The organism is Pseudoalteromonas sp. Of7M-16 (assembly GCF_022347805.1).
GTDB classification, from domain to species: domain Bacteria; phylum Pseudomonadota; class Gammaproteobacteria; order Enterobacterales; family Alteromonadaceae; genus Pseudoalteromonas; species Pseudoalteromonas luteoviolacea_F.
Genome location: NZ_JAKRFY010000014.1, coordinates 1 through 57,671, shown reverse-complemented (window position 1 = coordinate 57,671; position 57,671 = coordinate 1). Strand labels below are relative to the sequence as shown.

General features: G+C 42.0%; 48 protein-coding genes and 1 pseudogene (1 of these 49 running past the window's edge). 36 read left to right on the top strand and 13 right to left on the bottom strand.

Annotated features, from left to right (window positions below; genetic code table 11):
- Positions 1 to 75 carry the final stretch of a hypothetical protein gene (locus tag MHN81_RS15160; RefSeq protein ID WP_023400569.1) on the top strand. Its footprint begins 837 nt before the window's first position, so the window shows 75 of its 912 coding nt (coding positions 838-912); its start codon lies beyond the left edge, outside the window; its stop codon occupies positions 73 to 75.
- Between the two features lie 694 nt (positions 76 to 769).
- Here MHN81_RS15160 and MHN81_RS15155 read toward each other — a convergent pair.
- The 7 genes from MHN81_RS15155 to MHN81_RS15125 all read right to left on the bottom strand — a co-directional run bounded on the left by MHN81_RS15155 (position 770) and on the right by MHN81_RS15125 (position 7,251).
- The gene (locus MHN81_RS15155; protein ID WP_239426140.1) at positions 770 to 1,246 is read right to left on the bottom strand and encodes a response regulator; all 477 of its coding nucleotides are present in this window, start codon (positions 1,244 to 1,246) and stop codon (positions 770 to 772) included.
- Complete coding sequence (locus MHN81_RS15150) at positions 1,212 to 2,711, bottom strand: ATP-binding protein (protein WP_239426139.1); 1,500 nt, start codon at positions 2,709 to 2,711, stop codon at positions 1,212 to 1,214. Before MHN81_RS15150 ends, MHN81_RS15155 begins: the two co-directional genes overlap by 35 nt.
- Positions 2,708 to 3,337 carry a hypothetical protein gene (locus MHN81_RS15145; RefSeq protein ID WP_239426138.1) on the bottom strand — a complete coding sequence of 210 codons (630 nt, stop codon included), beginning with the start codon at positions 3,335 to 3,337 and terminating at the stop codon, positions 2,708 to 2,710. The genes MHN81_RS15150 and MHN81_RS15145 overlap by 4 nt, the downstream gene beginning before the upstream one ends.
- Positions 3,338 to 3,914: 577 nt before the next feature.
- A complete protein-coding gene (locus MHN81_RS15140; protein ID WP_155250802.1) occupies positions 3,915 to 4,157 on the bottom strand; it encodes a hypothetical protein in 243 nt (80 codons plus the stop codon).
- Positions 4,138 to 5,082 (bottom strand): ornithine cyclodeaminase family protein, encoded by a 945-nt coding sequence (locus tag MHN81_RS15135; RefSeq protein ID WP_023401160.1) that lies wholly within the window; start codon positions 5,080 to 5,082, stop codon positions 4,138 to 4,140. The genes MHN81_RS15140 and MHN81_RS15135 overlap by 20 nt, the downstream gene beginning before the upstream one ends.
- A 12-nt stretch (positions 5,083 to 5,094) precedes the next feature.
- Positions 5,095 to 6,174, bottom strand: a complete 1,080-nt coding sequence (locus MHN81_RS15130; RefSeq protein WP_239426137.1) for a Xaa-Pro peptidase family protein — start codon at positions 6,172 to 6,174, stop codon at positions 5,095 to 5,097.
- Between the two features lie 348 nt (positions 6,175 to 6,522).
- On the bottom strand, positions 6,523 to 7,251 hold the full coding sequence (locus MHN81_RS15125) for a hypothetical protein (protein WP_239426136.1): 729 nt from the start codon (positions 7,249 to 7,251) through the stop codon (positions 6,523 to 6,525).
- A 186-nt stretch (positions 7,252 to 7,437) separates the two neighbouring features.
- On the opposite strand from MHN81_RS15125, the gene MHN81_RS15120 reads away from it, so the two are divergent.
- From MHN81_RS15120 to MHN81_RS15080, 9 genes are all read left to right on the top strand, one after another.
- Entirely contained in the window at positions 7,438 to 9,825 is a 2,388-nt protein-coding gene (locus tag MHN81_RS15120; protein ID WP_239426135.1) for a hypothetical protein, read from the top strand.
- A 380-nt stretch (positions 9,826 to 10,205) separates the two neighbouring features.
- The gene (locus MHN81_RS15115; RefSeq protein WP_023401156.1) at positions 10,206 to 11,204 is read left to right on the top strand and encodes a sphingomyelin phosphodiesterase; all 999 of its coding nucleotides are present in this window, start codon (positions 10,206 to 10,208) and stop codon (positions 11,202 to 11,204) included.
- 342 nt (positions 11,205 to 11,546) lie between these two features.
- The gene (locus MHN81_RS15110; protein WP_023401155.1) at positions 11,547 to 11,747 is read left to right on the top strand and encodes a hypothetical protein; all 201 of its coding nucleotides are present in this window, start codon (positions 11,547 to 11,549) and stop codon (positions 11,745 to 11,747) included.
- 329 nt (positions 11,748 to 12,076) lie between these two features.
- Positions 12,077 to 12,442 carry a DUF2306 domain-containing protein gene (locus MHN81_RS15105; protein ID WP_239426134.1) on the top strand — a complete coding sequence of 122 codons (366 nt, stop codon included), beginning with the start codon at positions 12,077 to 12,079 and terminating at the stop codon, positions 12,440 to 12,442.
- Between the two features lie 95 nt (positions 12,443 to 12,537).
- Entirely contained in the window at positions 12,538 to 12,927 is a 390-nt protein-coding gene (locus tag MHN81_RS15100; RefSeq protein WP_239426133.1) for a hypothetical protein, read from the top strand.
- Positions 12,928 to 13,039: 112 nt separating this feature from the next.
- Entirely contained in the window at positions 13,040 to 13,417 is a 378-nt protein-coding gene (locus tag MHN81_RS15095; protein ID WP_023401152.1) for a MerR family transcriptional regulator, read from the top strand.
- A 36-nt stretch (positions 13,418 to 13,453) separates the two neighbouring features.
- Positions 13,454 to 14,029, top strand: coding sequence for an NAD(P)H-dependent oxidoreductase (locus MHN81_RS15090; RefSeq protein ID WP_239426132.1), 576 nt, complete (start codon positions 13,454 to 13,456; stop codon positions 14,027 to 14,029).
- A 386-nt stretch (positions 14,030 to 14,415) separates the two neighbouring features.
- The gene (locus tag MHN81_RS15085) at positions 14,416 to 14,646 is read left to right on the top strand and encodes a hypothetical protein (RefSeq protein ID WP_239426131.1); all 231 of its coding nucleotides are present in this window, start codon (positions 14,416 to 14,418) and stop codon (positions 14,644 to 14,646) included.
- A gap of 228 nt (positions 14,647 to 14,874) precedes the next feature.
- Entirely contained in the window at positions 14,875 to 15,096 is a 222-nt protein-coding gene (locus MHN81_RS15080) for a hypothetical protein (protein ID WP_023401149.1), read from the top strand.
- Positions 15,097 to 15,210: 114 nt separating this feature from the next.
- Here the strand turns inward: MHN81_RS15080 and MHN81_RS15075 are convergent, their stop codons facing one another.
- The 6 genes from MHN81_RS15075 to MHN81_RS15050 all read right to left on the bottom strand — a co-directional run bounded on the left by MHN81_RS15075 (position 15,211) and on the right by MHN81_RS15050 (position 41,222).
- Positions 15,211 to 15,678 carry a GNAT family N-acetyltransferase gene (locus tag MHN81_RS15075; RefSeq protein WP_239426130.1) on the bottom strand — a complete coding sequence of 156 codons (468 nt, stop codon included), beginning with the start codon at positions 15,676 to 15,678 and terminating at the stop codon, positions 15,211 to 15,213.
- An 80-nt stretch (positions 15,679 to 15,758) separates the two neighbouring features.
- Complete coding sequence (locus tag MHN81_RS15070; protein ID WP_239426129.1) at positions 15,759 to 16,421, bottom strand: DNA alkylation repair protein; 663 nt, start codon at positions 16,419 to 16,421, stop codon at positions 15,759 to 15,761.
- A 93-nt stretch (positions 16,422 to 16,514) separates the two neighbouring features.
- Positions 16,515 to 36,695, bottom strand: a complete 20,181-nt coding sequence (locus MHN81_RS15065; protein ID WP_239426128.1) for a non-ribosomal peptide synthetase — start codon at positions 36,693 to 36,695, stop codon at positions 16,515 to 16,517.
- Positions 36,696 to 36,787: 92 nt separating this feature from the next.
- Entirely contained in the window at positions 36,788 to 38,530 is a 1,743-nt protein-coding gene (locus tag MHN81_RS15060; RefSeq protein ID WP_239426127.1) for a carbamoyltransferase C-terminal domain-containing protein, read from the bottom strand.
- Positions 38,531 to 38,607: 77 nt separating this feature from the next.
- Positions 38,608 to 39,720, bottom strand: a complete 1,113-nt coding sequence (fabD, locus tag MHN81_RS15055) for an ACP S-malonyltransferase (RefSeq protein ID WP_239426126.1) — start codon at positions 39,718 to 39,720, stop codon at positions 38,608 to 38,610.
- A 14-nt stretch (positions 39,721 to 39,734) separates the two neighbouring features.
- Positions 39,735 to 41,222: a PfaD family polyunsaturated fatty acid/polyketide biosynthesis protein gene (locus MHN81_RS15050; RefSeq protein ID WP_239426125.1), complete on the bottom strand. Its 1,488-nt coding sequence runs from the start codon at positions 41,220 to 41,222 to the stop codon at positions 39,735 to 39,737.
- Positions 41,223 to 41,494: 272 nt separating this feature from the next.
- Here MHN81_RS15050 and MHN81_RS15045 point away from each other — a divergent pair.
- From MHN81_RS15045 to MHN81_RS14920, 26 genes and pseudogenes are all read left to right on the top strand, one after another.
- A pseudogene (locus MHN81_RS15045) lies at positions 41,495 to 42,007 on the top strand (M23 family metallopeptidase).
- 171 nt (positions 42,008 to 42,178) lie between these two features.
- Complete coding sequence (locus MHN81_RS15040) at positions 42,179 to 42,547, top strand: hypothetical protein (RefSeq protein ID WP_023401141.1); 369 nt, start codon at positions 42,179 to 42,181, stop codon at positions 42,545 to 42,547.
- Between the two features lie 40 nt (positions 42,548 to 42,587).
- The gene (locus tag MHN81_RS15035) at positions 42,588 to 43,007 is read left to right on the top strand and encodes a hypothetical protein (protein WP_239426124.1); all 420 of its coding nucleotides are present in this window, start codon (positions 42,588 to 42,590) and stop codon (positions 43,005 to 43,007) included.
- Positions 43,008 to 43,122: 115 nt separating this feature from the next.
- A complete protein-coding gene (locus MHN81_RS15030; protein WP_239426123.1) occupies positions 43,123 to 43,440 on the top strand; it encodes a hypothetical protein in 318 nt (105 codons plus the stop codon).
- A gap of 102 nt (positions 43,441 to 43,542) precedes the next feature.
- A complete protein-coding gene (locus MHN81_RS15025; RefSeq protein WP_239426122.1) occupies positions 43,543 to 43,899 on the top strand; it encodes an Imm8 family immunity protein in 357 nt (118 codons plus the stop codon).
- A gap of 109 nt (positions 43,900 to 44,008) precedes the next feature.
- Positions 44,009 to 44,407, top strand: coding sequence for a hypothetical protein (locus MHN81_RS15020; protein ID WP_023401139.1), 399 nt, complete (start codon positions 44,009 to 44,011; stop codon positions 44,405 to 44,407).
- Between the two features lie 547 nt (positions 44,408 to 44,954).
- Positions 44,955 to 45,434 (top strand): DUF1203 domain-containing protein, encoded by a 480-nt coding sequence (locus MHN81_RS15015; protein ID WP_023401137.1) that lies wholly within the window; start codon positions 44,955 to 44,957, stop codon positions 45,432 to 45,434.
- A gap of 120 nt (positions 45,435 to 45,554) precedes the next feature.
- Positions 45,555 to 46,046: a GNAT family N-acetyltransferase gene (locus MHN81_RS15010; protein WP_023401136.1), complete on the top strand. Its 492-nt coding sequence runs from the start codon at positions 45,555 to 45,557 to the stop codon at positions 46,044 to 46,046.
- Positions 46,047 to 46,450: 404 nt separating this feature from the next.
- The gene (locus MHN81_RS15005; protein ID WP_023401134.1) at positions 46,451 to 46,762 is read left to right on the top strand and encodes a hypothetical protein; all 312 of its coding nucleotides are present in this window, start codon (positions 46,451 to 46,453) and stop codon (positions 46,760 to 46,762) included.
- A gap of 462 nt (positions 46,763 to 47,224) precedes the next feature.
- On the top strand, positions 47,225 to 47,548 hold the full coding sequence (locus MHN81_RS15000) for a hypothetical protein (RefSeq protein WP_023401132.1): 324 nt from the start codon (positions 47,225 to 47,227) through the stop codon (positions 47,546 to 47,548).
- A 95-nt stretch (positions 47,549 to 47,643) separates the two neighbouring features.
- Positions 47,644 to 48,231: an SMI1/KNR4 family protein gene (locus tag MHN81_RS14995; RefSeq protein ID WP_239426121.1), complete on the top strand. Its 588-nt coding sequence runs from the start codon at positions 47,644 to 47,646 to the stop codon at positions 48,229 to 48,231.
- A 118-nt stretch (positions 48,232 to 48,349) separates the two neighbouring features.
- Positions 48,350 to 48,778 carry a hypothetical protein gene (locus MHN81_RS14990; protein ID WP_023401130.1) on the top strand — a complete coding sequence of 143 codons (429 nt, stop codon included), beginning with the start codon at positions 48,350 to 48,352 and terminating at the stop codon, positions 48,776 to 48,778.
- Between the two features lie 90 nt (positions 48,779 to 48,868).
- Positions 48,869 to 49,156 carry a hypothetical protein gene (locus tag MHN81_RS14985; RefSeq protein WP_023401126.1) on the top strand — a complete coding sequence of 96 codons (288 nt, stop codon included), beginning with the start codon at positions 48,869 to 48,871 and terminating at the stop codon, positions 49,154 to 49,156.
- Positions 49,157 to 49,750: 594 nt separating this feature from the next.
- Complete coding sequence (locus MHN81_RS14980) at positions 49,751 to 50,131, top strand: hypothetical protein (protein ID WP_239426120.1); 381 nt, start codon at positions 49,751 to 49,753, stop codon at positions 50,129 to 50,131.
- 34 nt (positions 50,132 to 50,165) lie between these two features.
- Positions 50,166 to 50,615, top strand: coding sequence for a hypothetical protein (locus MHN81_RS14975; protein ID WP_023401124.1), 450 nt, complete (start codon positions 50,166 to 50,168; stop codon positions 50,613 to 50,615).
- Positions 50,616 to 51,160: 545 nt separating this feature from the next.
- Positions 51,161 to 51,595: a hypothetical protein gene (locus tag MHN81_RS14970; protein WP_239426119.1), complete on the top strand. Its 435-nt coding sequence runs from the start codon at positions 51,161 to 51,163 to the stop codon at positions 51,593 to 51,595.
- A gap of 122 nt (positions 51,596 to 51,717) precedes the next feature.
- Positions 51,718 to 52,182: a hypothetical protein gene (locus tag MHN81_RS14965; protein ID WP_239426118.1), complete on the top strand. Its 465-nt coding sequence runs from the start codon at positions 51,718 to 51,720 to the stop codon at positions 52,180 to 52,182.
- A 115-nt stretch (positions 52,183 to 52,297) separates the two neighbouring features.
- Complete coding sequence (locus MHN81_RS14960; protein WP_023401121.1) at positions 52,298 to 52,717, top strand: hypothetical protein; 420 nt, start codon at positions 52,298 to 52,300, stop codon at positions 52,715 to 52,717.
- Positions 52,718 to 52,835: 118 nt separating this feature from the next.
- Positions 52,836 to 53,120 carry a hypothetical protein gene (locus MHN81_RS14955; RefSeq protein WP_239426117.1) on the top strand — a complete coding sequence of 95 codons (285 nt, stop codon included), beginning with the start codon at positions 52,836 to 52,838 and terminating at the stop codon, positions 53,118 to 53,120.
- Positions 53,121 to 53,405: 285 nt separating this feature from the next.
- Entirely contained in the window at positions 53,406 to 53,651 is a 246-nt protein-coding gene (locus tag MHN81_RS14950) for a hypothetical protein (RefSeq protein ID WP_239426116.1), read from the top strand.
- Between the two features lie 515 nt (positions 53,652 to 54,166).
- Positions 54,167 to 54,484 (top strand): hypothetical protein, encoded by a 318-nt coding sequence (locus MHN81_RS14945; protein ID WP_239426115.1) that lies wholly within the window; start codon positions 54,167 to 54,169, stop codon positions 54,482 to 54,484.
- Positions 54,485 to 54,605: 121 nt separating this feature from the next.
- Positions 54,606 to 55,157 (top strand): hypothetical protein, encoded by a 552-nt coding sequence (locus MHN81_RS14940; protein ID WP_239426114.1) that lies wholly within the window; start codon positions 54,606 to 54,608, stop codon positions 55,155 to 55,157.
- A 147-nt stretch (positions 55,158 to 55,304) separates the two neighbouring features.
- Positions 55,305 to 55,667, top strand: a complete 363-nt coding sequence (locus MHN81_RS14935) for a hypothetical protein (protein ID WP_023401116.1) — start codon at positions 55,305 to 55,307, stop codon at positions 55,665 to 55,667.
- 122 nt (positions 55,668 to 55,789) lie between these two features.
- A complete protein-coding gene (locus MHN81_RS14930) occupies positions 55,790 to 56,161 on the top strand; it encodes a hypothetical protein (RefSeq protein WP_239426113.1) in 372 nt (123 codons plus the stop codon).
- A gap of 341 nt (positions 56,162 to 56,502) precedes the next feature.
- On the top strand, positions 56,503 to 57,135 hold the full coding sequence (locus MHN81_RS14925; protein WP_023401113.1) for a hypothetical protein: 633 nt from the start codon (positions 56,503 to 56,505) through the stop codon (positions 57,133 to 57,135).
- Between the two features lie 167 nt (positions 57,136 to 57,302).
- On the top strand, positions 57,303 to 57,527 hold the full coding sequence (locus MHN81_RS14920) for a hypothetical protein (protein WP_023401112.1): 225 nt from the start codon (positions 57,303 to 57,305) through the stop codon (positions 57,525 to 57,527).
- Positions 57,528 to 57,671: the final 144 nt, after the last annotated feature.

The following is a 57,671-nucleotide window of genomic DNA, read 5'->3' as shown; positions in this document are numbered from 1 at the left end:
CAATCATTTCACTTAGGTGATGCTCCTACTCGTGCCGAAGTTAAGTTGATGCAGGCTAATAATAGCTCTGTTTAAAAAGTGTAAGCCGCTTAAGTTTCTATAGTAATTCAAACATGGATCCTGAAACAAGTTCAGGATGACGAACTTTGGTTCAGGATGACGGCCTTTGGTTCAGGATGACGGCCTTTGGTTCAGGATGACGGCCTTTGGTTTAGGAGGGTGACCTTTGGTGTAGGTGAGGGCCTGTCGTATGGGAATGGCACAGCTTAAGGAGCGTCACAGCTGCCAAGGCTGTCATTGTAGGCTTGCCCCGCAATCCATTTACTAGCTAGGAACTACGTTAATTGTTCGGAATTAGTTGACCACAACACATGGATCCTGAAACAAGTTCAGGATGACGAACTTTGGTTCAGGAGGGGGGTCTCTGGTTCATGGCAACGGTTTTTGGTGTAGGTGAGGGCCTGTCGTATGGGAATGGCACAGCTTAAGGAGTGTCACAGCTGCCAAGACTGTCATTGTAAGCTTGCTCCGCAATCCATTTACTAGCACTGTCTCGTCATTGTGGGCTTGCCCCGCAATCCATGTTTATTAATGCAAGATAGGTTTTCAAGGTGGCAGCTATAGTGACTGTTAGGATAGTTCGCTTTACCTTGTGCAAAGAAAAATGAATTTGCTGCGCTCATTGTCATTAACACTTTGCACTTCATTCACCTTGCGCAAAAGAATCGTACTTACAGCGTTTGAAGTCGGTGTCTTTTGCATGATAGCGCTACAAACCCATGCATGAATCGATAGATTCTTGAATACATTCTTTTGACAAATCCCCTTTATTTAGAAATCCTTTTACAAAATCATAAGCCTCTGTTTTTCTTTTATCTTCTTCTATTGCAGAGGACGTGAACATGATAAATATAGAGGATGTATAGTTTTTATTGGCTTCTCTGTGCTTATAAAACGCGGCTAAGAACTCAAAGCCGTTAACACGAGGCATATTGATATCTAAAAAGATAAGCAACGGCGGAAAATCATTGGCAAACCTTTTATAGTTTTCTTCATAATCTTCAAGAAAATTCAGCGCAGTTTCACCATTATCTGCTTCAAATATTTGCGTTGAAATATCAAGCTTTTTGATGACTCTCTTAAGCAAGTAACGGTCATCTTCACAATCATCGATAATCATAATTGAAAATTTTTGCATATGGCCTCTAGGTTCAGGTTGGAAGTTCAATAATAAACTTTGTCCCACTTGCAGAGCTGCTAAATTGAATGACACCATCCATTTTCTCAATGTGTTTTTTGATAATATACATGCCTAAACCGCTTCCATATGCGATGTTCGGATGGAAGCGCTGAAACATGCCAAACACTCTATCTGCATATTCATCGGGAATACCAATGCCATTGTCCTCGACAGTGAGTATTGTTTTATGCGGTTTTTTCATCGTTGTAATTCTGACGTAGCGTGTGGGTTTGTCTTTGTCTGAATACTTTATGGCATTGGAAATCAAGTTTTCTAATACTTGTAAAATGCGAGCTTTAGGTGCCGTAAGTTCTAAAGAGCAATCTACCTGTGCTTGAATCTCAACATCATTGCCGATATAAATAGCCTGCAAACGAGCCTCAATTTCACCGAGTAGTTCAGCAATATTGATCTTTTCTTTATTACTCAACTCTAGTTCAGCTTTTGCTAGATTGAGAATGTCAGTGACTAAATCCTCTAACTTCTTTACATGTCCTGCGATATTGCTGGCATTTTTTCTCACGTCTTGATAATCACCATCATCAATGTCTTCACATATCGCTTTTGCAAGACCCCTGATAGTGATCAAAGGCGCTTTTAAGTCGTGAGACGTCCTATAAGAAAACTGAGAAAGTTCATCATTTGAAGCAACAAGCTGTTTGTTAAATAGCTCTAACTTTGCTTGATATTCAAGGTTATTTCGCTCTTTTTCGTAAAGTAGGTTGGTCATGGTACGCAAAGCAGTATCTAGCTTCGCATCACCACTTGAAAAAGATCTGTCTAGGTCATAATTACCGTGAGCTATGGTTTGGGCCAACTGAATCGTTTGGTTAAGAGGAATAAAAACGGCTCGAGCCAACAGAATTGATAAAGATACTCCTCCTAACACGCTAAGTAGAAGAAACATCATGGTCGTGTCCTTTAAAGTACGTTCTTGCTCTTCTTCCTTTAAGAAAGTACGTTGCATCTCCCAGTGCTGAGGCTCCGAAATTTGCCTGAACTTTTCAACAACGCGTTGCTCGAGAGGTGCCAGCTCCTGTCTTAACACTTGAATGGTAGCATCGGCGGAGTGCGCATGTGTTTTTGTGAGGAGCGTTTGCTGTATGTGTTTGAGTTGTTTGAGGTCGAATGCAATTTCGTTTAAGAGTTCTAGATGTTCTTCTCGTTCCCAGCGCTTTGAGTGGTTCTTTAATTGCGTATAGTTCTTATTGATAACGGACCAAGTGATCTGCCATTGATGTTTGTATTTTTTCTCTTTGGTTAATATCCATCTTTGCAGGCTAATTATTGATGTATTAAGCGCTTGAACGACTTTTAAATTAGCTTTAATAGATGGGTCCAAAACATGTTGGATGTGGCGAGATGATTCAGTAAGTTGGTTGATTTGGAGCAAGGAGAATACGGTCATTGACAGAAACACCAGAGTTATCGCTCCAAAGCTAAAGGCTATCTTCTTTTCCAAAGCATTCATGCGGCTTCACTCTTTTTGGGTTTTTGGCGAGTTACTATCAAGGCACTAGTCACGGTGAGCAGCAGCAAACAGGGAAGAACAATTAGGCCGATTTGCAGCAGTATTTTTGTTGCTTGTTGGTCCACAATATCTAATTTGGTGTGTACTGAAACAGCCCAAGGTTTGGTGCTTATTGGAATTTGATAGTTAATATCTTTAGACCCATCATTTCTTGTTTGAATTCCACCAAATGGAACACCTTCACCAGCTGATTGCGTAAAAGTTTTAACCTCGACGCCATTATCCATAGTCCAACCAGTTGTATCTTTGTTGATATTTGAAGGCTTAGGGTGCGCGATCACTTTATTCTCGTGCTCGATGATACAAGCAAAATGCTCACTACTTTGTAGTGTGTTTTCTAGCATATTCTGGACATCACTAAGTACCTTAGCTGAGTCTTCGCCTCGTTCCAGTTCAATAGATACAAGCGTTGCTAACCTTTCTGCCTGTTCTCGATTTTTATCTAGATTGAGCTTGAATAACACGTGATATAGTTGGTTGTGAAGGAGGGGAGTTGCAACAACGACAACAAAGGTGGTTATAATAAAAAACGTACCAAATACTTTTAAAAAAGAGAATTGTGTCATATGTTCGGCTCTTTAAAAGTCCGTTCCTAATTTGCAGGCAGATAACTGGCTGCGGCCCCATTATTACTTTTAATACAAACAAGTACACCAAACAAGCCTATGTTTATCCCATATAGGTGGTTACGCGATTTACCTTGATGCAGATATATATAAATGATGCGCTAAGGTAAATAATTGTGTGGTGCAGTGAACTATTTATATCTAACCAAAATAAAAGCGCTTATATACTTATAAGTGCATTGCTTTTTGATTGGAGAATAATTGCTACTAATTATAATCGGCTATTGAATAATAGCTAATATGTCCGTTATTTTTGCTACAAAGCCATATTTTGACTGTGGCAACAGTCCAAGTCCTAGCGCATATATGTGGTTAGAATAATTATAATGATGTTTAAATTATCGTTGATGATTGACTAAAAGCAGTGTTTGTTTCTTTGAGATACGTAGCATAGAGGTGTATTGTTAAGATAACTTTCTGTGTGCTACATGAAGCGAAGCAGCCACTAATAAACCTAGTGTCATAGCTAGGGGTTAATACCAATCAAGCGGGAGTGATTGGTATTTGCTACTGAGCATTATAAATGCCAGATGTTTTTGTCATCGGCTAACACCTGGCATGCTTCACCTGATTTGTAACGCAGGTAAAAAGCGTCGTCGTAAAGCACTTTACTGCTACAGATCACATCTTCATACCTGTAACAGATCAGCAGATGATCTTGATGGCAAATCAACGTATTACACAGACGTTTGTCATGAACAATGTTAACTGAGATAACCTGACACGCCTTGCACTTAGCCTTACTCTTGAACCAAGTCATAAACAAGTTTCGCCGTCACTAAATCACTTAAAGCTGTGCCCACAGATTTAAAAAGCGTAATTTCACTTTGGTTAGTCCGTCGATAGGTATGACTCTTGGCCAGCTCAGTTAATTCTGCCTTAACCTGTGATTCACTAAATACGCCCTCGGAAATTGGGAGTAGTAACTCACCAGCTTCATTTAACACATTAATTCGACTGTCTACATATACTGAGCTGCGGGTAACAGTGCGAGTGTCGCACTCCCTGTATTGTTTGTGATGATTTCCAATTAAGTCAATATGAGTACCAGGGGACACCCAGTTACCATCAAAAAGAGGAGTATGGCTTCCTGTGGCACAACTGATCACGTCGGCAGATGCAATCAAACTTTGGCATGCTGTACCAAATTCAAATTGTATTTTCCCGTGCTGTGCAGACAACACTGACAATAAGGTTTTTGCTTTATCAGGGTTTCTGGCGACGACAGTGACTTTTTCGTAGTCACGTACATTCAGGTGTGCATTGATCATAAAAGGTGCGAGATTACCTGAGCCAAAGAACACTAAGTGTTTGGCATCCTTTTTTGCTAAATAGGAGGCGGCGAGCGCAGATACAGCAGCCGTGCGCCAAAGTGTCACTTCGGTTCCATCAATAAGCGCAAGTGGCTCCCCAGTTTGACGAGAAAATAGCATTATCTTTGAGTAGAGACTTGCTTTGTCCTGTTTAAAGTTTTCCGGAAAGTATGTAAAGGCTTTCACACCAATGACTTCGTTGTTCCAAGCTGGCAGCACGGCAAACGCATCGTGATTATCAGCTGAGTTATCTAGCTCAAACACTTGGCGCATCGGCATATTGGCGTCACCCGAAAAGCCTTCAGCAATGGTATCAATTAAGGCTTTAAAATTGAGTGCTTGTTTTACTTGTGCGCGATTAATTAATTGCATAACTTTGCTTCCTTATAATTCAAAATTTTGCGCAGAGTGAGTCAGCTGTTGATAGCCGTTTGGAGTGACCACTATATCTTCTTCCAGTCGTACTCCCCCGACATGAGGAATATAAATCCCTGGCTCTATTGTGATCACATTGCCGGCGCTCAACACATAGGGGTTATTGGGCTTGATAAATGGATGTTCATGTAGAGCAAGGCCCAACCCATGACCAAGCCCTTCACCTGCGAATTGAGCGAATTCGCTATTATTCAATACTCGATGCGCAACCTGATTCAAGGCATCGCAAGACACGCCTTGCTGTACTTTTTCTAATGCTGCATGTTGGGCACGTTGAACGGTGTTAAACATGGCTTGTTGTTGAGCACTGGGTGTGCCGTAAATATAGGTCCGTGTCATATCTGAGCGGTAACCACCAACAACAGCACCAAAATCGATTAAGATCAGATCACCATGACGTAATGCACGTTCACTAGGATCGCCATGGGGTAGAGCACTTCTTTCGCCAAAAAGTAAAATAGTATCAAAGGAAACCCCTTGGGAGCCTTTTTGACGCATTTTGTATTCCAGTTCCAACGCCAGATCTCGCTCCTTTACCCCTTCACGGACGAGCGTTAAAGTTTCACAAAGGGCTGCATCTGCAATGTTGGCAGCCTGTTGAAGAAATGCTATCTCTATGTCATCTTTCACTTCTCGTAGCGCTTCCACCCAACCATATGCACCTTGTACATACGGGTAGGTCAAGTCAGCGGCAATGGCTTCCCACTGAGCTACACTGACATTTTCTGATTCATAGGCGATTTTATTGAGCTCTGGAAATAGCGCTAAAATACACTGGCCTAGGCGCTGGGCATCTCGGTCACGTTTTATCACGTGTATATTTTCCGTTTCCAAGCAAGCCCGTTCGTAATATCTATAATCGGTAATTAAGTAAGTGTTGCTCTTGGATATTAGTAATGTGGCAGCATTGCCACTAAAACCAGAGAGGTATTGAATATTCTCATGGCCTGAAACTACCATCATATCTATGTCATGCTGTGACAACTTTGCTATCAATTGTTGTCTTCGAGAGTTATGGTTCGCTTTCAACTACGCCACCTATTAGAAATTGAGTGATGTACTTCACTCTGTTAACCAAATTCAATGTCTTTGTTGTGAAATATATTGTATACAATTATGATAAGCAAGCTTTAAATAATTAGTGACGGAGTGTTACAACGCGCAATGTTGCAATAGATGACTTTGATTTTTAGCTAAAACTTAAACCCTAGCTATAGAGCTTGGGGGGATATAGTGACAGCAAGAGGGTGAAGGTGTTTAAAGTTATAGAATGTGGGCTAATTAAAAGCTTTAGGAGTGACTACTAGAGTAAAAAAATGCATTGGCAACCATCAAAGAAAGCGCAGTGTTTCTGCGCTTTACAGGTTCAGTGTGTTGTTATAGCTGTTCTTTTATATCAATGAGTTGAATTTTACCTGAACTATTGTCTATCAGTTCAAATGAGTGAGCATTTCGCACCAAAACACTTCCACTGCCATCGTCTATAACTACTTTCCCGGATACGTTCTTAACGACTATTTTCCCTGAGCCATCTTCAATGGACACATCGCCGTCAACCTGCTTAACAACAACCTTGCCTGAGCCATCACCAATGGCAATTGCACCATGCACACCATGGATGTTAATGTTTCCGGAGCCGTCTTCAATCTCTACCGACGAGAGGTTATTGCTGATCCTGATTGACCCTGAGCCATCTTCAATTCGACTTACGCTGGCATTTTCGATTATGATCGCGCCTGATCGGTCTTTGATCTCGGTTAGTAATTCACTAGGTACGGTTATGGTTAAATGGAGCAAAGTGTGGTTGTACGCTCGGTGACAGGTATTGGCGGTCAGCAGTGCGATGTTTTTTTGCTTAATGAGTTCAAAGCAGTAGTCTGTGCTCGCCTGAGATTGATATATATCAGCTTTAACACTTATCTTATCGGTCTCTTCGCCAATAACCGTTAGTTTTCCAGAGCCTGCGTCAATTTTTAATCTATCTAAATCAGCTACGGGCAATGACAGAGTGCGACTTTCCACAAAATCAAAATCATTTGAAAACAATTGCATTGCAGATAGCTGAGTGCAAAAAAAAGCCACAGCTGTCAAAAAGTAAATTTTCATCTCAATGTCCTTAGATACGCATTTTTAACTGTGACGCAGTAGTCTAGAAAAAGGTTTAAAGGCCATTTTGAAACGCAAGCTTTTTGGCGTTTCAGCTACCTAACTTGTCGGCGTTAAGCGAATTTACTTGGCTCTCCCCTTAAATTATTGTATACAATATACATAAGTTGATAATGAGAAGCTCCTATGCGTAAAACTTGCTTAAGTATCTGTCTAGCCACCTTGCTAAGTGGCTGCGCTGCGACAACACCGATCAAGACGTCGTCTAAAATATTACCTCCATCAAAAATGCAGGTGGAACTTGACGTTTCTGGCCGCACCAGCACCTTAAAAAATATTGATATTCAATATGTTGGGAAAAACATTCCGCGTACATACAGTGACGGTAAAATCACTAACAGCCGTGGATATGATTGGTGGGTAAGCAAGCATTTTGCTCTAAAGAGTGATCTTCCAGAAGAAAAGGTTCGCTTGTATTTAGAGTTACTAGAGATGTCATACCCGCATTACGTTGAATTATTCGGTATGGAACCCAGTAACATAGAAAACCAACGTATCGCGGTTGTTTATGGTAGCTCTAGAGCCAGAGTGCGAGAAGCGATGCTAGATGATGGCTTTTTACGTGGGGTGCATACACATGCTGGTGGCGAAACCATGTTTTACAATCGTGCTGGCTATAGTTTCCCAAGCCATCGGCAGCATCACCAACGGTACATTGTTATCCATGAAACCATGCATGCATTTCATATGACGCTTAATGGTCACTCAACATGGGCACCTAATTGGATCACCGAGGGAATGGCTGATGCGATAGCCAGTCATACTTTTGATCCACAGAAAAAACAGCTCAATGTAATGGTTTTTGACCGAGCGCCGATGAACTACTTAACGTCAGGACTTGCCCAATATCATCAAGGGGGACAACCAAGTTTTGAACAAATTAATGACAACCCGAGCCTTAAACGCGGATTGAATTTTTTTATCGTACACTTTTTGTTGAGCGATCCGACACGTTACCATTACTTTAAACGCTATTTGAAGGAGTTAATGCGTGCAAATCCTGACTCGCAGGAGACATTACCGACAGCCAATAAACTACTAAAAGCAACTTTTCCAGATTGGCCGACTCTTGAAGCTGAGTTCAGTCAATTTGTTAAAACTGCACAATCTAGCTTTTATATTGTTCAAGGGCCTTGGGAGCAAAGTGGAGCAGGTTACTTCCTAAGAAGTGATAAAAGTGAAACTCTGCACCGTCTTGATATTATTGCTGACAATGACAGCTTGCAAACGACTTTAGACTTTCCCGCACCGTCTTCGCACCCCTTGATCATGCCTGTGAGTAAAAACAGCTTGGCAGCCTTAATACATTTCGAGCCCGAACAAGTAGGGCGCGGCGAAATTGGTATTGGTCTGTTAACTGAGCTTAGCAAAGACAGCAAGAAAAAGCGCTTGGGGCTGCTCAAAGAAGCTGATTTTAGTCAAGATAAAATGCTGACTTTATTAATAAAAAATGGCAACAAGCTTGAGTTTAATGGAGCCGGTTATGACGAATCAAGCCAGTATGTTTCTCTGACTCCTGAGGCCATCGAAGATATTCAAAAGTATCAGCAGTTGGCACTTAATTTGACCAAGCTAGATGATCAACTTGTGGTGACGCTCAATACTAAGTCTCAAAGCCAAAAAGTGACTTTTAATATGCCTAAAAATGCGCAAGATAAGGTTAACTTGCAGCAAATTGCAATCCTTGGTAAAGCGATGAACCATACGCTTACGCCATACGTTTTTGGCCACACAGCGTCTGTAGTATCATTAAATGAGTCTATCGCTAATCCTTGGTTATATCGAGATGCTCCACTGGCAATGCGAGCATTCAACACCTGCGAGGAGTTTACTCACGATATACCACAGTGCCGAACCCAGTTAAAAAACGCCTTTGATAAGCTCACTGATCAAAACAAGCATGATGAGTTGTCTACACAATTACGACAATACTTGACGCTTTGGCGTAGTCAAATTCACCGCCCAACGGCAAAAACCCTCAGCGGTATTGAGCTTCAATTGAGGTTTGACAACGACCAGCCTTTTGTCAAAGCCATTAACCCAAGTGATAGTGTTGCTGAGTTAATACTTACTGGCGAAGGCGGTAAAGCTGTAACCCACTCACTCTTACCTGGAAAAAGTCGCTTTGATTTGACAGATAATACAGCCACTTATGGCTATAAACTGAACTGGCAAGATATACAACAGTCTGGGCTGTTAGATGTCGAAAGTCAGCGCTTTGACGGTGTGTACTTGAATGCTTCGTTACAACAAAAACAATTGAAAATAGCGCTAACCGGGCCTTATTCAGGCGCTACGTCTGGCGAATTAGCCGTTCAGTTTTTACCATTTGAAAAGCCAGTAAAGAGCGCTCACATTTGGCAGGAAAGTGTAGACATATCGCCCTATGAGCAAAAAATTTGGCAACCAGCTATACATGCTTTACCTAACTTAAAAGATGGTATTTTAGAAGTGACAGCGACTTTGGAAGTTGACGGTGAACCCGTCAAATTACAACAGCGAATTAAACTTTAAATTCATGCTGAGCATTTTGTATATTTTTTCCCTTTGTAAAACTTGATTGTTTTAGTCAATCCAAAGGTTAGCTGTAATAGCTAACCTTTTTTTAGTCATATGCCTCTCGAATTGACCCAATTATCTTCTGGTCTATAGAAAGTAATGAGACTAAACGGCAAGTCTGTGTTCCCCATTTTGCATTGCCTATACGGTTCTTAACAGCAATAAAAATTCCAGAAAAGTGTCATAAAAAAAGCAACTTAGCGCAATCAAACCGACATTAAAAATGATTATTTTCATTGCTGCGAAATTTTCACCAGTTCTCTGCGTCTTGAGTGTGCAGTAGCAAGTGAATATCTCAATAAAAACCAAAATAATAGTGATGTATTGGAGAAAAAATGAAAATTAAACATGTCCTGCTGTGTGCAACAATGCTAATGAGTATGCCAAGTGTGGCTGATTCTCTCAAAGTGATGGCTTACAATATCATGCAGCTAAATGTGCAAGATTGGGATCAGAGTAATAGAGCGCAACGTTTACCCTTGGCGCTTACTTCGCTTAATGACAGGCCTGATGTCATTATTGTCAACGAAGTATTTAATAGTGATGCTGAGCAGGCACTCGCTGCGTTATCTTCTATATATCCTTATCAAACACCGAATGTTGGACAGGATTGCAGTGGCAGCGGCTGGGACAGTTTGACTGGTAACTGTTCCAATAGCCCGTTTGTTATCCGAGGGGGTGTGGTGATTATTTCTAAATATCCAATCATTTCGCAAAAAGCGCATGTTTTCACTCAGAGTTTGAGTGGTAGTTGGGACTATTTGGCAAACAAAGGCTTTGCTTATGTTGAAATAGAAAAAGGAGGTTTGCGTTACCACTTGATCGGCACTCACTTGCAAGCAACACATGATGGCAATACCGAGGAAGAACATCGTGTTCGCATGGGCCAGTTAAGTGAAGTTCAAGCTTTTATCGAGGCACAGAATATACCTAGAAGCGAACCCTTGATCATTGGTGGCGACATGAATGTAGAGTGGAGCAAGCGGCAAGAAGTGGCAGACATGCTCACTACAGCAAGAGCGAAGTTGAATTTTGAAACGCCAGTGATAGGCTCATTTTCCGCAAAACACAATTGGTTTACCAAAGCCAATGCATACTATTTTGATTACAGCTTAGAATACAACGATACCTTGGATTATGTATTTTGGCATGCCGATCACAAACAGCCTAAAAACAATCCGAGTATGGCTGTGCGTTATCCAAAAGCTGACAAAAATTGGTACTGGAGCTATTTAAAGGGCAACTGGAACCTCAGTAGCGGCCGCCATTATCACAATGGTTATTATAATGAGCTATCAGATCATTATCCGGTGCAGGTAAACTTTGAGTTTTGATTAAGTGCTAAGTAGGTGCTTGATTACGACACTCAAAAAAGAGTGAGCAGGGGATAGCTTGGCTATTTCAATCAAATTGACGTCGATTTTTGTTTCAATTGAGCACCGTTTATCAACGACATTTATTTCCTTTAAATAAGGTTGAAGCAGGGTGGAAGAAAGAATCCCTAAAGCTTAAGTTGTATGAGCTTGCAGTTTTTAAGCTTAATCCGAGTTACTATTTCTTCTTTCATTAAATTTTAAATAATCTGTTGTTTACAATTTGTTCTCAATGTATAACGTTAAGTAGCTGTACTAAAAGTAAGCACATTTTGGGTTTCACAATTAATTAAGGAAAGAAAAATGATAAAAAGTATCTTAGCCGCAACGGCACTGATTGTTGCTACATCCATCCCGACTAATGCAAATGCATACGAAGAAATTTTGGTAGAGTGTTATAAAAATGGTCGCCTATTATGGAGCGATGTTTTTGAATCATATAATGAATCTCGTACTGCTGAGAAAATTTGCAGAAGAATAGGCGGCGAACCAATTAGCTACTAAAATCGAGCATACTAAAACAGTAAGTTTGTATATAGCACGAAAGAAGGTCAGCACGATAGCTGGCCTTTTTTGTAACGGTCATAATCAATTTTGAAGTACATGTGTGCGGGTAGTACATGACCCGCATATTTAAGTATTTACACTAATATCCCGTATTTTATGATGTGGCCGAATAGCTAGGGAGTGTATTGTGGCTCAATTTCAGAAAGTGCTTTGATAAACCAGATAAAGTGCTTTAAGGTAACTATTCAACTGCTGTTTATTTAAACTAGAATATAGAAGCTGACAGATGTTTAGCTGGGCGATTCACTTCTCATTAAAGGTTGCATATGGATATTGCACTCCCAACACTCATACATTTATTCGTGGTTATTCCAGCCATAGTTTTAGGCCTTCTAAATTTGGCAATGGAAAAAGGCACTCGTATACATAAGTTCATTGGTAGATTGTGGGCTGTGCTTATGTTAATCACCGCTTTTAGCTCTTTTTTTATTCAACCAACAGGCAGCCTAACTTGGCTACATTTGTTTGCTATTTTAATTATCGTCTCGGTTGTTGCTGGAACGTACGCCATTTATAAAGGTAATCGAAGGGTACATATTGATTGCATGTGCGGCGCATATATTGGCACTGTGATCTCCGCTGTTGTTGCCGCAAGTATCCCAGGGCGCTTATTTCACACCATGTTGTTTTAACAATATCGTACTAATTTACTCAGCTCTCTGTTGATACTGTGACTTACATTTTATGCTATAAATAGCGAAAAAATAAAAGGTGTAAAGAGATTTGTATGACAAAGGAGCCATGGGTTAATAGTGAAATTTTGGCGGGAGAGCCTCTGGTTGGAAACAAAGAAGGCTTAGAGCAGCTAAAAATTACCATTGAGCAAGTACTGGATGGCTCATCAACTTCTCAGTGTCAACTCTCACTTTGTGACAATATATCGGTCCATATACAAGAAACCCAACAATACTATACGGCGCAGCAGGAAGATAATCGCACCTGGCTTCAAAAGCTGCGTGATAACGTAATCGCCAGTTTATTATTTAGTTGGCTTTTTCTTCTACCCCTAGCTGCGCTAGCGCACATTGTTTATGATATATACGCACAGCCCAAGCCAGAACCTCGGTGCCTGATCCCAAATCCGCCATTAAATAACCACGATAAACTTGTTAGATAGCGATTATTCCTGTTAGCCATAAAGTGAGTTGTTTTTGAGCGATGTGGATAAAACAAATATATCGTGAATTATTAAGGCTAATTCCATTCATCTCACAAATTAAAGGAAATCTATGTATATCGGAGAGGTTGCAAATAAAACCGGATTATCAATAAAAGCGATTCGATTGTATGAAACGCGAGGCTTGATTAAAACACCTTTGAGACAAGGACGCTACCGCGTATACGAAGATTCGCACATAGAGGTGCTGAACCTAATCAAAGAGGCCAAGTCGTTAGGGTCTACTTTAGCTCAACTTGACGAGGTGATTGTCTATCAAAATGGGGAAGTAGATTGGCTACGAATAGAGCAGTTTCTGGTTGGGCTTAAGTGTCAGTTGTCACGTCAGGTAGATTCGTTAAATAGCAGGATCTCTCGGATTGAAAATTGTCTGTCTACGATAAAATCTTGTCCTTCTATGCTTGACTCTACCCCTAGGGGAAGAGATTAGACTCGTCATCAAACTCAAAAATAGGAAATGAGTAAAATGACGAAAAAAATACTAGTTCTAAATGGTAATCCAAAATCAAACAGTTTTGGTCAACACTTGGCAGATATCTACAGTTGTGAAGCCAGAGAATACTTTGAAGTAAGACGTTTTAATTTATCTGACATGACATTTAATGCAAATTTGCAGTATGGCTATAATGCAGCACAGGTGTTGGAGCCTGATTTAGTCGAGTTTCAGAAGGCAGTTTTGTGGGCCGAGCATATTGTAATTGTTTCACCGATTTGGTGGGGTGGGCTCCCCGCTAAACTTAAGGGCTTGTTTGATAGAACATTTTTACCAGATTTTTCTTTTAGATACGAAAAAGACAACCCTGTACCTGTACAGCTTTTATCAGGAAAGACATCCCGGCTTATTCTAACAATGGATATGCCAGCGCAGCATATGGAAGAGCAAGCCGCGCCAGTTATTGCTCAACTTGATACGTATACATTGCAGTTTTGCGGTATTCAAAAAGCACAAATAAACTTATTTGGTTCTTTGCTCTTAGCGACACCCTTTGATAAGCAAAAGTGGGAGGGATCGGTAAAATATTTGGGAAGTAAAGGTCTATAAAAGCAAACCATTCAATGTATGAAAACAAGTTGGCTAATCGTACTAAAACAGTTGGCCGACTAACGACCTCTTTTTATTGTCTGAATATGGTTACCTCAACACACTCTAATTCTGTTTAATTGATAAATAGCTGGTTGAGTATTACCTCTCTCGTTGCGTCTAGTTTATTTAACTTGATTAAAGTAGAAGCACTCTTTTGTGTTCTCGTATTCAAAAAGCTCTGGTATTTGGTAGGTTTTGATTAATTTTTTCATGATAAATTAATGATTTTATAGAATTTAAATAACAGTGGTTTTTGCGTTTTATGGTTGTTTACAGTCTTTTTTGTCTATTATATATTCGACTTGATTTTAATCTGTTTAATTTAAACAAGGGAGTTTATAAAAATGAAATTAAAATCAATGTTGTTTGGCTTTGCTACAGCGGCTACTTTATCTTTAAGTAGTCATGTAATGGCCTCTATTGGTAGTAATACCATGCTTATTACGTGTGTAGACCAAAGCGAATCCAAAGTGCTGTGGTCAGATCGCGCCTCTAATCCCAGAGTGCAAAACGCTTTGTTGACGAGGTGCTTATATGAAGGCGGTTTCCCTGAGGTTCGTTTTATTACGTATTAAATACATCAGATGTGATGTATGGCGATAGGGGGTACCTCCATTTAATCTTTCTCAGCAATACTAGGTAAAATAGTGGGTTTTAGCATGAAAATCTATATTAATAAGATTCATGCATTTATAAAATCTAGGTGTTTAAAATAAACCTCGATTTTGTTGTTCTATTTAACTGTGCTGCATTGCTTATTTTAATATTTATATCAAAGGTATAAAACAAGGGAGTATATAATAATGAAACTTAAATCAATTCTATTTGGCGGCATAGCTGCAATTGCTCTATCACTTGGTGTGCAATCAACTGCTCATGCATATATGACGATTTTGGTTACTTGCGTAGACAAAAATAACTACAACATCTTATGGACTTCTAAGTCTATTTTCCATGCCCAGTACAGAGAAGATGTAAGGCGCTGTATCGCGGATGGTGGTTACGCTGAGGTCGATTACCTCTAAATATTGAGTTGACCAAGTACGTTTGCGTTAAGCAAACGTACTTTTTAATAAACCTAAAACTCTTGTTTTTAAAAGGTTTAGCCTGTGAATTCAAACATCACTTTTTTGCAGTGTCTAACACATCCCCTTCATAATGTAGTTTGGTCCCGCTGGACTGCCCAAATATTTTTCATTCGTGTCTTCAAAGCCTGCTTTTTTATAGCATTGGTATGCGAGGTTGTTACGGCAGTTGACGGTTAAATAAATTTGCCTGTACTCGGGGTAAAAATCGCTTACGTAAGGGAATAGAGCATGCACCGCTTTTTTGCCATAGCCTTTGCCTTGTTGGCGTTTATCAATCACAAATGCTCGGATCCCAACAGCATCTTTTGGGCAAAAGTCATATTTCTGTGCGTAAGCGAGATCAAGCTTAAAATAACCAATGACCTTGTCTTGATGTTCAATTACATGCAGGTGAGTGGTGTCGCATATATCATTTAAAAACTCGGAAGCAATGCCTGCAAATTCAACCTGATTATCTTCAATCTGAATGGCTTTTACCTGTTCTAGATGTTTTTCAGAGAGCTTAGTTATCGTTATCATGATGTGCTCTTAAGTGTTATAAAGTAACAAAAGAATAATTGATATCTTCCAAAATTACCATATTCGGGACGAAGTTCTATTCACAGCGACATGAGCTGCGTTTTGGTTTGTTTATCAAGTTTTTCTAGTGCATATCGAAATGCCACTCGAGGCATGTGTTTGTGGTGAGTTTTGAGGTAATTAATAACGACATCCGGCGATGACTTGGAAAGCACTTTTAGCAGCCAGCCATAGCCCTTTTGCACCAAATCATGTTGATCATTGAATAACAAGTTTGCCGCGTTTAAAGGGGCGTTTAGGGGAAATTTTCCTTTATTTAATGGGTAAATCAAAATGACGGCGACGGCTCTTCGCACAGCGAAGTTACTGTGCGTGGCCCAAGGGTGGGTTTTATCAATTAACTCTGGGTATTGCACCATCAGCTCGCCAAAGGCATGGGTACAAAAATCGTCGCAGTCGTACCAGTCGGTGATGTATTGCAATAACCAACGTTCGAAAATATCAAAGGTACTTAGGGTATATTGTTTTTTGACTCGAAACGCCCAGTCATAGGCGATTAAACTGAGCATCCAGTCACGCTCTTCAAGCAATTGCTCACACAGGTGCAATACAGATTCAATCTGGTGATCCGTTAATTGTCGGTAAAGCGTTGCAGAAAGTTGCCGAGCTTGGGCTGTTTTGATTTTTTGCTTCGGATAGCCAAGTTCAGCCAAAGCGCCTAAAGCAATGTCTTTTATATGCATAGCATGTATCGATGCGTTGTTTTAAAACACGTTAGCTGATTTATGGCAAAAGCTCAAAGCTATACAGAAAAACAGCAGCTTTGAGCTTTGGCTTTAGTTTGATTGCGATGCTTGATCTGGCCAAATTATTTGATAATGCGGGTCTTGTCGCCACTGTTTAAAATAGGTGTTAAACAGAGTTTCCCATTCACCAAATCCAATCTGGTATTTTTCTACTAGAGATAAATAGTTGTCTTTGTCATACGGCGACATTGGCATCAGATAGGTTTCGAATAAGTACTCATCATAACCAGGGCGCTGAGTGAGTAATCCGTTCATAATGACTTGGGTATTCCCCTCCGTTGCATGTTCAATATAGTGTTTGCACGAAGCAATGAAGTCATGTTTTTCACCTTGTTCAAACTTCAGGTTGTGCGCTTTGGCCAAGTCGTAAAACTGACTTACTGGCAGCGGGGTGTTGTTTGCTACATGAAACACCTTATTGCGCTTTTGCTTATCACCCATTCCTAGCACAATTGCGGCCGCGGCTTTATCAACCGGAATGATATCCAGCAAATACGGTACGTCAGTGGGCTGTATAGGGGTGCGCATCATCATTTTTAGAATACGGTGGAAAATATCATCAGTGTTACCAATCCCCGTTTGTGATGACCCCGAAATTTGAGCAAAGCGGTAAACTGTGTATGGGACGCCATGCTCTGAGGCTTGACGGATATTCTCTTCTTGCACCCACTTAGATTGACCGTAACCGCTACAGATAAGCTCAGCATCTTTAATGTCAATAAAGTCCTCTACTGGGTTGACAGAAAAGTGGGAGTTTTTTACCTGTGTGCTGGCAGTCGTACTCGACACAAAGTGGAGCATTTTAAGTGATAGCGTGGTTGCCATTTTTAACAGCTGATTGGTGCCTGCCACCGACTTTTTGAATGCAAAGTAAGGCTGAATATGATTGACATAAGACGCCGTGTGGACGATGTGCTGTACCTGAGAGCATAAAGTTTGCCAGTTTTTGTCAGACAACCCGAGTTGTGGTTTTTCCATGTCGCCGATCATAGGCACGATGCGCTTCATGTTCGGTGTAAGCCGGTAGCTTTGGGCTGAGTGCACAATACGTTGCTTTGCCTGTTCTAGGTTACTAGCACGCACGATACAGTAGATGGTGGCGTCTGTTTCATCCAGTAACTGCTGCAAGATATGACTACCTAAAAAACCCGTTGCGCCGGTAAGTAATACTGATTTAACCGCGCCGTCATAGGCCTTTTCTAATGAAGGAGTGTCGTCTATTGGGGTAAAGCCAGCATCCAAAATAAAGTCAGGTTTTTGCGGTTTTTCTTCACTTTCTTTGCCAGTACTCTCTGCGATATAGAGCTGTTCAATGTCATCGATGAATGCGGCGATGGTGTTCATGTTTTTAAACGCATCTGCTTGCAATTCGATGTTAAGGGTTTCTTTTAATTGTTGAAACGTTTTTAGCAAAGAAATGGAGTCAAACCCATAGTCGTACAGGTCGCAATCTAGGTCAAGATCATCGGCAGAGACGCCAATCACGTTACTGACGATTTGGATCACAACAGCCCGTATGTCTGATGTTTTTACGACTTCAATTTGAGTTTCTGTTGTGTTTGTAGTCATCTGAGTAAACACCGCTTTTCGAGTCATTAAGCGGGCAGTGTTGTGATAAATTTTTTCTGGAACTGAGCTTAGCAAGGCGCCTATATTTGTCACTTCGGTGCTAAGTAAACTCTGCATCAACATAAAAGCGTCGGGCATGTTAATCAGTTGGTAGCCTTTTTTCTCGGCAAAACGATTTTCGATGCTTTTTACCGGATCAATTGAGTGCCAGTAGCCCCAATTAATGGCCAGCGTTTTACCTTGTCTTTGGCCTGTATTCACCAGCTGTTGACGGGCATGTGCAAAGGTATTTTGAAAACCATTGCCATATGAGTAAGACAAATGATTTAAGCTACCGAATACGGCCATAGATGAGAACATCACAAACATATCTAGTTTTGACTCGGCGAATGTTTTATCTAGGTTTATTGAACCTCGGACTTTCACCTGCATGGCTTGTTCAAAGTCGGCCCAGCAAGTTTCATCCTGTGAAAAAGCGGTGCCTAAGTGCATAACACCATTTAGCGAAATACCTTGTGCATCAATAAACTGCTTAACCGTCAAAAGGTCTTGCTCGCAAGAAACATCAGCGCTGAAGTAGTGTATTTGCCCTTGATTATGTGTTTTGAGTTGCTTTAACGCTTCTGCACACTCCTGTTCACTGCGCCTGCCGATTAGGATAAGTGTGGCATTAAACTCAGTTGATAACTGCTTGCTCAGTGCCATGCCAAGTTCTCCAAGTGCGCCTGCAATTAAATACACCCCATTTTGCTTGAAGCTGTGAGTGCTTAGCATTGGCGCGTTTGAAGGTATCGAAGCTTTGTTCAGCGCCAATGCAAATCGAGTTTGGTTTTGGTATTTCACTTGATTTGGCTGAGTGGTGTCGCCGCTTAAACTTGGACAAACGACCTCCTGCAGCAATTTATCAGCCCAATTATTATCCTCTACGGTAAATTCAACTAGGCTCCACACATGTGCTGGGCTGCGCATGGTGTAGCTTCTCAGTAGCGCGCTCATATCTTCACAGTGGGCATTTGCCAAACACTCAGGCAGTGCATAAAACAGCTGCATTGTGTGTTTATCAAGCTTTGAGATGGCTTGCATAAACTCATACAGGGGTTTTACCTGCGCTGTTTTTATATCAGTTGGTTCAGCGATAAAAAAGACTAAGTCCGGCAAGGTATCTTGGCTAAGTGTCAATGTGCTCAGTGCACCGTAGTTCACTGTTTTAACATCGAAATCAGCGAGCTTTTCTTGCAGTGGCGCAGCGCTTTGCTGGTCTTTTGCGACGATCAGCACATTTTTACCAGCGAGCAGTGGGGTTAACTGAGCGCGCCAATCTGATGGGCAGGCCAAAGGTGCAGGTTGCCATTGATTCTCAAGTAGTAGCCAAGGCGCAGAAGGCTTTTCAGTTGTTACGAACGGCGTTGTTGGCAGACTGATTTTTTGCACCGCGGCTTGATAAAGTACAGGCCAATTTATAGCGTGGCCTTGAAGCCAAAAGCGCAATAGCGCACTGGGGTTTTGCTTGAGGTTTATGGCATCCTTATCTTCAATAACTGGTACTTGTGCAGTTGGTACTTTTTTGATCTCCAGAGTGTCGTTTGCAAGTGTGTGCTCCAGCTTTTGTTTTAAAGACTCGATAGAGGACACAACCCAACCTGTGCGGTATTTATGAGCCGTTCTACCCACTTGTAGTGTGTATGCAAGTGACTCCAAAGACACATTGGAATGTCGATCTAGGTACGCATTAAGCGCCTCTGTCTTTGCTACTAGCGCAGGTTGACTGACCGCAGAAAGTACAATGGCTGTCTCATTAGGCGATGCGTTTGCATTGAGTGCAGGCTTAGCTGTGTACTCTTCGAGCACGATATGGGCGTTCACGCCACTTATGCCAAAAGAGCTCACACCGGCGCGGCGCGGTTGCTCACTTTGCCAGGGAGTGAGTGCTGTTTGCACTTTAAATGGCGAGTTATCGAGCCCCAAGTAGGGGTTCAATTCGTCCACATGCAATGACGGTACAAGGGTTTGGTGCTTCAGCTGCAGTAACACTTTAATTACCCCGGCAATGCCTGCGGCTATTTCAAGGTGGCCAATGTTACTTTTCACAGAACCGAGCGCACAGCCTTGCACACTGTTTGTTGTCATACTCACTTTTTTATAAGCGGCTTTAAGTGCATCTAGCTCCACCGGATCACCAAGAGAGGTTCCCGTGCCATGACATTCAACGTAACTCAGCGTACCTGGGTCAATGCCTGCATCTTGCCAAGCTTTGTCTAACAAGCGTGTTTGCGCCTTTGCATTTGGTACTGTAAAGCCCTGAGACTTACCACCATGATTGATTGCGGAGCCTAAGATTGTCCCATATATATGATCTTTATCTTGCTCCGACTGCGTGAGTCTTTTAATGAAGATCATGCCAACACCTTCGCCACGAACAATCCCATCGGCATTTGCCGAAAAAGTACGGCAGCGGCCCGTTGGTGACAGCGCGCCAATGTCATGCATGGCAATTGATGCGCTTGGCGATTCGATGACATTCACCCCCCCAACAATTGCTTGGTCACACTCACCATTTTGAATTGCTTGCACAGCTTTGTGTATGGCAACTAAGGACGATGAGCAAGTTGTATCGACGCCTTCACTTGGACCGTGTAAGTCTAAGAAGTAACTCATCCGGTTTGGCGCATAAGCAGAGGAGGTGATTAACCCTTCATGGTATCCCGCCTGACAGCCAATGAATAACCCAGTATTGGTGCCCGCCAGTGATTTAGGGTCGTAACCTGCGTCTTCAATACACTGCCAAACATGGGACATCAATAAGCTTTCTTGCAGCTTAATACGCTCGCTCTCTGCGGGCGCTATATTGAAAAACAACGGGTCAAAACTTTGATTACGTTCAAGGCGACCAAGCCAGTTAATGTCAGTTGGTAGAGGTTGCTGTGAACGGGTATCACAATTGGTTTCTGACCAATCAAACTCGGTGACACAGTCCGTTTGATTGGCAAGGTTTTGCCAAAATTGTTCGATGTTGTCAGCTTGTGGGAATTGCGCGCTGATCCCAATGATCGCGACGGGATCTTCGCTTTCATCAGACTGGCAAGAGGCTTGTTCAAGTTTGAGCTGTGAGTTTTGGCAAGTGTTATTAACTAGCTTGTCACTGTGCTCATCTAATATATGCCCCAATATGCTGTTGAGTGTGGAGTGCATAAACAGCACGCTAGGTGACAGCTCCAGTTGGTACTTGGCGTTAACTTGATTGATAAAGGTGATAAAGGCTATAGAGTCTGCACCAAAGTCGCCAAGATCTGTGTCAGGGTCAAGCTCTTTGGTATTAACACCTAGAATGTTAGCTGCGAGCTCGGCAAGACCTGTTTTTAGCTCATCGGTTAGTGCATCAATACTGTCGAACTGACGGGTCTCTCGTGTGCTTTGCGTGGTGTCAGGTAGCGCATCATTTGCAAACTCAATTAATGTTTGTGGGTTTTTAAGCGCGTGATAAAACGCCTCAATGCCCATTTTTGTTGGCATAGGTGCGAAGCTGGTTTGGGCGAGTATATCTGCAAAATCAGGGTTGATCTTCATGCCACCATCTTGCCAATATGGCCAGTCGATACTAACGCTTAACCCTTGTCGTTCTCCACGTTTTTGTAGTGCGCTGCGATGATGCATGTAGCTGTCTAAAAAGGCATTGGCAGTGGCATAGTCTATTTGCGTGAGGGCTCCATTAACGCCACTCAGCCCGGCAAAGCAAACGAAAAAGTCCAATGCGAGCTCTTGGGTGGCTTCGTCCAACGCCACCACACCTTCCACTTTTGGGGCAAGCACTTGAGCAAAGCTTGCCCGGTCTTTTTTGTTTAACAGCGTGTCTTTAACAATGCCAGCAGCGTGGATGACGCCACTGAGCTTACCATGCTTGGCAAGGATATCGCGCACCATCAACAGTACGTTCATTTTGTGTGATACGTCCACACTGTGGTAATACAATTGGGTGTTAGCGGCTTTTAGTTGGGCTAACTGCTTTTGCACATCAGGGTGATTATCGGGTTTACGACCTGTGATAACGATGGTTTTATTAAAAGGCTGTGAACTGATTGCTTTGATAAAATGGCGACCAACTCCACCAAGCCCACCAGTTATAAGGTAAACGCCATCGGTTTTGAACGGCATCTGCGGTTCAGTAGGTACGATTGTTTGATACGTTAAAACTTCTCGTACACCTTGTGTGTAACGTACAAAGTTATCGTCAAAACCACTTTGCTCCGCGTTAAGTATCGCAGCAAGGTTGTTTTGAATTGCCGCATCATCTAGCACAACTAGCTGTGTTTTCAGCGTTTTGCATTCAAGGCTGGCGGTTTTTAAGAGTGCGTGGAAGCAAGTATATAAGTTGCTTAGCGTATCCCCAGAGCCATTGTCGGCAATGACTAAGTGCAGTTTTATTTGCTGCTTAGTTGCTGCTTTTTCCTTAATAAGTTGAAGTAACTGAATGCCAAAGTCCGAGATTTTTTGCTCAATTGAAAAGTGCTCAGATTGTAACGAGTGTACTTGAGCATCAGGCAGCTCACTGACTTGCGCATGTGCTGGAAAGTCGCAAAAAACTAGGTGATGTTCTTCGTCGTGGCGTTGTGATATTTGTTCTTGATGTGCTATGGCTTTTTCAATCCAAACAGGGGTTTTAAGCGTAGTTTCACCTGTAGACTTCGTTGCGCCGTCTAAATTTGGTGCTCGCACAGTATTTTCATTACCAAGGGCAATCGTTTTTAATGCAAACGGGTAGGTGGGCAAGCTGAGTTTTTTAAGCTTAGCGCCTTGGTAGATGAAGTCCCAGTCAGCAAAGCCAGATGCCAACCAAGTGGCTAATATGCCCTGATAATCGCCTTGATTAAATGCTGAAGCCAAATTAAGTGGATGCGTTTGAACTGTGCCTGCAAGACTCGGTGTTGGTGCATTCAAATACTGGGTGAGTTTTGTCTTTAGTTCATCAATTGAAACGACAACAAACCCTGTACGCACAGGCATAACTGTGCGGCCAGTTTGCAATGTGTAAGCCATTCTAACCAGTGCTTGTTGAGATAACTCATTTGTAGTTAGGTAATCGCGCAATTGGCTTACTTGCCTGGTCAAGACTTCTTCATTTTGTGCAGACAAAACAATGATGCAAGACTTGCTTTGTAACTGACTTTCAATTTCATGGTCGAACAATTCGTTCGCTTCTTCTAACACGGCATGGGCATTGGTACCACCAATGCCAAATGAGCTGACAGCCGCGCGCCTCGGTAGTAGCGGTGTATTCCAGTCTTTTGTACGGTCGACGATATAAAATGGTGAGCTGTTCATGTCGATGTGCGGATTAGCAGTGTTGTAATGCAACGAGGCGGGTATTTTTTTGTGATACAGCGCCAGCGAGGTTTTAATTAAACCAGTTAACCCAGCCAATGTGTCGGTATGGCCAAGGTTTGACTTGACGGCTCCTAGACCACAAAACTGCTTGTCACTACTGTGCTGCTGGTACACCTGCTGTAACGATGAAAACTCGATAGGGTCGCCAAGAGCAGTGCCAGTACCGTGAGCTTCAACATAACTGATTGATGCAGGTGACACCTTGGCAGCTTTTAGCGTTTGCTCGATAACCTGCATCTGGCCTTTGGTCCCAGGAGCGAAAAAGCCCGCTTTATCTTTGCCGTCATTATTGATTTTAATACCACGGATCAAGCTATAGATGTTGTCTGAATCGTTGATGGCATCATCGGCGCGTTTTAACACAATGACAGAGACGCCGCTGCCGCCAATCATGCCGTCGGCTTTTTCATCAAACACTTTACAGCGTGCATCAGCAGCAAAATTTAACCCTTTTTCGTACTCATATCCGGTATAACGCTGCGGATATAAGCAAGCTGCGCCAACAATTGCATAGTCAATTTCACCAGCCTTTAGCGCACTGCATGCCAGCGCGATGGCAGACATGGACGATGAGCAGTTGGAGTGCACAAACAAGCTGGGACCAGTAAAACCAAGGTGATACGAGATAGTAGTGGGTAGTGTCCCTGGTTGATTAATGGTTGAAGCCACATAGTCTTGTGCATTTAAAATAAACTGACCATCTTTAAACTTGTTTTGCAGAGCCAAGTCTGGGTTGTCAGCACCTGAAGATGAAACATAAACTCCGGTATTTGGCATAGTTTGAGCGCTGTAGCCTGCATCTTCTATTGCTTTCCATGCGTGCATTAACAGCTGGCGCTGTGAATAACTCATGGTTTTGGCATTCTTTTCAGAGATATTGAAAAACTCTGGATCAAACTGATCTTGGCCTTCTACCCATGAGTCTAGCCATGTGACGTCACCTTGCTCGGAAGACTCGCTAAGCCTTTTGAGTAAGTCTTGTTCGTTGACTAAATTTTGCCAAAAAGTGGCGTGATCAGGCGAGTCTGGATACTGGCAAGATAGTCCTATCAATGCCACATCTTGATTCTGTGCGCTACTGGAAACCTCGTTGTCTCGTATGATTGCAGAGTTTGATGGGTTATCTGCCGATTGAGCTTGTGCAATAAAATCGGTCATAGCCTCTATGGTGCTGGACTGAAAAATCTGCGTCAGCGGAAATTCAACATTTAACTGTGATTTAAATTTTGCGGTCAGTACATTGGCCAGCAGCGAATCTCCCCCCGCTTCAAAAAATGGCACGTCAGAGGCGATATGATCGACTTCAAGTACTTGTTGCCAAATTTGCGTCACGGCTGATTTGAGCTCTGGCTGCGCCAAAGGCTTAGCAAACTGTGGCTGAGTTTCACTGATACTGGCGGCACTTTGTGTATTCAACAAGGCCGTCTTTGGTGCTTGATTAAAAGGCAGTTGTGTCAGTAGTGCTTGTTTATCAATTTTACCATTTGCAGTTAGTGGATAGTGAGGTACTAATACGAAATAAGCTGGCACCATGTATTCAGGTAGCTTGGTCAGTAAATCTGAGCGTATTTTTGCAGTAGATGGTGCATCTGGTGTAATGATATAGGCGACCAACACTTGACCAAGCTGCTTCTGTGCAGCAATGACGTACGCGTCTGTGATATAGCTAAGTGATTTGAGCGCGTATTGCACTTCACCAAGCTCAATACGGTGACCGCGGATCTGGACTTGGTCGTCGGCTCTACCCATGTATTCAAACAGGCCTGATTCATTTAAACGAGCTAGATCTCCTGAGCGGTAAAGGCGTTTACCTGAACTATGTGTAATAAAACGCTCATCAGTTAGGGTGGTTTGATTGTGGTAACCTCGAGTCACGCCGCAGCCTGAGACAAAAATCTCTCCTATTTGCCCATGTTGGACTGAATTTAATTGCGCATCGAGTAGCAAAATATCGTAGCCGGGGAGTGGACGGCCGATGATGCTGCGTGCGTCTGTGTCATACACCATGTTGGCATCAATGGTGATTTCAGTCACGTGCACCGTAGTTTCGGTGATGCCGTACATGTTGACAAGCTCTGCCTGAGGTTGCGCGTGCTCAAACCAAGGTGTCAGTTTGTTTAAATCTAACGGTTCACCACCAAATATCACTTTGCGCAACATATTGTGTGGGCTTGCCAATAAGCTATCCATCAACGGGTAAAACGCCGATGGGGTTTGGTTCAAAATAGTCACTTGGTTATCTATGACAAATTTGGCAAAGCTCACCGATTCTTTGCGAGTAAGCTCATCGGGGATCAACAGCCTGCCACCGTGCAGTAGCGCGCCCCAAATTTCCCACACCGAAAAATCAAACGCATAAGAGTGGAATAAACACCAAGTGTCTTGCTCAGTAAAGCCAAATTTAGACTGAGAGTTATTGAACAAGTTGGATACGTTGTGATGCTCAACCAACACGCCTTTTGGCTTACCTGTGGAGCCCGATGTGTAAATAATATAGGCGAGGTTTGACGGCGAGGCTCTATTGATATTGGCAACTTGCTTATTTCCAGTCAGGGCCGTTTGTAAGTTGATCACCTGATTGTGCTGGTTGACCCCCGCGTCAGGCAGATCAGCGCCAAGGACCAAAATACTTGGTTTCGCGTCTTGTAAAATATGGTTAATGCGCGTCTTTGGTGAATTGGCATCGAGCGGCACATAGGCTGCACCTGATTTCAAAATACCGAGTATAGCGACAATAAGTTCAATCGATGGCTTTGCACACAGTGCAATCAGGTTTTCAGCGCCATGTCTAAACTCCGGGTGGTTGAGTAGAGTGTGGGCGAACTGGTTTGCCTTATCATTGAGCTGACTGTAGCTGATAGACTGCATACCAAAACAGACGGCAGTGCGCTCAGGGTGCTGCATTGCTTGTGCTTCAAATAAATCTACCAGAGTTTTCTCAGAGGGGTGGTTTGCTGAGGTAGGTATTGATTTGAGCTTCGCAAATACAGGCAAGTTGCTTAGCATCGGGTCGTTTGCAAATATCACATCATCAAGCAGTGTCAGATAGTCTTTGGCAAATGTATCGACTACATGATGAGGGTAAGCTGCTGCATCAAATTTAAATGCAATCTTAAAGGTGTTCGAAAGCGGCGTGACCTCAAGGCTTAAGTCCAATTCAGGCTCTTGTAAACACTGGCTCCAAATGGCGTCAACCAGCGCTTGATTGGACTCAATCCAACCTGGTTTCAAGAAGTTATGATAAGCAAAGCCGATTTGGAAAATGGGGTGGCGATGCATAGTGCGTTCAGTGTCAGTCACACGAACAATTTCGGAAAATGGATAACTGCTGTGTTTTATTAGCTCACCTAACTGGCGCTGATTTTGAGCGGCAAGATGTGCAAATGACTGTGCCTTATCCAGCTTGGCCCTCAACGGTAATTGATTGACAAACAAACCTACAGCATTGGCCATTTCACTGGTTGGGCGGTGCAGTACTGGCACGCCTAGGGTGATATCTGTACGGCGAGTGTTGGCACTTAAAAGTGTTTGAAATACCGATAAGAAAAATGCGGCTGGGTTTATTTTATTGCTGCTGCAATAACGGTGAATCCGCTTTACGTGGTTGCTATTTACCGGCAGCTCAATACGTTGAGCTTGTTTTTGATTCTGAACTGGCAGCTTGCCAGCAAGCGTTAGCTCAGGCTCAACTCCTTGCAGGTGTGTTTGCCAGTAGTGCTTTAATGGCGCGCTTTGTTCGCTATTTAGGTGCTGCTTTTCCCATTCAAGGTAGGTGAAAAACCCATTGTCTTCAGACGGTTGCGCAAGTGATTCATTGGCAACAAGGGCATGGTAAGCTCCCCATAACTGCTCAAGCAACAAGGTTGCAGAGACGCCGTCGATGATCAAGTGATGGAAAACTAGCACCACGACATTAAGTTCGTTATTCATTTGCCAGTATTTTGCACGCCATAACAGCTGGGCTTGCGTTGAATGTGTCTGCATCAAGGTAAATGGTTGCTTGATATCTGACTGGATCAAACTAACCAACGCTGACTTTGATGTGACATGAGTTTGGCTTTGCATCAATATAGGTGTTTGGCCTGTTGCTTGCTGCTGTGGTAACCCCTCTACTTCAGAAAGTTGAACCGATAAAATCGGATGCTTTTGAGTAAGCCAATTGAGCGCTTCTTGCATGCAAGGCACATTCAAGTTATTCACTTCAAACACCATTGGTACGTGATAGTTGCTCAACAGAGGGTTTTGTTTGTGCAATAACCACAGACCTTGCTGGGCCTTGGATAGCGGCATTGGAGCAGTGAAGGAGTTTGGTGCTGACGACGGAGCATTTTGAGCTGCGTGCTCATCTAACTCACTTGGTGATTGATGTGCTTCTAAATAATCACACAGTGCTTCAATGGTGCTAATTTCAAACATCAGTGTTGGCGGCAATGTGTCTATTGCCAAAAAGTCATCTGTCTCTAACTTGTGTACCACAGACATCAACATGATGGAGTCAAAACCCATGTCTTTAAAATCGGCCTCATCATCTAAGTCGTGACTGTTTATTTTGGTAATGTCGGTGATAACGGACTTAACGTAGTCGCGGATCTGAGCGCGACTTTTTCCACAACCCCGTGGCATTGTATAACTATGTTTTGGCGTTGCATTGAATTGCTGCCAAAGGCCAGTCAATTTCTTTGTATCACCATATAAAAAACAGTGTTGGGTGGGAATATGTGGCAATGTAAAGATGCGATAAAAGGCATCAACTCCCACTTCATTAGGCATCACTTCTATGCCTTGAGATTGCAAAATAGAGGTGGTTAATGAGTCAACCAGCATGCCGCCTTCTGACCACAGCGGCCAGTTGATGGATAGGCTTAAGCCACTGCGTGTGCCTTGTTCTACCTGCGTTTTGCGATTTGCTATAAAGCGGTCCATAAAGGCGTTGGCACAGGCATAATCTGCCTGTCCCATATTGCCAAAAACGCCTGCAATGGAAGAGAAACAGGCAAAAAAGTCTAGGTCACATGTCTTACTCGCTTCATCTAGGGCAATCACGCCAGCCACTTTTGGTGCAAAGACGTCGGCAACTTGTTGCGGTGTTTTATTGCTGATGAGTTGGTCTTTAACTATGCCTGCACTGTGTATGACCCCAGTAATGGTGCCGTGTTTGGCTTTGAGGCTATCAAATAGCGCAGTGACTTCATTGCGGTTTGAGATATCCAATGATACATAACTCAGCCTATTTTGCTCGGCGCTGAGGGTATCGAGCTGAGATTGAATAGCTGCACTGTGAGCGCGGCGACCAATTAATACCAACTGTGCACTTGCTGTATGTTGAATGATTTGTTTAGCAAAGGTTTGGCCGAGCTCACCGAGACCACCAGTGATCACATAGACGCCATCCTCTTTCCAAGGCAATGTCGTGGTGTCGACTTGCTGAAAAGCTTGTAAATCAAAGTTTAATACCTGCCTTTGACCTTGTTTGTATCGTATACAGGTATCCTGCTTTTTCGCTTCATCCTCAACAAGGTGTTCAAGGTTGTGGGCTTCATCTACAGCGATAAGCTGGGTTTCGATGCTGGTATATTCGATGGCTGCGGTTTTAAGTACGCCGTTTAGTGCTGACAGTAAATGTGTTTGATCTTTGAGTACCACTTGTACCAGCAGCTTATTGGCTGTTTTTTGAGTCGTGGCGCCTTGCTGTACTTCAAGTTGCTTAAAATAGTTAATTAGATCATTGGTGTATGCTTCAAGTTGATCTTGAACTTGGTTTTCAGAGCTGTTTAACCGAGTACTAGATACCGAGTAGATCTCAGGTAAGTCACTGCCCAGTAAGACAACTTTGCGATGATAAGTGGCAGGCTCTTGAGACGTTAACGCTTTATCAGCCCAATTGGCTGTGTAGTGCAGCAGCTCAGAAGGTGTACGGGATACATTTTGGGCTTGCTCTTGTGGCTCGAAAGCGTGCGTACTTTGCACCTTAAAATCTAGCGCAACGTTTGCAGCTGTTTCTGCTTTGCTAGGTCCTTGTTTTGGCTTTGCTGAGCTTGCGCCTTGTTTTGGTAGCCAAAAGGATGTTTTGGCAAACGGATATGTTGGCATGCGTAAAAGCGCAGGTGTTTTGTTTGCATACAATAACGGCCAGTCAATGTCAGCGCCAACCACCCAAAGTGCAAGTAACTTGGTTAAGTCACCTTGCTCTATCCAACGGGCAAAGTCGCTGCTATCTAAGGCACTTAAGATCTCTTTACCTTGTTTGACTTCTCCCTGTTTATATTGACCGCGCGCTTTGTCTAAAAAGCGCGACAATACTGTACTTACATCTGAAAGCGAGCTTGCTGTAAACGCCACTCGGTGGTCCATTTCTTCACGGGCACATTGCAGCGTGAAGGCTAAACTTTCCAGTGCGCTATCTTGTACATTTTTATCTACTATCCATGACTGCAATGCGAGTGCTTTGTCTTTAAGTGCGTCGGTGCTTTTGGCACTGAGCGCAATGATCACAGGACGCATAGATACACTTTGCTGCTGAGCGGGCTGAGGTAGATATTCTTCCAATACAACATGGGCATTGGTACCACTAAAGCCAAATGAGCTAACTGCTGCGCGACGTTTTTGCTGATTGTCGGTCTGCCATGCAATGGCCTCTTGATTGACAAAAAACGGCGTGCCTTGCCAGTTAATATGGCTATTACCTTGTTCAAAGTGCAGTGAGGCAGGGATTGTACGGTGTTTCATAGCAAGTAGCGCTTTGATCACGCCAGCAACACCAGCAGCGGTAAGGCAGTGGCCGATGTTGGTTTTGACTGAGCCCAACGCACAAAACTCGGTGTTGTTGGTATGCGCTCTAAATGCGCGAGTCAGTGCTTGAAACTCAATGGGGTCGCCAAGCTTAGTGCCTGTGCCATGAGCTTCGATCATTTGAATTGAATCGGGTGCAATATCAAAGCGGGTATAAATATCGCGGTGTAGTTGCTCTTGTGACAATGAGCTTGGCGCTGTGATCCCACTGGTGGTGCCATCTTGATTGGTGGCAGAGCCCAAAATTACGCCGTAAATGTGGTTGCCATCACGCTCAGCGTCTTCCAGTTTTTTCAGTACTAATACGCCTGCGCCTTCCCCAGGCACAAAGCCATTGGCGCGATCGTCAAAGGTGTAGCAAGTGCCATCCGGGCTAAGCATGCCTGCTTTACCTGCATGAAGCGAGAACTTGGGGGTGCATAAGGTCGCAACTCCGCCAACGAGCGCACTACTGATCTCATTGTTGTTCAATGCCTGACACGCACTGTGAATGGCAACCAGAGACGATGAACACGCAGTGTCTATGGCAAGGGCAGGGCCTTTTAAATTCAAGAAGTAAGAAACACGTGCGGGGATCACAGAACCTGCATTACCCCAAAAAATTTGCGCCGGCGCATCGTCTTCAGCCAAACCTGCATAATCGCTTTGCGCGCACCCCAAATATACGCCAACATTTTGCCCGGCAACCTGAGTGACCATATTGGCGTCTTCTAATGCCTTGTAGGCCTCTTGCAAAAATAGTCTTTGCTGCGGGTCCATGTACATGGCTTCTTGTGGCGTGATGGAGAAAAACGGCGCATCAAAGGTGCTGATGTCATTGAGTAAACTGGCGTATTTGCTCCAGCTTTGCTGATTGTCATTGAGCGCAGTCAGATCCCAGCGTGTTTGTGCTTTGACTGAGGTTCTTTTTTCAGCCAGCATTGCCCAAAATTCATCGAGGTTATCTGCATCGCCGAATTGGCCGCTCATACCAATAATGGCAATTTTACCGCCATTGGTTGTGGTCTCTAAAGATTTGTCCTCATCAGTCGCAGGTTGCGAGACTTTAGTGTGAGCTTGATGCTTACGTAAACTTTGAACGCTGTTAGTATTTGTCGTTTGTTCAACCGCTTGGCTTGATACATTTGATTCAGCGGGGCTTTTAGCTGGGAGCGATGCTATGGCTTTATCTTTGTGTTCGGTGAGGATATAGGCGCTGAGAGTCTCAATTGATGGGTAGTCAAATAGCAAAGTAGCAGGCAAGTTTAGGTCAAACTTTGCATTTATTTCATCAAGCATTTGAATAGCTAAAATAGAATCTACGCCGTAGTCGGCGAACGACTCCTCTGCATCTAATTCATTGGGCGCCATATCTAATGCGTTGCTGGCAATGTCAAAGAGCGCATTTTGAACAAACTCAGAAAGTTCGGATAGATCTGCGTTGGAATTTGTCACCTGTTGCTGATTTTGCGTTGTTGTCATGCTGGTCATATTGTGCAGTTTTGTTGTTTTGTCACTGTCTTTGTTCTGTGTATTTCCCCCACGCTTTGGCATGCTTTTTTGCAAAATAAAACCGTTGCTTTGAGCGCAAAATACTTGCTGTTGGCTTGTGGAGTCTGCCGCAGCAAACACATTATTGAACCCTGATTCGTTTAGCGCTTGTTGCCAGCTCTCAATTGATAACATAGGCGAGCCAGATAAACGCATGTGCGAATCTTGGCTTAGCCACCATCCTTCCAATAAGCCGAATGTGAGGTGGGTAAATAAGGATTTTTGTACCACTTCGTTAATGAGCAAAATGCCGCCCTGCTTCAAACTGGCTTTGGCATTTTGCAGGGTGTTTTTTATATCCGCAGTGGCATGTAACACATTGGTGGCAATCACTACATCATAGCTGCCTATCTCAATATTTTGAGCTGCAAGTGGTTTACTGATGTCGAGGTATTTGGTGTCAACAAACGGGTAATCAGTTTGGTACTGAGCTTTGGCATGATTAAAGAACGCTTTTGATAAATCGGTATAGGCGTACTCTGCAATTTGCCATTTCGCAATAGCAGGTAATACAGAGCGAGTCGTACCGCCAGTACCCGCGCCAATCTCTAACAAACGCACTGACTTTGCATTGCTCAGTGTAAGGTATGCTTGAAGCTGCTCAATAAGTACTGCGTTTGCATAGTCAGCAACAGGGTTGTTTTGATAAACCGCTTCGACTAAGGCCATGGAAGCATTGGGGAAAACTGCATCTGTGGCTTTAATATCACCATTTAAAATGGCGGGTAAACTGGCTAAGCAGCTGTCTAGCAAGTTTGTAGAGGGACCTGATATTGGCTCAACTTCAACATCTTGGATAAAACCGTTTTGTAGCAGTTGCTCAGCTTCTAAATAACGCGCAGTTTCGCTCCACCATTTACTGAAATAATCAGGTAGTGCTGCGAGTGCTTTTTCACGCTTTTCGGGGGGCTGCCAACCGGCTTTGTTGAGTGCGCTGCAAAGCTGCTTTAAATCGACATCGGCTTTATTGTCTTGCGTTGGCAGTTTATGCTGAGAATCTTGTTGGTCGAGCGAATAAGACATGCCTTGTGAGCTAAAACTTTGTAACTTAAAGACGTCTGTGGATGCGGCTTGTGTCATTTTCAACACGCCTGCTTGCACTAGGTTTGAGTCCATAAATGTTGCAAGTGCTTGCATGCCTTGCTTTGCTTCTATTGAGCCAATGCCAATGGCGCGCATTTTCTTTTGGTAATATTCATCTTGGACCACGCCTACAGAGCCCCAATAGCCCCAGTTGATGATTTTAACCGGGCATTTTTGTTGGTAAGTGCGTGCTAAAGCATCCAAATAGGCACACCCAGCGGCATAATTACTTTGCCCTGCAGCAGGAGAAAACGATTGCATCGAAGAAAAGAACAAGAAAAAATCTAAATCCGCTTGGCTAAATACTTCAAGGGCCACTTCACCAGTTTGTTGTTTGGCGTGATAGCTGCGGTGCAGCTGCGCTTCATCCATGTTTGCCAGCGCTTGATCTTCCAGATGTAAAATAGAATGCACTACACCATTTAAGTTGCCGTACTGGCGGGTGATGTCTGCAAATGCATTTTCCATCGCCGTTTTATCACCGGCATCACACTGTATGTAAACAGGGGCTTTTCCAAGTTTTGCTAGGCGGTCGATATCGCTTTGAATGTCTGTGTTTATTTCTCGGCGGCCAAGCCAAATAATCTGCACATCGTGGTGTTTTATCATCCACTCACTCCACACTTGACCAAGACCGCCTGCGCCGCCAAGGACTAGATAAGTGCCTTGGTAGGTCATGCTGGTATTTGGCGCATGGTCTAGATATGTATGCTCGGCGAGTTCAAACGCAAAGTATTGAGCGCCGCGATGCGCGTACAAGCCAGCAGGTAGCGCTGTGAATGCACTAGGAATAGCGGCTAACTGCTCTGCATCTATGATACGCACAGTCCAGTTTAGGTATTCCTGTGAAACACTTTGCAATAGGCCTATCAGGCCAGCTCCTTCGCAGGTACTTGGTTCATTTTGGTCAAAAACTGCTTGAGTATTTTCTGTCACTAAGGTGATTGATAACGGCTTGTTGGCAAACCCTTGTGCAAGTAGTTGCTTCAACTGCCTAAACAAGCTTAGCGGTTGGGCGTATTCCTCTTTTGCAATCCAAAGTAGCTGGTCAACAGAGGCGTCAGTGCACGCTTCTAGCCAGTCTGGTTTTAATGCTTGTGGACCAAAGTAGAGCGAGCGCGTACCAATTGACTGTGCAAGAACAGGCGTTATGGCTTGCCAGCATGGCGTTAACGTTAGTAGTTTTTGTGCGTTTTGTTGGCTCGGTTTTAAAGCACTCATAGGCACATCTCGGGTAGAAAAGCCTTTAATGCGAACTAATAAACTGCCATCTGTGGCGAAAATATCTAGGTCACACTTTTGTGTGCCGTCTGTGTTTGTGCTTAATTGCGTGGCCTTTACCCATATCTCATTGTGTTGGACTTGGCTTAATGGATTGGTGTTGTAATAACTGACTTGCTCTGTGGCAAATGGCAGTGCCGCGTTTTGTTGCTCAGCAAATAAAAGTAGCGACTGCAACGCGGCATCCATTAAAGCGGGAGTTAGGCTAAAACCTTGACAACAAGATTCCGGCACCCTGACTTTGGCCGTTATTGTCGTGCCTTTTTTGCTTAATTGCTGAAGTCCCTGAAAGCTTGGGCCATATTCTATCCCCATGTTTTTAAACGTTGTGTAGATATCTGAAGGGGTAAACTCAGTATCAAATTGGGTGGTCTGTTCAAACTGGGCGTTAGGTAAAGCTTGCTGCGAGATGCAAACCTCTCCAGAAGCACACACTAGCTGTGTGCCATCGTGTTTTTGCCACACTTTAAATTGAATTGTATTGTCAGCTTCCCAAAGTGATAGATAAACGGTTCTTTGTTCTTTTGTTGCTAAGGTGAAGTTGATCGGCCGCAGCCATTTGACGTTTTCTATTTGAATGCTGTGCGACTCATCTAAATCATGAGACAGCGAGATTGCGGCATGGACCATTTCTAAGGTGCAGACCCCGGGTAATATTCGCTCACCGTTTATTTGGTGGTCAGCTAAAAAGAACTCGTCACCACTAAAAGTTGAGCTAAAGAGTAGCTCATCAAAAGCTGGCAGTGCTTTATGCACAAGCGGGTGCAACAGCGTCGCTTTTGTTTCTTCTTTTTTTGATTCAATCCAGTACGGCTTTGGGTTAAATGGGTAGCCGGGTAGGGCAAGCCTATTTGGCAAAGCGTTTTGGTAAAGCGTTGTCCAATTGACATCGACACCAGTGAGCCATTGACGCAGCATGTCAGCGAGGTTTTTATTGTTTGCTTCAATACAGGTGTTGGCTTTGTCCTTGTCTGCTTTACCTTGTTGCCAATTTGCCTCGTTACCTGCGACAAATAGGTTGAGTTGTTTGGTCACTTCAGCGATGGAATTAGCTGTAAAGGCAAGGCGGTGAGTCATGTTTTCACGGCCGACCTGTAAGGTATATGCCAAGTCGGTCAGCACATTGTTTTGTAAGTTTTGTGCGGTAATAAAAGTACTTAGCTGTTTGGCGCGCTCAAGCAAATCTTGTGACTTTTTAGCCGACAACACAATGGCAACAGGGGCATTGAGCTTGATTGAATGAGTCACTCTTTTAGGTGGTGATTGTAAAATGACATGGGCATTGACCCCAGCAAAGCCAAATGACGAGATACCAACAAGCGGGGTATCTTGGTTAAGAGGCACACAGTCAGTGGCCAATTGAAATGGCGACTTATCGAGGGAGATCTTCGGGTTTAAGGTCGCAAAGTTTTGCAGCGGTGGCACTTGCTGATGTTTAAGGCTCAACAATACCTTGATGATGCCTGCTATTCCCGCTGCTGATTCCAAATGACCGATATTGGTTTTTACTGTGCTGAGGTAGCAGGTGTTGTCACTGGCGGCATTTTTAGATTTGGTTGCACGAAAAGCGCGTTTTAATCCTTGAATCTCGATTGGATCGCCGAGTCGAGTGCCAGTGCCATGCAGTTCGATGTATGATAAATCATCACTATGAATTCCAGCATTGTCTATGGCTTCTTGGATCACTCTAGATTGAGAAAATGGACTTGGTGAGGTGAGGGTATTGGTGTGGCCGGAATGACCAACGCTACTGCCCTTAACTACGCCATAAACAGTGAGGTTTTCTTTTAAAGCGCGCTCTAATGGCATTAGAAGTACCATACCGACGCCTTCTCCACGCACATAACCATCGGCGTCGGCATCAAGGGTTTTACAGCGTCCGTTTGGCGATAAAACACCAAGCTTACTGAATGACACATAGCGACTTTTAGTGATAAGCAAGTTGACGCCACCGACCAGAGCTGCGTTGATTTCACCCGCATTGAAGTCGTTCATGGCTTTATGTAGTGCAACTAATGACGATGAACAGGCAGTATCTACGGTCTCGCTAGGCCCTTGGAAATTAAAATAGTGGGAGATGCGATTGGCAAATACCCCAGTAGACATGCCCGTTAAAAAATGTGGGTCAATATTGCCTGTGGCAAGCTCTTGATAATCTGTATTACTGCAGCCTAAGTACACACCCGTTTTAGTGTTTTTGAAGGTGCTTGGAGACAAACCTGCATCTTCAAAACATTGCCACGCCAGTTCCATGCTCAGGCGTTGTTGTGGATCCATACTTTGCGCTTCTTTAGGCGAAATGGCAAAAAATCCGGCATCAAAACCGTCAATATCATCAATGAATCCACCCCATTTACTGACAATTTTTTGTTCATCTTTTTTCGGGGTTGGATCAAAGTCATCTTGCCATCGCCAGCGCGCAGCTGGGATCTCTGTGATACTACTTACTTTATTTGTTAAGTTGTGCCAAAACTGCTCTTTGCTGCTTGCGCCGGGAAAGCGCAGCGATATTCCGACAATAGCAATATCTTGTTGAGCGTTTAATTGCGTTTTGGCCATAGTATCTTGTTTGTTTTTCATGGTTTGTCTCAGTAAAACGGATGTATAACTTATAAAGTGACCGCCCACCTTGGCGGTCGCCCCAAATCAATGTTGATTTAGGGCGCGTGTTGCTAGTTTTTCTCGTAGATGGTGTTATTGATCACCAACACATCGATACCTGACATCAAGAACACCGCAAGCATGTCTTCAACAGAATGCACAATGGGCTTACCCATGATGTTGAAGCTGGTATTGAGTAGCACAGGTACGCCTGTGATCTCTTTAAAGCTACTGATCAAGTTGTAGTAAGGTTCGTTCCATTCTTTTTTCACTGACTGCAAACGACCCGTATTATCAACGTGCACCACAGCTGGGACTTTGTCCCGCACAGCTTCTTTAAACACCAAGGTACGTTCCATGTAAGGAGATTCTTGGTAGTTTTCAAAGTACTCATCGCCGTATTCATGCAAGATGGAAGGTGCAAAAGGCCTGAATTCCTCTCTGAACTTAACCCGGGCGTTGATGGTGTCTTTCATATCCGGCAAACATGGATTTGCGAGGATTGAGCGGTTACCCAAAGAGCGAGGGCCAAACTCTGCGCGTCCCTGTGCCCAACCGATAATTTTACCTTCGGCTAAAAACTCAGCGGTTTTCTTGTAGACTTCATCACCATAATCTGTGGCTTTTAGATGGCCGTACTGCGCCAGTTTTTGCAGCGACTCTTGTTTGACTGTGGAGCCTGTGTATGGGGACTGTACAGTTTTACTCGGCTGCCAGTTTGGGTTGTCTTGTTGATAGCTCAAAAACGCAGCGCCAATGGCATTGCCGTTGTCAGCAGGCGCAGATGGCACAAAAATATTTTCGAATTTAGAGCGCTCAAGTGCTGTGCCCATAAATGATGAATTCAGCGCACAACCACCAGAAATTGTGAGATTTTTAGATGGCGCATAGTCATATGCTGCATTGATCAAATCCATGAAGATTTCGCCAAATACCAGCTGGCCTGTGTAGGCAAAGTCTTTATAGCGCTCAACTGATTCACCTGGCTCTCTTGCCATGCTTTTGATCTCTTTCATGATGGCGTTGAGGTTTTTAGGCACCGCAAAGTTACCGTTTTTAACTTGCAGTGATGAGCGTAGTAAGTCATAGACCTTTTGGTCTTTTTTACCATACGGAGCAAGACCCATTACTTTCCACTCTTCTCCCTTTAGCGGGTCAAAACCAAGGTTTTCACAGATAATGGTGTAAAACAGTCCAAGACTTTTAAAAGAGCGTTTTACCTTGATAGGAGCTGGCTTTATTTGGCCATTTTTATAGCTGTAATAGGCAATACTGCTTTTTTCACCCATGCCATCTACGACGATACAGGCTGCATCGTCGTACGGGCTGTTAAAACACGCATTGGCTGCGTGAGTTAAATGGTGATCGTGATAGCGGACATCGGTAGGCTTTTTGGTTCTGTAGTTGCCGACAATAAAGTTACGGCAACCTGCTTCAAAAAAGCGTGACAGGGTTCTGCCCGCAGCAGCTTGAGAGGCGCGAGCAAAGTAGAATTGATCTTTAATATCGCGAGTGTTGACGTCGATATTAAATGAGAAGGTTTCTAAAATACTTAAAACCACATTTTCTAAAATATTGGTGCTTTTTTCGCGGCCCTTGCTCCATGTTTTGGCAATCACTAACTCAGTGCAGTCAGCGCAGTGGGTTTTGAGCACTTCCTCAATGTAGTAAGGGTTGTCTGGTAGACAGTATAAGCCGCGCTTGTAGCCTAAAAAGCGTTCCGCGTCTTCAGCGAAAATCAGTTCGCCTTTTTCGTTAACGATCGCAATTGCAGGATCGTGAAATGAGGTTGCTAAGCCAATGTAATATTTCATCGCTGTGGTCCAAAAGTATTGTTAATGTTTATTCTGTTGATGGCCTTTTTCAGGCCAGTGTATTTATTCATGTTGTTTTAAGCCGTTGCCGCTATGTGAGCCTTAATAACTGCTGGACTTACGTCATTTAAATGGAAGTATCCGCTGTAATCGTGCAAATAAATTGTAGGGCGGTGACCAAACTGTAAGGTGGCTTGAGAGCGTGTTTTACACGGAGTTGTTTGGCCTTTTACCATCACCTCAGTACCAATTGGGTAAGTATTATTCCAGCGTGTTACTTGTTGTTGCGGTGTGGCAACTACATGATTGACCTGAGAGTTCGTTACTGTGCTGAGTATTGGGATTTTGGCAAAGTTTTGCTCAATGGTTTGTACTAGTTTGGTCAGGACCTTTTTTGGGCCAAGTTCCAAAAAGCACATATCACCTTGTGAGAGCAAAAATTCGATGCTTTTTGTCCACTGTACAGGTTGGGTAATTTGGTCAATTAAAAGTCTTGAGATGTTTGCGGCTTGGTACGGTTTTGCGGTCACATTAGCAATCACTGGCGTATGCAGGGGAGCAAACTCGATGGTTTGAATAAAGTCAGCAAATTCAGCTTGAGCTGGGGCCATATAGCGAGAGTGAAAAGCACCACTGGTGTTGAGTTTGATAAAGCGGCCTCCTAGTTGTTCAATACCGGGTTGGCTTTGAGTGATGTCATCGGCAAGGCCGGATATCACTATCTGCTCTGGCGCATTCAAATTAGCAATATCAATAGACTCTAAGTTGTTGTCTAGTAAAACGCTTTTTAACTCAGACTCAGTAATATTGAGCACCGCCGCCATAGCGCCTGAGGCCGCATTACTCATTAGCTCACCGCGTTTTTTTACCAGCTTTAAACCGGTCTCAAAACTTATTGCACCTGCGGCAAACAGAGCTGTGTACTCCCCTAAGCTGTGACCAGCTAAATAGTCTGCTATACCCTGTTGTTTCTGCTGCTGTAAAAAGGCGAGGGCGCTGACAGTGTAAAGCGCAGGTTGAGTAAATTGAGTGTGATTAAGTTGCTTGTTGGGATCTGCTAAGCACAGCTCGCTAATTGAGTAGCCCAGTAAGTCACTTGCTTGCTCGGTATACGTAGGAAACTCAGCAAATAGCTTTTTGCCCATGCCGACGTATTGTGATCCTTGTCCCGGAAATATGTATGTTTTCATATCTACTCCGTTTTTTATTTGTAAGCGAGGTTAGCTGCCAGTAGTTGTCGAACCTTGGCATTCATCAATTCAGCGGTGTCGCGCATCAGTTTGTCTGCAATCTTATCAACGTGACGGTTTTGCCATGACTCCAGCTCTGTGCCTTTCACCCATTGGTTAAAAGCACCAAGGGAAGGGCCGGTATGTACCTGAAAGTTCACTCGCGCTTGTTCATCACCGCTGAAGGCCAGTTTCATACTGTGGGCAAAATACCAGCGAAACACCCGCGCCATTTTGTACTTGCTGTCTTGCTCTGCACGCGTTACATCTTCAGGGCGGCCAGTTGCCAGCAAGTACGCTTTGGTTTGTCGCCAAATGGCATCAAAGCTCATGTTGAAATATTTGTCTTGTAGTTGGGTTTTGAGCTTGTCAGGCAAAGCATCGAGTGAGTCATACTGCTGGTACAGTTGAAATAGCTTGTTAGCGCGAGCCGCAAAAAATACACCTTTTTTAAGTACTTGTACCTTGGCTCCCGACTCAAACATATCGCCAGCTGGGGCGTAATCAGTGTCTTGTACATTGATGTTTTGCAGCATATTTTTAACTGTGTCTGAGGTGCCAGCTTCGACGGTGCATTGGTTAATCGAACCGGTAAGAATAAAGTCAGCGCCCATCATAAATGCAGCAGCTGCCGAGCTGGGCGTACCAATCCCACCTCCAAGACCTACACGAGGCACATGAGCAAAGCCATATTCTGCAACTTTTTGGTTGCGCAGACTTTGTATTGAAGGGAGCAGCACTGCAGGTAAGCCTCTGTCTGTATGGCCTCCTGAGTCTGCTTCGACGCAAATGTCATCACACATAAATACCGATTGGCTTAATTGCGCTTGCTCAGTGGTGATCTTGTTCGCTTCGAGCAGTTGTTGCACGACCCGCATAGGTGCAGGGCTTAAAAAGTGACTTGCAACCTCGGGGCGCGAGAGTTTGGCAATCACTTTGTTGCTAGAGCGCACAATGCCTTGCGCGTCTTGGTATAGGCCTTGAAGGCGATATAACACAAGCGCAGGTGTGATGCGGATAAATGCCGCCGCTTCAATACAGCGTATACCGTATTTTAAGTACAGCTCAACAGTGGCAAGCTCAATATCAGGCGAGTCTAAATTAGCGACCAAATTCATGCCATAAGCTTGGCCTTCAGCAAGTGTTTTTTGAATATGAACAATATCATGTTCAATGTCTTTTATGGCTCTACCGCCAGTTCCTAAAAAACCCATCAATCCAGTATTAGCAAGGGCAGTCACTAGCTCTTTAGATGCAATACCACGATACATGCCCCCAGCTAAGTAGGCATATTTTAAACCATAGTCCTTGCGAAAACTGGCACAGCCAAGACTGGATGGCAAAATGGCTGTGGGCTCACTACTTTTCGTGTTTTTAGTACTTTCTTGGTTTTTATTGTTATTTTTTTGTTCACAAACGACACCAAATGATTGGAAGTTTTCCTTATCTAGTGTGTGCGGCATATCTATTCCAAGCGAGTTTACGGCTAATTATGGCAAATAGTGATACATAATTATGAAAGCAAAATGGAGGAATAAATCAAAATCGTATAGTACAAGATTATTAGATTGTAATTTAATCAGAGGCATATTCAGCACTTTTTAAGGAGTTTTAGTATTTAATCTACTTTTAAAGGCTTGTTACCGGCTAAGTTATTACTTTTCGTGCAAAACGCGCAATAGATTTATTCGCTTTTTTAAATGTGTGACAAGGTGGTTTTTTCAAGGAGATTCATTTGAAGTTGTTTAAATATGTATTTTTAACCCTATTAGTTGCAATAGTGATTGGGGGGCTGGTCCCGCAATCTCTACATATACCTGTACGAGATGCCACTGTAAATGATTGGCACCAAAACACCTTCTGATACGAACCATGGGGCACATCAGGGGTGCACAAAGGCATAGACATATTTGGTAAAAAAGGCACAGAGGTATTATCGGCGTCGAGTGGTGTTGTGCTTTTTGTCGGGCAGGCCAATAAAGGTGGCAAAGTTGTGGCTGTGCTTGGGCCAAAATGGCGTATTCATTACTATGCTCACTTACAAAGTTACTCAATCTCCCAAGGGCAGTGGCTTAGTTCAGGAGAGTCAATAGGTACACTTGGCGACACTGGTAACGCCAAAGGCAAACCCGCACATCTGCATTATTCAATACTTTCTCTAATCCCTCTGCCTTGGCGCGCTACACTAGAAACACAGGGTTGGAAAAAGATGTTTTATTTAGATCCTGGAAAGGCGCTGGTGGAGTGAATTTGTTTTGGCCTTTGCTCTGTGCAACGTATCTAATAATTTTAAATGCCATTATTACAATTCAATTAAACTGTGGGCGCAAAATAGCTTGCTTGCGCTTATTCTTCGCTTAGTTTAGTCTGCTATTCTTAGCCGATTATTAAGGCGTTGTATTCTCTAGGAGCATCGTAGATGTACGATAGAAGTTACGGGATTCTATTTTCTGAGTTTTCAGACTCAACAAAATATGACGACTTTAGGTTTGTTATTCCATGCTTAGAAGCAATTCGCCTTCAGCTAGAAAGCTTATCACTGAAAAGCGATGGGGTTTTTGAATTCTATCTAGTGTCAGTCTGTAGCCATTCAACCGATAACTGTTATCCGGAAATTGGTGTACACACTAAGTCGGGTAAGCTATCAGACTCAGATTACGACCTCCTAGAATCCATTGTAATCAAAGAAACTCAGTCTATATCTGCGGAAAGCCAATATTCTAACCATTCTAACCTAGCGGCACCATCTTGGGCGAGGTTAAAAAAACTAGGCTCCTATCCAGAGTGAGCATAAAAAACGCATCGAACATAAAGAGTGCAAAAAAAGCTTGGCTTGCGATCCTATAGCCAAGCATTTTCCGCCTCTTACGGCGGCGTTAGATGGCACAAATATGGTCCGGTGTTTATTTATAATTATTGCGTTATTCTTTTGGCAAGTTAGTTCAAATGAAATTTGTGATGCTAATTCAAAAAAATGTGCTCAAGTGGGGAGTGCTGCGGCTTGGATGCTGTCAATTATTGAAACCTCAAAAGAGTCGTGTGACGAAAATAATGAAATAAGCCAATGGTTAAAATCAAATCATTGGTTAGTTGAGCAGGTTAAAGCTAACGAGTCTGAATATGATTATTTAGCTCAAATGCAAAAAAGAATGTATTGGAGTTCGAATAATCCTAAGGTTGCTCAACAGTGTAGAGAAATAATAACCTTAATTAAAAGTGGCTCACCTCTAACCTCTGAGTTAAGGTAAGTGCCATATAAAAAGTTAATAAATAAGGACAAAAAACAGCTTGCTGTTTTCGTTCCTCAACATTTCAGCCAACAATTTTTGCCTATTATTAGAGCGTTAGCAGCCGTGAGGGATTATGCGTAAAATTGTCATACTGGCATTATTTTTTAGTTTTTCTTGTTTTGCTCATGATATAACTAAAACTTGGGCGAAACTTGAAAGTGATTATGTGATTGCTATTCAGCAGCAAGAATACAAGAAAGCACTGAAATATGCTCTTGAGTTAAACAAAATCGACCCTAATGATACACAAGTTCTTTTGTTTATAGTTTTCGCCTCAGTTAAATCTAAAACTGAATTACCAAATTGGGTAATGGAAAAACCATGGGGTTCCGCGTCAATATTAGATGTTTTTAATAAACAATTAGCAATTCAGCTGTTAAACGGCAGCTAACAAAACGCTTTGACCAATGGTCGCAAAACAGCAGGCTTGCGCTCCTTTGTTGCTAATTTTAGCCTGCTATTTTGCGCCGCTGTGCAAAGCGTTAGAGATACCATGAATATTGAGTTACTCGGAATAACAAGCGAACAATTAGAACCATCAACTTCCGGTTACCCTAGTGATTTGGAAGAGTTTGATGTTCTCATGGAGCTAGACTTGTGCTTTGATAATCATCAAGCCGATAGCGTGTTTTTTGAATTCTATGTAGCCTCTCCCAAGGCAATTGAAAATCGGACAATTAATTCATTTATGCCGCCGACATTGGTGCTCGAAGAATTTGATTGGAATGTTATTAAGTGTCATATTTCAAAGTTACTTTTACATGCAAATGGCAGTAATTCGTGGGCTGAAGTTGCAACAAGGCTTTCTGGCCAAATTAGGCCAACTAGTTTGAGTTGCTTTCCGTTCTAGGTATCTTTAACAAACAAGGCAAATTAAAAAGGGCGGCAAATAACCGTTGGCTTTGTTCGTACCTCACAAATTTTAGCCAACTACAACGGCGTTAGGTTTCCCTTAGACTATGGAAGAACTTGAAATTAATGGAGTAGTACCCGAACTCAGTGGGAGAGAACTAAAACAGTTGATTGTGCAGGAGTTCTGGTATGAAGGTGTCTGTGAAGAAGAGGCCAATGTCGTCTATCTCAATGTCGGAAATACTTGGTATCGACTTTACTTTGATTGCGGCATCGTTTTCTGGCGTCACGATATTACTGATTTTGAAAATGAGCACATAATTAAATTTGATGAAACCTCATATAAGTTTCGTGACCTCGGTAACGAGTTGAATATTGCGGGGTCGCAAATAATATCTTGTGAAACGGAAGCCATTGAAAATGGGTCTAAGGTTACTTTCAGCTTAAATGGTAGGTCAGGCATCGTCTTTAAATGTATAGGTGATGATACGAGTTGGGAGACATAACAAGTCAATTATGGCATGGACGCAAAACGCATGGCTTGCGCTCCTTTGTCGCTAATTTTAGCCTGCTATTTTGCGCCGGTTAGGCAAGCGTTAGGGTTACAGGGTAGATATGTCGCATATTGAACAATTTTGTGAATCAGCAATTGCCAAAGGTGATGGCACATCTTCAAACGACCATGAATATTTTGAATCTATGAAGGAACCCATTCAGAACCTCACGAATACTCCGAATTACTTTCTTTACTTAAGCATAAAAATGATTGGGTAGTTTGCTGGTCTGCCTGTCACCTTCTAGCAACAGAGCATAAATCAAAAGCCAATAAAGCTCTAAATGCTTTAGTTCAAAAAGGTGGTGTCTCTGGTTTCAGTGCAGAGATTGTGGTTCAAGAGTATGAGCGTGGTTCCATTGCATCTCCTTTTGTGCAAAAGTAACCCTAACAAACAGTTTAAAGGCGTACAAAAAACAGTTGGCTTTGCTCGTACCTCACAAATTTTAGCCAACTATTTTTAGCCGTTTATTTTCGGCGTTAGCTATTGAGGGAGTCAAATGAAGTATAAAATAGTACCTGTAAGATCGGATTTCTTAGATAAAGTTAGAAATGTTGGTATTGACGATCAAAATCAACCTGTAGAAGTATTGGAAGCTAAAGGTGGTGAACCATGTCGAGATGTGCTTCGTGGCGCAAAGGCTGGTGAAGAACTAATATTGGCCAGTTATTGTCCGTTCACAAAAACAGGCCCGTATAAAGAATATGGTCCAATTTTCGTACTGGCAAACTCTGAGAGTGGGGAGTTTGATAGTAACAAACTGCCATTGCCAAATGGATCTGAAACCGATTATTTAAGTCATACATTTGTACTAAAAGCATATTGTGCTAATGAGCGTATATTAGACGCAAAATTGACATCACCTGAGCAAGCAGAATCAGATCTTGAAGAGTTTTTAACCAATGAAAAGGTAAGCTTTGTAATTGCAAGATATGCTGCTTACGGTTGTTACAGTTTCAGAGTTGATCGTGTGGCATAGCTAACAAGTTGATTAATGAGACTAATCTTACTGTGTCGTTTTATGCTATTGCGCTTCGCGCGCAAAAACTATCCCAGCAAAATTTGCAATTATCAAGGCGTTAAGTTTTAGGAAAAAATAGTGGAAGTATCACTCCGTTCAGTAACTAAGGGTAATTACGAAGAGGTTTGCGAGCTTGATGTTACAAAAGAGCAGGAAGAATATGTCGCATGCAATATGTATTCGTTAGTCGAGTCGATGTTCAATGAAGGGTATGAAACCAGGGCAATCTATTTAAAAGAAGAACCGGTTGGATTTTTTATGTGGGTGCAAGAATCCAATGAAAGAATATCGATATGGCGTTTCATGGTTGATAAGAAATATCAACAAAAAGGAATTGGTCGTAAAGCATTGAACCTTGCCTTGGATGAAATAAAGCAGGAACCAGACCTCCGAGAGATCGAGATTTGTTATGATCCTGCTAATCCAGTGGCAAAGGAGTTCTATTCTAGCTTTGGGTTTGTAGAAATTGGAATGGACGAAGACGGTGAGGATATGCTTGCCGTTATTGAGTTAACAAAAAAACCTAACAAAAACAGTCATGGGGCGCTGAAAAGCGCGCCCGTGCTGTAAGCGTTTTATGCCTAAGGTAGAGTTGTGGAATTAATCGAAGCTATTTTATTGGGGTTGCAACTTAAGAACCTTCAAAAACCCTTTGTATTTTTCTCAATGCTAATTGGTTTTTTGTTTTTTACATTAGCTGGTTTCGGGATGTTATTCGGTATTTATGAAATCCTTGTTAGTGACAAAGCTGGAAAGCTATTGCCTAGTTTAGGCATAATGGCATTTTCGATATTGTTTTTTGCTCTAGCCAGTGTTTGCAGCTATATGATAAAACGCTGCTTTAGATAGGCTTAATCGACATATAACAAGCCAATAATGGTAAGGACGAAAAAAGCTTGGCTGCGCTCGAACCTCGCTAATTATAGCCATGCATTTTGCGCCCCATATCGGAGCGTTAGTTGCCTAGGGAAAGCATGTACGAAAATATCCGAGTTCAGTTAACCGAAATGATCTCTTTGTTAGAAGACGAAAAATCAGATTGGTGGGTTAAACACTTTAAACGTGCGTTATCAGCTTTTGATTCCAATGAGTTTCTTAATTGTGCCAACATAATAATGGCAGGAAGTGGCGGTATAGGTAGCCTAAATGATTTAGTTCTAGGGCAATCAACCAATGCCAAAGGTGAGTTCTGTTGGAAAGCCAATGCTGATGAACTAAATCAAAAGTACAAGCACTTATTAGGAGAGCTTTACGCATTTTCAAAGTCAGTACAAAAAGGCAGCTAACAAGTTGCTCAAAAGGACGCAAAACGCTTGGCTTGCGCTCCTTCGTCGCTAATTTTTGCCAAGCATTTTTTGACTCGGAGCAAAGCGTTAGTTGCACTGGAGAATTATGAGTACAGCTGGAATTGTCATTTTTGCGTTTCTATTTATCACGTTTATTCTTATTTTTAGAAGTTTCGTTATTTTTACATCGGCTTTAGGGCGTGGTCAGTTTAAACTAAGAGAGCTTAATTGTTGGTTAGGTGGCTCAATTATTTTTGTATTAACTTTTTGTGCTACGATGCATTATCACGAAGAGTTGGGCATCAAGAAAACTTGCGCACAAAACGCAGCTTCTTGCTGAGAAGGTACAACTAACAAAGTCGTAAACGCGGACAAATAACCGTTGGCTTTGTTCGTGTCTCACAAACTATAGTCAACTAATATTAGCCGGTTACAGCGGTGTTAGCTATACAGGCGAGAAACATGAATATTCGAAAATTTGAGCCAATGCCGACGCGCCCATGTAAGTATTGTTTGGCTTTGCAGGATGATTCAGTTTTTACCGACTTTGATGTAAATCCAAATGGCTGCCTTTACTTGGTAAGAATATCTTTTGATGGCTATGGTTGTTGCGAACCACAAACAAAAATTAAAGAAATGGACGCGGTAAGTTCAGAAAATTTAAAAGCCTACATAGAAAACAATAGTTTTCAGTCTCCTGAAGTAAGTAACCTACTGAGTAAGTACTTTCGTGAGAATAAGTCAGCTCTGTGGGAAGAGGCTTTAGTAGAGCATGGGCTTATTTAAGAGCATGAGTGTGGTCTCAGCTAACAAGTCAAAGCTCTCGGACTTAGCAAAGCTGCCAGCTTCACAAAGCGGGTGTTTGAGACGAAGGAAGTAATTTGAAAATTGAGTTATCTCCAAAACAAGGCTGGTCTACTTTTTTAGATTCAGCAAAAGTAGAGGGTGTTGTGTTTGAACATATAAGTATCAAAGAACACGGCGGGCGTTGGAATTATTATAATTTCACTAGTAATACATCGATTTGGGAATTAGACAAAAACTTAATAATGATTACTTTTGATGTTTCAGAAGAAGAAAATATTTGTGCTTTATCTGAGTCAGAGAAAATGGAAGAATTCGAGTTAAAAATACCTACTGATATTGCAATTGCAGAGGCTCAAGAAAAGCTAGGTTTCACTTTTCCACCTGAATATGTAGCATTCATTAAATCTGGGTATGACCTAGGTGATGCACCACTTGAAGCATTAGAAATAACCGATCCACCTAGTTATGCTGACATATATGAAACATTGGTGAGTGCTCGACAGTTTTATGACTTACCTGTTGAGCTCATGCCTATTTGTGAAGATAACTCTGATTACTATTGCATTAATAGAAGTGGTGAAGTGGTGTTTTGGTCGCACAATGGGGTGACTGATGAAAAGTGGGCTAGCGTAGCTGAATGGCGTAACCAAATGGTATTATAAGCAGGCGAATAGCGTACAACTAACAAACTATTTAAAAGCGGGCAAAATTCAGTTGGCTTTGTTCGTTCCTTACAAGTTATAGCCAACTATATTAGCCGTTAGCAGTCTTTGGAGAATTATGAGCGACATCGAGATACTAGAAGAGAAGCTATTAGGGAATTTCTATTCTCGTATAAGTATTGGTGATACATTCGATCTATATTTCGATAGTTTTTGGCTTATCTCTCAAAATGTTATTTCTCCAGATGAAGAGGGCTTAAATAGAGTTATTTCTGGTTATCAGCCAGCTAAAGAAGCAATCGACAAGGAAGATATTGCTAAGGGAATAATTCTTACTACAACGCTTCGGCAAAAGATAGCAGAGGTTTTCTTAAATTCTGATTTAAGCTTAGAGCTGAGTTTTGAGAATGGTGTTAGATTAAAATTTACAACAGACACCGAGATAGTCGATTGGCAATGGGCAATAAATGAGAATGCTCAAGATCCGCATATTGATTGTATTGTAGGTGTTTTCGAGGAAGGGGAGATTCGGCATGGCAACGGCTAACAAGTACAAACCTGTCACTCAAACTGTTACGTACGTACCAACTTTGCCAGCCGCTGTGCTGGGCGTTAGGTGTTTAGGATAGCTGGTGTAATGGATACAATTATGTTTTATATTATAGTTTCATTGATGTTTATATTTTGCATAATAATGCTTGTTCTTTCTTCGCTCCTTTATAAGCATATTTTACCGTCAGCACCAGAAAGAGATTTATCTGTTCAAAGTAATATTTGGCCTTTAACGTTAGCTGCTGAACATTTTTCTGAATCAGGGCAAAGAATTAGAACTATAGGTTTTAAGATTCTCTGGTGTTGCGCAGGCGTCATTGGAGTTATTATTTCAGGTATAATTGTTTTTTTACTGGTTGTAACTAATACCTAACAAATCGCCAAAGTACGAACGGAAAAAGCTTGGCTTACGTCACTTTGTTCCTAATTTAGCCAACCATTTTACGTCGCTTAGGGCTACTAAGGAATCGAGGTGCGGAGTGAATTTCAATATTTCTTGAACGAAGGTGATCATGCTGCCTTTGACGATCACCTATGGAGCATCGAGGAGTGAACATTAAACATGGGCAACACTTCGATGAGGTTCTACTAGATGATGGCCTCATCCTAATATAACGAAGTGTACTAGAGGACGGAATCCTTACTTCCGGCCGAATTGCAATTGCTTCAACTGATTTGGATTGGGCTTACAACTGCTCATCTCATCAGGTAGTTGAGTCACTGTACAAAAAATTAAGAAATGGGCTTAAAAAACGTTGCGTCAACTCTCAGGCTTGTTTCAACGAGCAATTAGAGATTCTTACGACCCAAGCTGTAAATCATTTGATACTGTTGGTGGGTGAATGCTTTGTAACAAACTAATTAATAAGGACAAAAACAGTTTTCTATTTTCGTTCCTCAACATTTTAGCAAACAATTTTCTGCCTATTATTAAAGCGTTAGCTGCCAATCCATATCGGAGTATTAAGTGTCTACGAAATATTGTCTGTTCTTTATTATCAGTGTGCTTATTTCTCTACCGAGTCACGCTAAACGCAAGGCTCCGAAGCCAGTATCATCAATCATTTCTGGTAATTATGTTTATACTGTTCCACATTGGTCTCATGAAAATGGAACTAATCAAAATGGTGGATACATACAAGTCTTAGACACTAAAACAGGGAACCCCATATGGGGAATCCAAGTATATAAAACATCTTATGAGCAATCTCAAGAATCTGATGTTCAAGATGTTTTTATTACTTCTACCGAGCTAAATTTTTGGGGCAATAAGTTGAAAGTTACCAATGAATTGGGTCATATCTATACTGTTGATCTAAAAAATAAAGCTGTAAGCTCTGTTGAGTAGACACTTAACAAGGCGTTACACCTTAAGGAAGGCCATGTATAAACTTTTAATCTTGTTTATTTTTTCTAGTTTTGAAATATTAGCTTGTGGTGATGTAAAAGGTTTTTCACCTTTTGCCATTAATCATCAAGCCCAGAATAAATCTGAGCATGAAATGATAGAATACGAAATACTTTCACCAATCCAAAAAGGTGATGAGTTTTTAAGTAGTGTTACAGCACGTATAAAAGGCGAGTTTATAGTTAACTTAGATATACGTGACGATCACAACTATGTAGGCGAGTACTACAGTTCATATTTAAGTATTGCTAAAAAGCACATTAATGATACTGAGATTATACTGTCTTACAATACTACAAAAAAAGATAGGTCCACTGTTATTTTTTGCGCAAATTGGAACGTCTATAAACTGAAAGAACTTCTTGCTTTCGAGCCAGCGGAGGTTGCTCCGCCACCACCTCCAAGACTACCAGATTCAAAGTAAGCGCAATTGATGTTTATGTTTAACACGGTAATGATGTGTGGGATGTCTAAAGCTTTGGCTGGCGCTCATTCTTCGCGAATTTAACGCCTCATATTGCGGCGTTGGGTGTTCGTAAATGACTGGAGCTCCAATTCTCATCATTGCACAACTTTTCATGTTAGGGTGGTCTATGTTTCTAGCTGGTAGATGTGGGTATATTTACTGGCTACAAGTAATCGTTATAATTAGCTCTTCACTTTTTTGCATTACAGTTATAGCGTCGCTAGCTGAAAGCACTCATTGGTTAATTTTTTTTCAAGGGTGTGTTTTTATAAACACACTCTTCGTGTTATTTAAATACCATTGTAAAAACAACTAACAAACTATTTATAAGAGCATGGTGGGCAGTCACAAATTCACTGCTATTTTTGGTGATCTCAGCGTAAATTATTGTTATTGTCGAGCGTAATAAATTGTGTATCTGAATAGCCTTTGTTTTGCGGCGGACAGTACACTGTTGTTATGCGACATGTATCGTAGATAAAACGTTATGTACTAAGGTGATTATGACTAAATCAGCTCAGGTAATAGTTTTGCTGTTTTCCTTTTTGTGTATGTTCTCTGGTATAAATGGACTGACCAAGAACACAAACACTGCTTATACAGTTGAGCGAGTCGCGGAAGGAACCGTTCTGGTCTTGGAGTGTCCAAGAAAGTCTTCTGCTCGTTTGAAGCTAACTAATTCTGAAGACGTGTTCTCCTTACCCAAATCATTTAAAGACTCTACAGGCTGCCGCAATGAAAAGGTTGCTCAATCATTTATCGGTAGGTTAGCTAAGCTTTATATTAGTCGTAATGGTAAGGTAGTTGGTGCGAATATTTCCGGCAAATCGTATTTAACATCGTCCGAGGCCCGCAGTGATTCAAGGACTTCATCAGTCGCCATTCTTTTCATGGGTGTAGCTATGTTTGCTCTTTGGATGTTTAAGCGTCGTACATAACAAACCAAATCACGGGACATGTTTTTGCGTGCTTTTTGTTGTTTAAAAGTCAGAGGTTTAGGTGTAACCTTCAGTTTTAATTATCAAAATTCCCGTGTTTGGGGTATTAGGTACAATCGAGTATGGAATACGATTACAAGAAAATAATTAAAGAAGGATCATCAGATCTGGGATCCATTAAAGGGTTAAGGCTTGATTCGGCTTTAGCTAATGTTGTCGCGGATGAAATAAATGTTGTTCATCTTCTATTTGATGGTGTTTGGTACTCAGTGCATGGTCTTGTTGGCTCAGAGGTTATGGGTTTTAAACGCAGTCTCGAACAGTTTCAAGAAGAAAGTTCCAATGAAGGACGTTGCGTTTGTAGGCTTCCAATGTTAGAGCAATTCATAGGTTTTGAAGTCGTTGAGGTAAGGCAAATCGGTGAGGCGTGGAATGGCCATGGTTTCGAATTAAGCTTCAAAGATGTTCCAGATAAAACCCTAATTCTGCAATCAATATATACTGGATCCGAGCCAGAAGACTTCAATGATTGCATGAGAATTGGTGTTGGTAATTATGTCTATAAAGTACCAGAACTTAACAAGTAAAGGCACCGAATCTCAAAACGCCGCTTTATTCTGGTTTTGGCCCCCGCAGCGGTGTTGTATTTAAATCAGGTAGGGTGCAAGGGAAAAAGAATCAGTGATACTTCAAGAGAACACAATGCAATCTGTGGTTTTTATTTTTGAGTTTTCTACGTTAATCGCACTTCGTGGTGCGTTCAAAAAAGTTCATGAAAGAACTGATTTCGCCGAAAAGACTGTAAAAGAATTAGGCAATGGCAGATATCAACTTCGCATTACCAAACTTATCAAGCTAAACGAAGAAAATATCGAGAAACACAGAACTGAGCTAACGTCAGATGTAAAGGGTTATGGCGGCAGTTTTGTATCCTGGAAAGTACACAAGGTAGTTTCTGGTAACAATATAGATAATAAGAAGGTAAGTAATACGTCAAAGCTGCTGTATATGCTGACTACAGCAGGCGATGCAAGGACATACAGGCAATATAAAGTGCCGCTATTTTCCATATTGTTCACCATTGTTTTGTTTCTGGTTTTATCCTTTGTAGGCGTCGTGTAAATATAACAAACGCCTCAAGCGGTTGATGCAAAACGTTTGGCTTGGACTCCTTCGTTGCTCATTTTAGCCAAGCATTTTTCGCTGTTTAGGCGAGCCGATATGTGTCTTTGGAGATATCATGGACAAATACGAAAAGTGGAGATTAACTAAAGCAGAGATAATGGCTGCTTATGCTCTATTACCAGAAGATGTCATCGAGTCAGGTAACGGTTATTGTGAGAAAGATTTTTTAACTTACATTAGTCACAACGAGTTATTATTAGCCATGGAAGAACTAGATGGTGTAATCGTTGATAATGGCCTTCAATCTAAACAGTTTTGGACTCATTTAATTAATGCGGCGAAATTAATGAATCATCGTCATGTTGATAGATATAGTTCAATCCGTAGCGAAGCCACATAGCAAGCGTATCAAGTAAAAGGGCGTAAAATTGCAGGCTAGTGTTCTATCGTCGCTAGTTTCAGTCTGCTATTTTGCTCGGGTTAAGCTAGGTGTTAGGGCTATGGGGAAATACCTTGTTAGATAAAAAGATAGATAAATTTTCGTACAAGTGTATATCCAATTCGAAATGGAGAAAATTGTTTGGGGTTGTTAATGACTAGAGCTTAGAAATAGTGCATTGTATGTGGAAGCTTGTATGTGAACAGCAATGCCGTAGTGGTTTTGTTCATAGTATAGAACAACTTGGTGACAATTCTATTGGTGATTGCGGTGCTTTTGAATGGTCCTTTTGAATTCAGGCGAATTGAATGGCTGTTGCTACCTCATAGGGTTGAGTTTAAGCCATGTGAAAATGCACCAACTCAATACAAAATGCAGGACCTAACGCCAACATTAGAGTATTTGAGTATGTTCGGGTGTTTTGAGGTCGAGATGGACAAGGTTGGACTGAGAATATTTGGGTACAAGCTTGAACAGACTGTGTTAGAGTGATCCACAACTTGTGATATTTTTACTAAGAGTCTCATACCTTAGTGCGGAATGAGACTCTTAGTAGAGAATTGTGAAAATGTATAAAACTTTCGGATACTTTGAAAAAGACATCTTTTAGCTAACTTAAAGCTAGAGGATGTATTGTGTCTATTAAAAATAAGACATTAGATCGTAATTCAAACGGTCAAATAAAAAGAAAATATACGGGGCCTGAATCGTCATATTGGTTGTGTCAAACTCCAAAGTGGTGGATAAAATTATATATGACGAAACCTCGTAGGAGAGAAAATCAAAGGTTATGTCACGCCAATTTAAAAGGCCAAGATCCCGATGGAATAGCTTTTCCGTTGGGGAATTCTAAGCCGCATATATATTATTGGTAATCATAGCCTAACAAGTGCAGTCATCGGACAAATTTTGCTGTGTCGCTTTTTGCTAACCCGCTTAGCTGGCAAAAACCAATCCAATAAAATTTGTCCATGCTGCAAGTGTTATATGGCAATTGAGGTTAAATATTGGATTCAGGTTTAAGTAAAGAAGCCCTAGCTCATTTAGAGGTTATTGCTCAAGTGACAATTCACCTCCGTTTTTTAGGCTATCAAGCTACAAGTTCGAAAAACTCTTCACTGTTTAGTCTATTTAAGCGGTCGAACTTTTTAGATTCACAGCTAGTTGCAGATTTAATGGATGCTATTCACAATACGCCAGCTCAAATATCACAACCATTTTGCTCAACTGAAGAATATATAAAACTGTACTATCGTAGTTTTGATCAAAAATATCCAAACTCAATTTCTCTCGAAACTATATTCAAAAACTACACTGGTGAATAAGTCATATAACAAGTTAATTAAACAATGGTTGCAACACTGCAAGCTTGCGCTCCTTTGTCTCTTAGTTTAGTGTGCTATTTACGCCGGTTAAGTGAGGCGTTAGCAGTATGGAGAGACTTGTTTGCACCCCGTCGAATTAACTTTCTATAAATTGGTATCCAAAGAAATCGAGTTGTCCACATTCGAGAGTTGGGTGTACTCGGAAACTGCACTCGAACAGACTCTAAGTTCTGATGATTATCTCGAAATAATTTCAATAAATTACAAAACGGCATCAGGTCTATATGAAGCTCAAAAAGTGCTATCAAAGTACTTTTCTATGGGTAAATATTATGATTGGAGTATTCGTAATGCTCTTTGTAAAATTATTGAGAAACCAAACGATGTTCATAAATATGTCGAGCAATGTTATGACCTATATTGTGAAGGTTTCGGTTTTATGGATAACCTCGGTTTAGGTTATGGACTTGGTTTAACTTGCTCAGATGACTTCAATGGGAAGGTTGATGATTTTTACCCACAGATAATTGAAGAAGCTAAAAGAGTAATGCTGTGGTTAGATTCTGGTAAAATAGTAATAACAGGCCATAGTGGTGAATATCATGGTGTTGAATACAATGACAATCGAAGCGCCAAAGAAAAAGAGCCAACGGGTTATAAAATACAAAAATAAAAAAGCGATAGTATTAGGTTTTGAGTACAGTTCACAAACGTATCAAGGATTGACGTAAAAAGTTTGGTTTGTGCTCATTCTTTATTAATTATAATCAAGTATTTTATGCTACTTATGCGAGCGTTATAAATACCTTAAGGAGCTAGTGTGGACGTTACATTTTTCGCAGAAAATGAAGGTTGCGTTCTAAATAGTTTTGAGGGAATTCCTGAAAATTCAATTCTTGGTGGTGGACGTTTTAGCAAAGCACAAATCAGTGATTTACTTGGTTGCTTTAAATGTTCAGCCACTATTCTAAGCAACAACCTTTGGATATTACCAACGAGTTTTTCTAATGAGTTGAGCTGTATTGATGATGAACAATTGAAGAGTGCTGCTGTTTACTGGTCGAATGAGAAATCATGGGTAAATACTAATGTTAATGATATGGATTTAGCTGGGCACTTATTAGAATTAAAATATGCTTATCAGTCTCATTTAAATAAAAGAGTTTTTGTACTATTTGAGTAAATACTTATAACAAACCAATTTAGCGCGAGACTGTTAAAGCTTGGCTCAGTTTCGCTTCGCATCACATTTTAGCCAACTAATGCTTAACCGTTTAATACGGCTTATGCTTCAAGGGTAATTATATGAAATATTCTACATTCTTTCTCTTGGTCTGCTTTTCAAGTTTTGCCGTGGGCAGTTGCTTAGATAACGATGAGTACAAGAAAAAGAGAACAGACATAGTAAAAGAATCCAGAGAGCTTAATCGTTCATACAAAGAGTGTAAAGAATCAGCATACAATAATACTTACTGGAAGGCTGTATCAGAATGTACTTTGAAAGGGTTAGGAAAAGACATAGGTGGTGGGTGTGGGCACATGGTTGGACAGGGAGCTTATCCAATGCAAGAGCCTGATAAAAACCATTGTGAAATTTTCCACATTCCGAAAGAGGTTATTTTAGAATACAGGCAGCAGTTAATAGATGAGCTAGAGCTGCAAAAATGTGAAACATAACAAATTGCTTAAAACATGATGGAAGAACATGGTGGGAAGTAGAAGAACATGGTGGGACAGTCACAAACTTACTATAGCAATTTGGGACAGCTTAAAGCGAATAGATGTCATGCTATTCCTGACTGATTCAGGAGAGAACCGCTAGGAAATAGTTGATTGGGGCATAAGCACAAAAAGGGCTCACCATCTCATGTTCAGGTAAGATTATCCGCATCGAAGGATAAATGCTGTACAATACAATGAAGCTGACTTATTAAGCGTCGCCGGGTCGGCACGAGGTTACCACAGTGCTGTGGTACTCTCCGGTTAGTTTATTGGGGCGCTAGCAGTACAAGAGACACATGAAAAAAATAGATTATTCAAAATATTCCATTTCTGAATTATTAGATGTAAAAGAAAACATTCACCCAAGTTCGAGTAATTACAGTGCATTTTTGGAAGAAATGGAACGTCGTGAAGAAGAAATTCATCAGTTGAATGAGAGTCTTGAAGAAGGTTCTTTTTCATTAGCTGAACGAAAGATACAAATTGTTGGGTATTTTCAATTGGTAGCTGCGATTGCAATTTTTTTCGTTATTGCGTTATCGACTTTTACGAATGGAATGTCAGTACTATTGCTTATAGCTGGGATCCCCCTAATTATCCTGAATGCAGTAGCTGGATACACAGCTGTTAAAGAAAAAGCACAATGGTATTGGCTATCGATTCTCAATCAATCTCTACAGGCTATAGGGTTTTCTATAGGCTCAGTAACCGCCAAATATTCAGGGTTAGGTTTTATCGGCCTGTCAATAAAGCATGCAACGAGCCCAGAGTTGGCTTTTGGTTTTGAGTTTTCACCTGGGTTTTCTTTTTATAAGTATACGGAATCATTGAATACACAGTGGATTCAAATTGATATTGTTGCATTGATTTTCATCGTGGCACTGATAAAGGTTAAAGATGTGAAAGGTACTACTAACAAATCAAGTTAGCCTAATTCGTAGCATTGACGCGTTTTTTTCTAACCCGCTATGGCAAGTAAAAAGACATGTTTTGAGGATATGTTGCATGTATTTGGTGGCATTTGGTGGGACAGGCACAAATTTATTGTGCTGTTTTTTCGCCGATAAGGCGAGCGTAATATTTATAAGGTTGTAGTATGGCTAATGTGACCCCTGAAGAATATGTTGGCAGATTGGTCGGTATTGCTAAAAAGCTAATCGACGAAAATCAGTTTGGCCCTATTGAAATCATTAAGTATTTAAGGCTCGAGGAGAATTGTTCTTTAGGGCAAGCGAAGGAAGTATTTGTAATAGCTGAGCATGATGAAACGCTTGGTCAATATCAAAAGCGAGTAGTAGCCCCGCTCATGGAAGAGTTTTAAAAACTTGTAAATGAAAGTGGTGAAGAGTGACTGTCAAGTACATACATCCCGAATTCAAGTTCCAAGTGCACCACTCATATTTTCAAGTGAAAAGGCTTCTTTCGGCGTCTGATAATCTAAACTTTTTCTGGGCCGGCTATTAAT

Bases quoted from the DNA above. Each gene is read 5' to 3' on its own strand.
- MHN81_RS15150 (WP_239426139.1), bottom strand. From the start codon at position 2,711: ATGAATGCTTTGGAAAAGAAGATAGCCTTTAGCTTTGGAGCGATAACT.
- MHN81_RS15145 (WP_239426138.1), bottom strand. From the start codon at position 3,337: ATGACACAATTCTCTTTTTTAAAAGTATTTGGTACGTTTTTTATTATA.
- MHN81_RS15140 (WP_155250802.1), bottom strand. From the start codon at position 4,157: ATGACTTGGTTCAAGAGTAAGGCTAAGTGCAAGGCGTGTCAGGTTATC.
- MHN81_RS15135 (WP_023401160.1), bottom strand. From the start codon at position 5,082: ATGCAATTAATTAATCGCGCACAAGTAAAACAAGCACTCAATTTTAAA.
- MHN81_RS15125 (WP_239426136.1), bottom strand. From the start codon at position 7,251: ATGAAAATTTACTTTTTGACAGCTGTGGCTTTTTTTTGCACTCAGCTA.
- MHN81_RS15120 (WP_239426135.1), top strand. From the start codon at position 7,438: ATGCGTAAAACTTGCTTAAGTATCTGTCTAGCCACCTTGCTAAGTGGC.
- MHN81_RS15115 (WP_023401156.1), top strand. From the start codon at position 10,206: ATGAAAATTAAACATGTCCTGCTGTGTGCAACAATGCTAATGAGTATG.
- MHN81_RS15110 (WP_023401155.1), top strand. From the start codon at position 11,547: ATGATAAAAAGTATCTTAGCCGCAACGGCACTGATTGTTGCTACATCC.
- MHN81_RS15105 (WP_239426134.1), top strand. From the start codon at position 12,077: ATGGATATTGCACTCCCAACACTCATACATTTATTCGTGGTTATTCCA.
- MHN81_RS15100 (WP_239426133.1), top strand. From the start codon at position 12,538: ATGACAAAGGAGCCATGGGTTAATAGTGAAATTTTGGCGGGAGAGCCT.
- MHN81_RS15095 (WP_023401152.1), top strand. From the start codon at position 13,040: ATGTATATCGGAGAGGTTGCAAATAAAACCGGATTATCAATAAAAGCG.
- MHN81_RS15090 (WP_239426132.1), top strand. From the start codon at position 13,454: ATGACGAAAAAAATACTAGTTCTAAATGGTAATCCAAAATCAAACAGT.
- MHN81_RS15085 (WP_239426131.1), top strand. From the start codon at position 14,416: ATGAAATTAAAATCAATGTTGTTTGGCTTTGCTACAGCGGCTACTTTA.
- MHN81_RS15080 (WP_023401149.1), top strand. From the start codon at position 14,875: ATGAAACTTAAATCAATTCTATTTGGCGGCATAGCTGCAATTGCTCTA.
- MHN81_RS15075 (WP_239426130.1), bottom strand. From the start codon at position 15,678: ATGATAACGATAACTAAGCTCTCTGAAAAACATCTAGAACAGGTAAAA.
- MHN81_RS15070 (WP_239426129.1), bottom strand. From the start codon at position 16,421: ATGCATATAAAAGACATTGCTTTAGGCGCTTTGGCTGAACTTGGCTAT.
- MHN81_RS15065 (WP_239426128.1), bottom strand. From the start codon at position 36,695: ATGAAAAACAAACAAGATACTATGGCCAAAACGCAATTAAACGCTCAA.
- MHN81_RS15060 (WP_239426127.1), bottom strand. From the start codon at position 38,530: ATGAAATATTACATTGGCTTAGCAACCTCATTTCACGATCCTGCAATT.
- fabD (WP_239426126.1), bottom strand. From the start codon at position 39,720: ATGAAAACATACATATTTCCGGGACAAGGATCACAATACGTCGGCATG.
- MHN81_RS15050 (WP_239426125.1), bottom strand. From the start codon at position 41,222: ATGCCGCACACACTAGATAAGGAAAACTTCCAATCATTTGGTGTCGTT.
- MHN81_RS15040 (WP_023401141.1), top strand. From the start codon at position 42,179: ATGTACGATAGAAGTTACGGGATTCTATTTTCTGAGTTTTCAGACTCA.
- MHN81_RS15030 (WP_239426123.1), top strand. From the start codon at position 43,123: ATGCGTAAAATTGTCATACTGGCATTATTTTTTAGTTTTTCTTGTTTT.
- MHN81_RS15025 (WP_239426122.1), top strand. From the start codon at position 43,543: ATGAATATTGAGTTACTCGGAATAACAAGCGAACAATTAGAACCATCA.
- MHN81_RS15020 (WP_023401139.1), top strand. From the start codon at position 44,009: ATGGAAGAACTTGAAATTAATGGAGTAGTACCCGAACTCAGTGGGAGA.
- MHN81_RS15015 (WP_023401137.1), top strand. From the start codon at position 44,955: ATGAAGTATAAAATAGTACCTGTAAGATCGGATTTCTTAGATAAAGTT.
- MHN81_RS15005 (WP_023401134.1), top strand. From the start codon at position 46,451: ATGTACGAAAATATCCGAGTTCAGTTAACCGAAATGATCTCTTTGTTA.
- MHN81_RS15000 (WP_023401132.1), top strand. From the start codon at position 47,225: ATGAATATTCGAAAATTTGAGCCAATGCCGACGCGCCCATGTAAGTAT.
- MHN81_RS14990 (WP_023401130.1), top strand. From the start codon at position 48,350: ATGAGCGACATCGAGATACTAGAAGAGAAGCTATTAGGGAATTTCTAT.
- MHN81_RS14985 (WP_023401126.1), top strand. From the start codon at position 48,869: ATGGATACAATTATGTTTTATATTATAGTTTCATTGATGTTTATATTT.
- MHN81_RS14975 (WP_023401124.1), top strand. From the start codon at position 50,166: ATGTATAAACTTTTAATCTTGTTTATTTTTTCTAGTTTTGAAATATTA.
- MHN81_RS14970 (WP_239426119.1), top strand. From the start codon at position 51,161: ATGACTAAATCAGCTCAGGTAATAGTTTTGCTGTTTTCCTTTTTGTGT.
- MHN81_RS14965 (WP_239426118.1), top strand. From the start codon at position 51,718: ATGGAATACGATTACAAGAAAATAATTAAAGAAGGATCATCAGATCTG.
- MHN81_RS14960 (WP_023401121.1), top strand. From the start codon at position 52,298: ATGCAATCTGTGGTTTTTATTTTTGAGTTTTCTACGTTAATCGCACTT.
- MHN81_RS14955 (WP_239426117.1), top strand. From the start codon at position 52,836: ATGGACAAATACGAAAAGTGGAGATTAACTAAAGCAGAGATAATGGCT.
- MHN81_RS14930 (WP_239426113.1), top strand. From the start codon at position 55,790: ATGAAATATTCTACATTCTTTCTCTTGGTCTGCTTTTCAAGTTTTGCC.
- MHN81_RS14925 (WP_023401113.1), top strand. From the start codon at position 56,503: ATGAAAAAAATAGATTATTCAAAATATTCCATTTCTGAATTATTAGAT.
- MHN81_RS14920 (WP_023401112.1), top strand. From the start codon at position 57,303: ATGGCTAATGTGACCCCTGAAGAATATGTTGGCAGATTGGTCGGTATT.